53 protein-coding genes and 1 other RNA gene (2 of these 54 running past the window's edge) are annotated in these 56,873 nt (G+C 64.5%); 37 read left to right on the top strand and 17 right to left on the bottom strand.

Annotated features, from left to right (window positions below):
• The 8 genes from murA to SADO_RS03645 all read left to right on the top strand — a co-directional run.
• Positions 1 to 878, top strand: partial view of a UDP-N-acetylglucosamine 1-carboxyvinyltransferase gene (murA, locus tag SADO_RS03680; protein ID WP_353109305.1) — the 3' portion only. 415 nt of this gene lie to the left of the window's left edge; the window shows 878 of its 1,293 coding nt (coding positions 416–1,293); the start codon falls outside the window, past its left edge; the stop codon is at positions 876 to 878.
• On the top strand, positions 875 to 1,516 hold the full coding sequence (gene hisG / locus SADO_RS03675; RefSeq protein WP_353109303.1) for an ATP phosphoribosyltransferase: 642 nt from the start codon (positions 875 to 877) through the stop codon (positions 1,514 to 1,516). Before murA ends, hisG begins: the two co-directional genes overlap by 4 nt.
• Positions 1,516 to 2,823, top strand: a complete 1,308-nt coding sequence (hisD, locus tag SADO_RS03670; protein ID WP_353109301.1) for a histidinol dehydrogenase — start codon at positions 1,516 to 1,518, stop codon at positions 2,821 to 2,823. Before hisG ends, hisD begins: the two co-directional genes overlap by 1 nt.
• Positions 2,824 to 2,953: 130 nt before the next feature.
• Positions 2,954 to 3,553, top strand: coding sequence for a ubiquinol-cytochrome c reductase iron-sulfur subunit (gene petA / locus SADO_RS03665; protein WP_353109299.1), 600 nt, complete (start codon positions 2,954 to 2,956; stop codon positions 3,551 to 3,553).
• On the top strand, positions 3,554 to 4,789 hold the full coding sequence (locus SADO_RS03660) for a cytochrome b (RefSeq protein ID WP_353109297.1): 1,236 nt from the start codon (positions 3,554 to 3,556) through the stop codon (positions 4,787 to 4,789).
• On the top strand, positions 4,786 to 5,535 hold the full coding sequence (locus SADO_RS03655; RefSeq protein ID WP_353109296.1) for a cytochrome c1: 750 nt from the start codon (positions 4,786 to 4,788) through the stop codon (positions 5,533 to 5,535). Before SADO_RS03660 ends, SADO_RS03655 begins: the two co-directional genes overlap by 4 nt.
• A gap of 22 nt (positions 5,536 to 5,557) precedes the next feature.
• Complete coding sequence (locus SADO_RS03650; protein ID WP_353109294.1) at positions 5,558 to 6,187, top strand: glutathione S-transferase N-terminal domain-containing protein; 630 nt, start codon at positions 5,558 to 5,560, stop codon at positions 6,185 to 6,187.
• 28 nt (positions 6,188 to 6,215) lie between these two features.
• The gene (locus SADO_RS03645) at positions 6,216 to 6,635 is read left to right on the top strand and encodes a ClpXP protease specificity-enhancing factor (RefSeq protein WP_353110075.1); all 420 of its coding nucleotides are present in this window, start codon (positions 6,216 to 6,218) and stop codon (positions 6,633 to 6,635) included.
• A gap of 61 nt (positions 6,636 to 6,696) precedes the next feature.
• Here the strand turns inward: SADO_RS03645 and SADO_RS03640 are convergent, their stop codons facing one another.
• The 3 genes from SADO_RS03640 to SADO_RS03630 are packed head-to-tail and all read right to left on the bottom strand — an operon-like array spanning position 6,697 to position 9,543.
• Positions 6,697 to 7,311: a phosphoheptose isomerase gene (locus SADO_RS03640; RefSeq protein WP_353109292.1), complete on the bottom strand. Its 615-nt coding sequence runs from the start codon at positions 7,309 to 7,311 to the stop codon at positions 6,697 to 6,699.
• A complete protein-coding gene (locus tag SADO_RS03635) occupies positions 7,301 to 7,657 on the bottom strand; it encodes a YraN family protein (RefSeq protein ID WP_353109290.1) in 357 nt (118 codons plus the stop codon). Before SADO_RS03635 ends, SADO_RS03640 begins: the two co-directional genes overlap by 11 nt.
• Positions 7,642 to 9,543 (bottom strand): penicillin-binding protein activator, encoded by a 1,902-nt coding sequence (locus tag SADO_RS03630; protein WP_353109289.1) that lies wholly within the window; start codon positions 9,541 to 9,543, stop codon positions 7,642 to 7,644. Before SADO_RS03630 ends, SADO_RS03635 begins: the two co-directional genes overlap by 16 nt.
• Positions 9,544 to 9,639: 96 nt before the next feature.
• Here SADO_RS03630 and rsmI point away from each other — a divergent pair, with 96 nt between their 5' ends.
• The 18 genes from rsmI (at position 9,640) to lpxC (ending at position 29,079) form a co-directional block, all read left to right on the top strand.
• The gene (gene rsmI / locus SADO_RS03625) at positions 9,640 to 10,488 is read left to right on the top strand and encodes a 16S rRNA (cytidine(1402)-2'-O)-methyltransferase (protein WP_353109287.1); all 849 of its coding nucleotides are present in this window, start codon (positions 9,640 to 9,642) and stop codon (positions 10,486 to 10,488) included.
• 55 nt (positions 10,489 to 10,543) lie between these two features.
• An RNA gene (gene rnpB, locus SADO_RS03620) (RNase P RNA component class A) lies at positions 10,544 to 10,897 on the top strand.
• A gap of 382 nt (positions 10,898 to 11,279) precedes the next feature.
• On the top strand, positions 11,280 to 11,741 hold the full coding sequence (gene mraZ / locus SADO_RS03615; protein ID WP_353109286.1) for a division/cell wall cluster transcriptional repressor MraZ: 462 nt from the start codon (positions 11,280 to 11,282) through the stop codon (positions 11,739 to 11,741).
• Between the two features lie 51 nt (positions 11,742 to 11,792).
• Positions 11,793 to 12,743: a 16S rRNA (cytosine(1402)-N(4))-methyltransferase RsmH gene (gene rsmH / locus SADO_RS03610; RefSeq protein ID WP_353109284.1), complete on the top strand. Its 951-nt coding sequence runs from the start codon at positions 11,793 to 11,795 to the stop codon at positions 12,741 to 12,743.
• A complete protein-coding gene (gene ftsL, locus SADO_RS03605) occupies positions 12,740 to 13,009 on the top strand; it encodes a cell division protein FtsL (RefSeq protein WP_353109282.1) in 270 nt (89 codons plus the stop codon). The genes rsmH and ftsL overlap by 4 nt, the downstream gene beginning before the upstream one ends.
• Complete coding sequence (locus SADO_RS03600; RefSeq protein WP_353109280.1) at positions 13,006 to 14,739, top strand: peptidoglycan D,D-transpeptidase FtsI family protein; 1,734 nt, start codon at positions 13,006 to 13,008, stop codon at positions 14,737 to 14,739. The genes ftsL and SADO_RS03600 overlap by 4 nt, the downstream gene beginning before the upstream one ends.
• A gap of 77 nt (positions 14,740 to 14,816) precedes the next feature.
• Positions 14,817 to 16,226: a UDP-N-acetylmuramoyl-L-alanyl-D-glutamate--2,6-diaminopimelate ligase gene (locus tag SADO_RS03595; RefSeq protein ID WP_434547885.1), complete on the top strand. Its 1,410-nt coding sequence runs from the start codon at positions 14,817 to 14,819 to the stop codon at positions 16,224 to 16,226.
• Complete coding sequence (locus tag SADO_RS03590) at positions 16,223 to 17,605, top strand: UDP-N-acetylmuramoyl-tripeptide--D-alanyl-D-alanine ligase (protein WP_353109277.1); 1,383 nt, start codon at positions 16,223 to 16,225, stop codon at positions 17,603 to 17,605. The genes SADO_RS03595 and SADO_RS03590 overlap by 4 nt, the downstream gene beginning before the upstream one ends.
• On the top strand, positions 17,599 to 18,681 hold the full coding sequence (gene mraY / locus SADO_RS03585; protein ID WP_353109275.1) for a phospho-N-acetylmuramoyl-pentapeptide-transferase: 1,083 nt from the start codon (positions 17,599 to 17,601) through the stop codon (positions 18,679 to 18,681). Before SADO_RS03590 ends, mraY begins: the two co-directional genes overlap by 7 nt.
• A complete protein-coding gene (gene murD, locus SADO_RS03580; RefSeq protein ID WP_353109273.1) occupies positions 18,678 to 20,018 on the top strand; it encodes a UDP-N-acetylmuramoyl-L-alanine--D-glutamate ligase in 1,341 nt (446 codons plus the stop codon). The genes mraY and murD overlap by 4 nt, the downstream gene beginning before the upstream one ends.
• Positions 20,015 to 21,166 carry a putative lipid II flippase FtsW gene (ftsW, locus tag SADO_RS03575; protein WP_353109272.1) on the top strand — a complete coding sequence of 384 codons (1,152 nt, stop codon included), beginning with the start codon at positions 20,015 to 20,017 and terminating at the stop codon, positions 21,164 to 21,166. Before murD ends, ftsW begins: the two co-directional genes overlap by 4 nt.
• Positions 21,163 to 22,269: an undecaprenyldiphospho-muramoylpentapeptide beta-N-acetylglucosaminyltransferase gene (gene murG, locus SADO_RS03570; RefSeq protein ID WP_353109270.1), complete on the top strand. Its 1,107-nt coding sequence runs from the start codon at positions 21,163 to 21,165 to the stop codon at positions 22,267 to 22,269. Before ftsW ends, murG begins: the two co-directional genes overlap by 4 nt.
• Positions 22,270 to 22,337: 68 nt before the next feature.
• Complete coding sequence (gene murC, locus SADO_RS03565) at positions 22,338 to 23,732, top strand: UDP-N-acetylmuramate--L-alanine ligase (protein ID WP_353110073.1); 1,395 nt, start codon at positions 22,338 to 22,340, stop codon at positions 23,730 to 23,732.
• Positions 23,729 to 24,688: a D-alanine--D-alanine ligase gene (locus SADO_RS03560; protein WP_353109268.1), complete on the top strand. Its 960-nt coding sequence runs from the start codon at positions 23,729 to 23,731 to the stop codon at positions 24,686 to 24,688. The genes murC and SADO_RS03560 overlap by 4 nt, the downstream gene beginning before the upstream one ends.
• A complete protein-coding gene (locus SADO_RS03555) occupies positions 24,675 to 25,421 on the top strand; it encodes a cell division protein FtsQ/DivIB (RefSeq protein WP_353109267.1) in 747 nt (248 codons plus the stop codon). The genes SADO_RS03560 and SADO_RS03555 overlap by 14 nt, the downstream gene beginning before the upstream one ends.
• The gene (gene ftsA / locus SADO_RS03550; protein WP_353109265.1) at positions 25,405 to 26,640 is read left to right on the top strand and encodes a cell division protein FtsA; all 1,236 of its coding nucleotides are present in this window, start codon (positions 25,405 to 25,407) and stop codon (positions 26,638 to 26,640) included. The genes SADO_RS03555 and ftsA overlap by 17 nt, the downstream gene beginning before the upstream one ends.
• Positions 26,641 to 26,739: 99 nt before the next feature.
• Positions 26,740 to 27,885: a cell division protein FtsZ gene (gene ftsZ / locus SADO_RS03545; protein WP_353109263.1), complete on the top strand. Its 1,146-nt coding sequence runs from the start codon at positions 26,740 to 26,742 to the stop codon at positions 27,883 to 27,885.
• Between the two features lie 276 nt (positions 27,886 to 28,161).
• Positions 28,162 to 29,079: a UDP-3-O-acyl-N-acetylglucosamine deacetylase gene (gene lpxC, locus SADO_RS03540; protein WP_353110072.1), complete on the top strand. Its 918-nt coding sequence runs from the start codon at positions 28,162 to 28,164 to the stop codon at positions 29,077 to 29,079.
• Here lpxC and SADO_RS03535 read toward each other — a convergent pair whose 3' ends face one another.
• Entirely contained in the window at positions 29,080 to 29,529 is a 450-nt protein-coding gene (locus tag SADO_RS03535; RefSeq protein ID WP_353109261.1) for a DUF721 domain-containing protein, read from the bottom strand.
• A 161-nt stretch (positions 29,530 to 29,690) separates the two neighbouring features.
• Between SADO_RS03535 and secA the strand changes: the two genes are divergently transcribed.
• From secA to SADO_RS03520, 3 genes are read left to right on the top strand one after another with little or no spacing between them, the layout of a single operon-like run.
• The gene (gene secA, locus SADO_RS03530) at positions 29,691 to 32,495 is read left to right on the top strand and encodes a preprotein translocase subunit SecA (RefSeq protein WP_353109257.1); all 2,805 of its coding nucleotides are present in this window, start codon (positions 29,691 to 29,693) and stop codon (positions 32,493 to 32,495) included.
• 1 nt (position 32,496) lies between these two features.
• Positions 32,497 to 33,711 carry a bifunctional glutamate N-acetyltransferase/amino-acid acetyltransferase ArgJ gene (argJ, locus tag SADO_RS03525; RefSeq protein WP_353109255.1) on the top strand — a complete coding sequence of 405 codons (1,215 nt, stop codon included), beginning with the start codon at positions 32,497 to 32,499 and terminating at the stop codon, positions 33,709 to 33,711.
• A gap of 8 nt (positions 33,712 to 33,719) precedes the next feature.
• Complete coding sequence (locus SADO_RS03520) at positions 33,720 to 34,694, top strand: Nudix family hydrolase (protein ID WP_353109253.1); 975 nt, start codon at positions 33,720 to 33,722, stop codon at positions 34,692 to 34,694.
• Between the two features lie 7 nt (positions 34,695 to 34,701).
• Here SADO_RS03520 and SADO_RS03515 read toward each other — a convergent pair whose 3' ends face one another.
• From SADO_RS03515 to SADO_RS03480, 8 genes are all read right to left on the bottom strand, one after another.
• Complete coding sequence (locus tag SADO_RS03515; protein ID WP_353109252.1) at positions 34,702 to 34,911, bottom strand: DNA gyrase inhibitor YacG; 210 nt, start codon at positions 34,909 to 34,911, stop codon at positions 34,702 to 34,704.
• Between the two features lie 88 nt (positions 34,912 to 34,999).
• The gene (gene zapD / locus SADO_RS03510; protein ID WP_353109251.1) at positions 35,000 to 35,770 is read right to left on the bottom strand and encodes a cell division protein ZapD; all 771 of its coding nucleotides are present in this window, start codon (positions 35,768 to 35,770) and stop codon (positions 35,000 to 35,002) included.
• A 105-nt stretch (positions 35,771 to 35,875) separates the two neighbouring features.
• Positions 35,876 to 36,517 (bottom strand): dephospho-CoA kinase, encoded by a 642-nt coding sequence (coaE, locus tag SADO_RS03505; protein ID WP_353109249.1) that lies wholly within the window; start codon positions 36,515 to 36,517, stop codon positions 35,876 to 35,878.
• A 112-nt stretch (positions 36,518 to 36,629) separates the two neighbouring features.
• A complete protein-coding gene (locus SADO_RS03500; RefSeq protein WP_353109248.1) occupies positions 36,630 to 37,511 on the bottom strand; it encodes a prepilin peptidase in 882 nt (293 codons plus the stop codon).
• Positions 37,512 to 38,738, bottom strand: coding sequence for a type II secretion system F family protein (locus SADO_RS03495; RefSeq protein ID WP_353109247.1), 1,227 nt, complete (start codon positions 38,736 to 38,738; stop codon positions 37,512 to 37,514).
• A 76-nt stretch (positions 38,739 to 38,814) separates the two neighbouring features.
• The gene (locus SADO_RS03490) at positions 38,815 to 40,245 is read right to left on the bottom strand and encodes a sigma-54-dependent transcriptional regulator (protein WP_353109246.1); all 1,431 of its coding nucleotides are present in this window, start codon (positions 40,243 to 40,245) and stop codon (positions 38,815 to 38,817) included.
• A complete protein-coding gene (locus SADO_RS03485) occupies positions 40,232 to 41,878 on the bottom strand; it encodes a sensor histidine kinase (RefSeq protein ID WP_353109245.1) in 1,647 nt (548 codons plus the stop codon). The genes SADO_RS03490 and SADO_RS03485 overlap by 14 nt, the downstream gene beginning before the upstream one ends.
• Positions 41,875 to 42,135, bottom strand: coding sequence for a hypothetical protein (locus SADO_RS03480; RefSeq protein ID WP_353109243.1), 261 nt, complete (start codon positions 42,133 to 42,135; stop codon positions 41,875 to 41,877). Before SADO_RS03480 ends, SADO_RS03485 begins: the two co-directional genes overlap by 4 nt.
• 171 nt (positions 42,136 to 42,306) lie before the next feature.
• On the opposite strand from SADO_RS03480, the gene sucC reads away from it, so the two are divergent.
• From sucC to SADO_RS03460, 4 genes are all read left to right on the top strand, one after another.
• Positions 42,307 to 43,470, top strand: coding sequence for an ADP-forming succinate--CoA ligase subunit beta (gene sucC / locus SADO_RS03475; protein WP_353109241.1), 1,164 nt, complete (start codon positions 42,307 to 42,309; stop codon positions 43,468 to 43,470).
• A gap of 58 nt (positions 43,471 to 43,528) precedes the next feature.
• Positions 43,529 to 44,398, top strand: a complete 870-nt coding sequence (sucD, locus tag SADO_RS03470; protein WP_353109239.1) for a succinate--CoA ligase subunit alpha — start codon at positions 43,529 to 43,531, stop codon at positions 44,396 to 44,398.
• Positions 44,399 to 44,522: 124 nt separating this feature from the next.
• Positions 44,523 to 44,954 carry a GFA family protein gene (locus SADO_RS03465; RefSeq protein ID WP_353109238.1) on the top strand — a complete coding sequence of 144 codons (432 nt, stop codon included), beginning with the start codon at positions 44,523 to 44,525 and terminating at the stop codon, positions 44,952 to 44,954.
• 120 nt (positions 44,955 to 45,074) lie between these two features.
• Complete coding sequence (locus SADO_RS03460; protein WP_353109237.1) at positions 45,075 to 46,703, top strand: NAD+ synthase; 1,629 nt, start codon at positions 45,075 to 45,077, stop codon at positions 46,701 to 46,703.
• Positions 46,704 to 46,863: 160 nt separating this feature from the next.
• Here the strand turns inward: SADO_RS03460 and SADO_RS03455 are convergent, their stop codons facing one another.
• Positions 46,864 to 47,772, bottom strand: a complete 909-nt coding sequence (locus SADO_RS03455; RefSeq protein WP_353109235.1) for an outer membrane protein assembly factor BamD — start codon at positions 47,770 to 47,772, stop codon at positions 46,864 to 46,866.
• A gap of 136 nt (positions 47,773 to 47,908) precedes the next feature.
• Here SADO_RS03455 and rluD point away from each other — a divergent pair, with 136 nt between their 5' ends.
• Positions 47,909 to 48,886, top strand: coding sequence for a 23S rRNA pseudouridine(1911/1915/1917) synthase RluD (gene rluD / locus SADO_RS03450; protein WP_353109233.1), 978 nt, complete (start codon positions 47,909 to 47,911; stop codon positions 48,884 to 48,886).
• Positions 48,873 to 49,628 carry a peptidoglycan editing factor PgeF gene (gene pgeF / locus SADO_RS03445; protein WP_353109232.1) on the top strand — a complete coding sequence of 252 codons (756 nt, stop codon included), beginning with the start codon at positions 48,873 to 48,875 and terminating at the stop codon, positions 49,626 to 49,628. Before rluD ends, pgeF begins: the two co-directional genes overlap by 14 nt.
• 6 nt (positions 49,629 to 49,634) lie before the next feature.
• Here the strand turns inward: pgeF and SADO_RS03440 are convergent, their stop codons facing one another.
• The 4 genes from SADO_RS03440 to uvrA form a co-directional block, all read right to left on the bottom strand.
• Complete coding sequence (locus tag SADO_RS03440) at positions 49,635 to 50,291, bottom strand: hypothetical protein (protein ID WP_353109230.1); 657 nt, start codon at positions 50,289 to 50,291, stop codon at positions 49,635 to 49,637.
• Positions 50,285 to 50,989 carry a TVP38/TMEM64 family protein gene (locus SADO_RS03435; protein WP_353109229.1) on the bottom strand — a complete coding sequence of 235 codons (705 nt, stop codon included), beginning with the start codon at positions 50,987 to 50,989 and terminating at the stop codon, positions 50,285 to 50,287. Before SADO_RS03435 ends, SADO_RS03440 begins: the two co-directional genes overlap by 7 nt.
• Positions 50,990 to 50,997: 8 nt before the next feature.
• The gene (locus SADO_RS03430; RefSeq protein ID WP_353109227.1) at positions 50,998 to 51,606 is read right to left on the bottom strand and encodes a hypothetical protein; all 609 of its coding nucleotides are present in this window, start codon (positions 51,604 to 51,606) and stop codon (positions 50,998 to 51,000) included.
• 155 nt (positions 51,607 to 51,761) lie between these two features.
• On the bottom strand, positions 51,762 to 54,725 hold the full coding sequence (gene uvrA, locus SADO_RS03425) for an excinuclease ABC subunit UvrA (RefSeq protein WP_353109226.1): 2,964 nt from the start codon (positions 54,723 to 54,725) through the stop codon (positions 51,762 to 51,764).
• 217 nt (positions 54,726 to 54,942) lie between these two features.
• On the opposite strand from uvrA, the gene SADO_RS03420 reads away from it, so the two are divergent.
• Both SADO_RS03420 and ssb read left to right on the top strand, forming a co-directional pair.
• Positions 54,943 to 56,307 carry an MFS transporter gene (locus SADO_RS03420; protein WP_353109225.1) on the top strand — a complete coding sequence of 455 codons (1,365 nt, stop codon included), beginning with the start codon at positions 54,943 to 54,945 and terminating at the stop codon, positions 56,305 to 56,307.
• A gap of 37 nt (positions 56,308 to 56,344) precedes the next feature.
• On the top strand, positions 56,345 to 56,873 hold the 5' portion of the coding sequence (ssb, locus tag SADO_RS03415) for a single-stranded DNA-binding protein (protein WP_353109223.1). Its footprint extends 29 nt past the window's final position; only the first 529 of its 558 coding nucleotides appear in the window; the start codon lies at positions 56,345 to 56,347; its stop codon lies off the right edge, out of view.

Raw genomic sequence — 56,873 nt, 5'->3', positions numbered from 1 at the left:
GGGTCGAGGCCGGCTATGTCAAAGCGCGCTGCTCGCGTCTGAAAGGGGCGCGTATCGCCATGGACACGGTTACCGTGACCGGCACCGAGAACCTGATGATGGCCGCGACGCTGGCCGACGGCGTGACCATCCTCGAAAACGCCGCGCGCGAGCCGGAAGTAGTCGATCTGGCCAAGTGCCTGATCGCCATGGGCGCCGAGATAGAGGGTGCCGGCACGCCGACGATCAAGATTCACGGCAAGAAATCGCTGCACGGCACGCGTCATCGCGTGCTGCCCGATCGGATCGAGACCGGCACCTTCCTCGTGGCCGGTGCGGCCAGTCGCGGCCGGGTAAAGGTCACGCATACCGATCCGGTATTGGTCGATGCGATCACCGACAAGCTGGCCCAGGCCGGCGCGCAGGTGACGACCGGCAACGACTGGGTCGAAGTCGACATGCGCGGCAAGCAGGCGAAGGCCGTGAACCTGCGCACCGCGCCGTATCCGGGCTTTCCCACCGACATGCAGGCCCAGTTCTGCGTGCTGGACGCGCTGGCCGACGGCGTGGGCACGGTCACCGAGACCGTGTTCGAGAACCGTTTCATGCACGTCTCGGAACTGCAGCGCATGGGCGCGCAGATTCGCCAGGAAGGCAATACCGTGATCGTGACCGGCGTGCAGCGCCTGACCGGGGCGCCGGTAATGGCCACCGACCTGCGCGCTTCGGCGTCGCTGGTGATCGCCGGTCTGGTCGCGGATGGCGCCACCGACGTACGCCGCATCTACCATATCGATCGCGGCTATGAATGCATCGAAGAGAAGATGGCGCAGCTGGGCGGGCATATCCAGCGCCTGCCCGATCGCGCGCCGGTTACCGCACGGAGTGTTGCCGAATGAGCCGTGACGTCACACTCGCGCTCTCGAAAGGGCGCATCCTGGAAGCGACGCTGCCGTTGCTCGCGGCTGCCGGCATCGAGCCTGAAGTCGACCCCGGTGCTTCGCGCAAGCTGGTGTTCGAGACCAACCGGCCGGGCCTGCGCCTGCTCGTGATCCGTGCCTCGGACGTGCCTACATTCGTCGCTTACGGCGCGGCGGATATCGGCATCTCCGGCAAGGACGTGCTCATCGAGCACGGCGGGGCGGATCTCTACGAGCCGCTCGATCTGGGTATTGCCTGCTGCAAGCTCATGACCGCCGGCCTGCCGGGCGCCATGGACGCCGCCGGGCATCGCCCGCTGCGGGTGGCGACCAAATATGTCGAGACCACGCGCGCCTATTTTTCGCGCCTGGGCCGCCAAGTGGAGATCATCAAACTGTATGGCTCGATGGAGCTGGCGCCGCTCGTCGGCCTGGCCGACGTGATCGTGGATCTGGTGGATACCGGCAACACGCTGCGCGCGAATGGCCTGGAGCCGTTCGAAGTGATCGAGGACATCAGCGCACGTCTGGTGGTCAACAAGGCCGCGCAGAAGATGAAGCACGCCGAGATCGGCGAGCTGATCGACCTGTTCGACCCGGCGCGCGAGGCGTCGTGATGCGCCGGCTGCACAGCGATCAGGCGGATTTCGAAGCCGCGTTCGCGACGCTTATTGATAGCGATACGCCGGCCCAGGCCGAGATCGACAGCCGTGTCTCCGCGATCATCGCCGACGTGCGCGAGCGCGGCGATGCGGCGCTTGTCGAATACACCCGCGATCTCGACAACCATCCCGCGACCGACATGGCCGCGCTGGAAATCGATCCCGCGCGCCTGCAGGCCGCGCTCGACGCCATGCCTGCCGAGCCTCGCGCCGCGCTGGAAACTGCTGCGGCGCGCATCACGCGCTATGCCGAATCGCAGAAGATCGAAGCCCACAGCTTCGAGGACGAGTATGGCAATCGGCTTGGGCAGGTGGTTCGTCCGATCGAGCGCGCCGGCATCTATGCGCCGGGCGGCAAGGCCGCCTATCCGTCGAGCGTTTTGATGAACGCGTTGCCCGCGCGCGCAGCGGGTGTCAAAGAGATCGTAATGATGTCGCCGGCGCCAAACGGTGAGGTCAACGATTGGGTGCTGGCGGCGGCCGCGATCGCCGGCGTGCATCGTTTTTTCACCATTGGCGGTGCGCAGGCCGTGGCCGCGTTGGCCTATGGCAGCGAGACCGTGCCGGTCGTCGACAAGATCGTCGGTCCGGGTAATGCCTATGTCGCCGAAGCCAAGCGTCAGGTGTTCGGTCGCGTCGGCATCGAGTCGGTGGCCGGGCCCTCCGAAGTGCTGATTATCGCCGACGGCAGCGGAAATCCCGGCTGGGCGGCGCTGGATCTGTTCGCGCAGGCCGAGCACGGCGAGGATTCGCGTGCGCTGTTGATCAGCCCGGATGCGGATTTCATCGACGCAGTCGATGCCGCCGTCGAGCGCCTGATCGCAGATCAGCCCCGGCGGGACATCATTCGTGCCTCGCTGGCCAATCACGGCGCGCTGATTCAGACCGCCGACATGGCCGAAGCCGTGGCGCTGTCCAATCGCATCGCGCCCGAGCATCTGGAGCTGGCGGTCGACGATCCCGATGCGCTGCTCGACGGGATCGAACACGCGGGTGCGATCTTCATGGGGCATCGCACGCCAGAAGCATTCGGCGATTACTGCGCCGGACCGAACCATGTGCTGCCGACAGGGCGTACGGCACGATTCTCGTCGGCGCTGGGCATCTACGATTTCCAGAAACGCCTGTCGGTAATCCATGCCAGTGAGCGTGGCGCAGCCGCGCTGTCGCCCGTCGCGGCCGAGCTGGCGCGCGGCGAGGGCCTGCATGCCCATGCCGCATCCGCGATGGCACGCGGCCTGCAGACCGATTCGGACGCCTGAGCGCGGCGTTGGTACATATTGGCTATGCTATACTTTTGCGACTCCTAGCGGCGTCACGCCACGCCGTGGATCACGCACCCTTAATAAAAATCGAACCGGCATTACTGCCCTGCTCGAAGAGGTTTTACGCATGAGCAAAGAGGGGGTCGACGTCGGCAAGCGCCGATTTTTGACCACCGCCACCGCAGCCGTCGGTGGCGTGGGCGCGGCCTTTGTGGCCACACCGTTCGTCAAGTCCTGGCTGCCGAGTGCGCGCGCCAAGGCTGCCGGCGCTCCGGTGGAGGTCAACATCGCTGCATTGGAAGAAGGCGCGCTTGTGAGCGTCACCTGGCGAGGCAAGCCGGTCTGGGTGGTACGCCGCTCGCCGGAAATGCTGGATACGCTCGAAGAGGTGAAGCCGGAACTGGCCGATCCTGAATCGGCAGCCGACCAGCAGCCCGAGTACTGCCGCAATCCGCATCGCTCGATCGAGCCTGCGGTGCTGGTAATGGTGGGGATCTGCACGCATCTGGGCTGTTCGCCGAAGTTCCGACCGGACGCCGACGGCGGTCAGCTGTCCTACAGCGGCTTCTTCTGTCCCTGTCATGGTTCCAAGTTCGATATCGCCGGTCGCGTCTATTCCGGCGTGCCCGCACCACTGAACATGGTGGTGCCGCCGCATCGCTACGAGGGCGATAGCCTTATCGTCGTGGGTGAGGATCCGAACCAGGGCGGCGAGGAGGCTGCGTAAATGGCAAGCAAGTTCATGAACTGGGTCGATGCCCGCTTCCCGGCGACCAAGCTGTGGAACGAGCACATCGGCGAGTACTACGCGCCCAAGAATTTCAACGTCTGGTACTACATGGGCTCGCTGGCCATGTTGGTGCTGGCAAACCAGCTGCTGACCGGCATCTGGCTGGCGATGTTCTACAAGCCTTCAGCCGCCGCGGCTTTTGGCTCTGTGGCCTACATCATGCGCGACGTGGAGTGGGGCTGGCTGATCCGCTACATGCATTCCACGGGTGCATCGTTCTTCTTCATCGTAGTCTATCTGCACATGTTCCGTGCGCTGCTTTACGGGTCCTACCGCAAGCCGCGCGAACTGCTGTGGATCTTCGGTTGCCTGATCTTCCTGGCGCTGATGGCGGAAGCCTTCATGGGCTACGTGCTGCCCTGGGGCAACATGTCCTACTGGGGCGCGCAGGTGATCATCTCACTGTTCTCGGCGATTCCGGTGGTGGGCGAGCAGCTCACGCAGTGGATTCGTGGCGACTTCGTCATCGGCGACGCGACACTGAATCGCTTCTTCGCCCTGCACGTCGTGGCGCTGCCGTTCGTGCTGGTGGGTCTAGTGATCGCGCATATCATGGCGTTGCATCACGTCGGCTCGAACAACCCCGACGGTATCGAGATCAAGGCCAACAAGGGCGCCGACGGTCATCCGGTCGACGGTATCCCGTTCCACCCGTACTACACGGTCAAGGATCTGTTCGGTGTGGGCGTGTTCCTGACGCTGTTTTCGGCGGTGATCTTCTTCGCTCCCGAGTTTGGTGGCTATTTCCTCGAACCGCCGAACTTCACCGAGGCCAATCCGTCGGTCACGCCGGAACATATCGCGCCGGTGTGGTACTTCACGCCGTTCTACGCGATCCTGCGCGCGATCAACTTCCCGGTCTTCGGCGTCGACGCCAAGCTCCTGGGTGTGATCGCGATGTTCGCTGCCGTGGGCATTCTGTTCTTCCTGCCCTGGCTCGATCACAGCAAGGTCAAGTCGATTCGCTACAAAGGCATCATCTACAAAGCGATGCTGGCCGCGTTCGTCGTGTCCTTCGTGGTGCTGGGGTATATCGGAACGCAGGCGCCCAGTCCGCTTCTGACGGGCATCGCACAGTTCTGTACCGCGGTGTATTTCGCGTTCTTCCTGCTCATGCCGATCTACAGCCGCATCGACAGGACCAAGCCAGTTCCGGAAAGGGTGACGGGATGATGCGCCATCTGTTCATTGCGCTTTTTCTGATGATGCCGCTGACTGCCATGGCGGCGGGTGGTGCATCCGTGCCGTTCCACCATGAAACGAATCTCGGCAACCAGGCCTCGCTGCAGCGTGGCGCCAAGATGTTCATGAACTACTGCTCGGGCTGTCATTCGCTGCAGTACATGCGTTACAAGCGCATTGCTGACGATCTGGAGATCCCGGAAGAGGTCATGGAGAGCAATCTCATGATGACCCGGGGCAAGATCAACGACACCATCCAGGGCACCATGCCCAAAGAGCAGGCCGAACAGTGGTTCGGCAAGGCGCCGCCCGATCTGAGCCTGAGTGCGCGTGAGCACGGCGCAGACTGGATCTACAGCTTCCTGCTTACTTTCTATGTCGATGAGTCGCGGCCCTCGGGCGTGAACAACCTCGTGGTGAGCAACACGGCCATGCCGGCGGTGCTGGCGCCACTGCAGGGCTATCAGTCGCTCAAGCACGAAGAAGAAGGCGAGTCCGAAGGCGGCGCGCATGGCGGTGGTCATGGCGAACCCCAGTTCGAGCTTGTGCAGGAAGGTCAACTCAAGCCGGCGGAATATCGTGCCGCGGTTGCCGACCTGACCAACTTCCTCGTCTACGTGGGCGAACCGGCCAAGCTGGTACGCTATTCGCTCGGCTTCAAGGTGATTGTTTTCCTGTTGCTGTTCACCGCACTGGCGTACATGCTCAAGAAGGAGTTCTGGCGCGATGTTCACTAACGGAACACGCGCCGCATAATCCATGGCTAGCCGCAGCTCCACGATCACGCTCTATTCCCGTCCTGCCTGTGTACACAGTCACCGGGTTCGACTCGTCATGGCCGAAAAGGGCGTGGCCAGTTACGACATCGTGGAGTTGCGCGACGACGAAGAAAGCGAGGACCTGCTCGAGCTGAACCCGTACAACACGGTGCCGACGCTGGTGGATCGCGATCTGGTCGTCTACGACCCGCGTATCATTCTCGAGTACATCGACGAGCGATATCCGCATCCGCCGCTCATGCCGGTCGATCCCGTTCTGCGGGCCCAGTACCGGCTCGCGATCTTCCGTATGGAATCGGATCTCTACGCGCTCTGCGAAGATCTGGAGTCCACGCCGGCCGTTGCCCGCAAGGCACGCGAGCGCATGACCGAGCTGCTTACTCAGCTCGCTGCCGAGTTCTCGCCGCGCGAGTACATCGGCGAGGAATTCTCGCTGGTGGACTGCACGCTGGCGCCGATTCTCTGGCGGCTAAGCCACTACAACGTGAAATTGCCCGAGCGTCACGGCAAGCAGCTCAGTCGCTATGCGCGTCGACTGTTTGCCCGCCCCGCGTTTGCCGAGAGCCTGTCGGCCATCGAGGCCGACATGGGGCAGGTCGACGCCGGCTGATCTCAATCGGAGTTTACCCATGGCCGAACTGACTTCCCGGCGGCCGTATCTCATCCGCGCCCTTTACGACTGGGTGCTGGACAACGATCTGACCCCGCATCTACTCGTGGCAGCCGATGCCGAAGGCGTCAATGTGCCGCGCGAATTCGTCACCGAGGACGGCAAGATCACCGTCAATATCAGCCCGGGCGCCGTGCGCGGCCTGTCGCTCGATAACGAGCTGGTGAGCTTCTCGGCGCGTTTTTCCGGGCAGAGCTTCAATGTGAGCCTGCCGCCGGGCGCGGTGCTTGCCCTCTACGCCCGTGAAAACGGCGAGGGCATGTTGTTCGGCGAGGTGGAGACGCCACCGACTCCGCCGGAGGGTGGCCCGGGGGACAAGTCTGATGGGGACGGCGATGACGACGAGGGTGCCAAGAAAAAGCACCCGCATCTGAAGGTCGTCAAGTAGCGCTATAAGCCCGAATCGGGGCCGCGGCGGCGCCCGCAAGTCTCCGCTTCAGGCGCTCTCCTCAGTCCGCCGCGCCGAGCAGGTGATCCTCGATCAACCGGCACAGGCAGTGGATGAACAGCAGGTGCATTTCCTGAATGCGTGCCGTGCTGGAGGAGGCGGCGCGTAATTCGCAATCCCCGTCTTTCAGCAGTGCGGCGATCCGGCCGCCCTCCTTGCCGGTGAGCGCGATCACGCCCATGCCACGCGCGTGGGCCGCAGTGACGGCCTCGCACACGTTGGCTGAGTTGCCGCTGGTGCTGATTGCCAAGAGGATATCGCCGCGCTGGCCCAGCGCTTCGATCTGGCGTGAGAACAGGCGGTCGTAGTCGTAATCGTTGGCAATCGCGGTCAGCGTGGAGCTTTCCGTGGTCAGCGCGATCGCGGGCAGGGCGCGACGCTCGCGTTCGAATCGATTGATCAGCTCCGACGAGAAATGCTGGGCATCGCCGGCCGAGCCACCGTTGCCGCATGACAAGATCTTGTGGCCGTCCTCAAGACAGGCGATGAGCTGATCCGCGGCTGCGACCAGGCGGTCCTGCATCGTCTCGAGGGTGGCGGCGTTCGCGCGCGCGCTGTCCTCGAATAGCGTCGCAATCAGGCGCGCGCGATCATTGTTGGGTGCGTCATTCGGCATAGAAGGCGTTCTCTATCCAGTCCAGTTCGTTGCTGTCATCCACGGCGACCACGTCGAATCGGATCGTGGCCTGGGCATAGCGCGGGTATGCCACCAGAAAGTGTCGCGCCGCCTGAACGATACGGCGTTGCTTGGTGGCGGTCACGCTGGCCGCGGCGCCGCCGTAAGCGTGGCTAGAGCGATAGCGGACCTCGACGATCACGAGCATGCCGCGCGCATCGTAGACCAGATCCAGCTCGCCGCCACGCACCGTGTAGTTACGCGCGATGCGCCGCCAGCCTCTACGGCGGGCGGCTGCATCGACTCGGCTTTCTGCCGCGCGTCCCTTGTCTAGCGCTGTGCCCATGGGTCGGGGGCCGCTCGGGAGCTATCACTGCGGGCGTCGTTCATGGACGGCATTTCCACAAGCTGAGGCTCGCCGCTGCGGAACACAGCCCAGGCCAGATAGCGGCGGATGGTGCCGTCCTGATTGACCTTGAGCACGCCGCTCATGCCTTCGAATACGTCGCCGCTAGCCAGACCCTGTTCGGCAATGCGATCGGTCAGGCGCCAGGCATCCATGCCCATGGCGAACAGGCGCTTGTAGTGCTTTGCGGTCGTGCCATAGCGCTGTTCTGCCTCGGCGCGGCGATTCTCGAGAAAATCACCCTGGCCGACTACCCAGGGCATATCTGCAAAGCCGACGCCGTTGAGGTCGATATCGTCACCGGCGTTCGGCGTGCCGGTATAGGCGTGCGAGGTGGTGAACATCTTCAGGTTGCGGGCGCGGTAGTAACGCAGCTGGCTGCGGATCAGGCGTGCCTGGTCCGGCTGGCCGGCCACGAAGATGAAATCCGCGCCGGCACGGTTACGCAGCACCGACTGGATCGGGTCGCGATGATCCGGTTCGCTGGGCTCGTAGTTCGCATAGTTGATCAGCTGACCGCCGCGTTGTTCGAACGCTTCCCGGAACGCGTCGAATACGCGGGTACCCCATCCGCCGCTGGGGACGAGCGCGAGCGCGCCGCGGTGGCCTTCGTCGGCGGCATGGCGGGCGACTTCGCGGGCCTCGTCCTCGGGCGAAAGGGCGAACTGATAGAAGCCCGGTCGCTGGTTGGGCGTGTCGCTGTAGTTCAATCCGATGGTCGGAATGCGACTATCCAGACGCGCCATCTCGGCGACCTTGGGCTTGTCGAGCGGGCCGACCAGGATGCCGACTCGATCGCTTTGCGCCTGGCGCTGCACGTCGGTGGCCGTCATGGTGTTGGTGTCGTAGATCATCGGCCGCGACGGCGCGGTGTCGTCGTTCTCGTAGGCGAACATGAAGCCATCACGGATGGCCTTGGCCGCATTCTCGAACTTGCCGGTCAGCGGCAAGGCGAGGGCGACGGTATCGCTCTGCGGACGCGGCGTCTCGCCGAATGCCCGCTGGCCGGGCTCGCGCTGGGCCGGCGACGTCGACGCGCGATAGCTGAATCGATTCTCGAGCACGGCGCGGGTGGCCGGGTGCTGGGCGAAGCGCTCTTCCCAGCTCGCCAGCGCACGATCACGCTCGTTGCGGCTCGACCAGCGGCGCTGGCCGATATCCGCCAGCGCGAGCCAGCCGAGTGTGGTCTTGTCGGCGTCGCGCGCGGCGGAGCTCTGCGGCCCCTGACCCATCGAGATCGCATCCAGGGCCTTGTCATAGATGGTGCTGTCGTTGCCGCGCAGCATCTGATCGTCGACCAACCAGACGCCGCGCTGCACGAGCGCTCCGATGCCGGCAATCAGGTCATTCTGTTCGAAATGCAGCTGCGCGCGTTTCTCCCAGACGCGTTCGGCGATGGCTGGTGCGGTGCCGCTGGAAGGCGGCGGCAGGCGATCCAGTGCCTGGGACGGCGGCAGGCCGGCGATGCTGATCTCGCGCTGGGCCAGCTCATAGCGGCCGCGATCGCCGCGCTCGAGCGTGGAGGGCGTGAAGCTGTCGAGAATCTGCCGGGCCATCGTGGTGTTGCCGGCCTGGGCAGCCGCAAGGCCGGCCTCAAAGCGCAGCCTGCGGCTGCGTTCCGGGTCGGACTGGTTCGATGCCGCCCGCATGTAGAGATCGGCCGCGCGTGCGTAGTCGCCTGCGGCTATGGCCTGCGACGGGCTGCTCGCCGGCGTCGGCCGGGCATCCGGATTGGCCTGGCGTATCTGCTGGGCGCAGCCGCCCAGGGTCAGGGCGAGAAGCAGAAGGGCGAAGACGCCGAGCGAAGGCTTGCGTGAAACAATCATCTAGTCAGACTCCCAGGTTTGCGCGCCAGATCCCCCATGCGCGCGGTCGTGACCGGCATAATATCAGCGCCCACTCTATAAAGTTGTGAAACGCCCATGCCATCGACGTCCGCAACGCTGTGGATCGTGGCCACACCGATCGGCAATCTCGAGGATTTCAGCCCGCGTGCACGCCGCACGCTGGCCGAAGCGGATGTGATCGCCGCCGAGGACACGCGTCATAGCGCCCGGCTCACTCGCCATCTCGGTATCGACACGCCGATGATGTCGCTGCACGAGCACAACGAGCGGGCGCGCACCTCGCAACTGATCGAGCGCCTGACTGCCGGCGAGTCGGTCGCGCTGATCAGCGATGCGGGCACACCCTTGATCAGCGACCCCGGTTTCGTGCTGGTGCGTGCCGTACGTGATGCGGGTTTTCCGGTGCATGCGGTGCCGGGACCCTGCGCCGCCGTCGCCGCGTTGTCGGTCGCCGGCCTGCCCAGCGATCGCTTCGTGTTCGAGGGGTTTCTGCCGTCGAAAGCGGGCGCCCGGCGGGCCCGGCTCGAGGCGTTGGCCGACGAAACCCGCACGCTTCTTGTATATGAGTCGAGTCATCGCATAGAAAAATCGGTGGCCGATATCGCGACCGTCTTGGGGGCGCAGCGTGTGGTCGGGCTTTGCCGCGAGCTCAGCAAGCTGCACGAGCAGAGTGTCGTCATGGGTGCGGCAGACCTGGGCGACTGGCTCGGCGAGGACGACAACCGGCGGCGTGGCGAATTCGTGCTCGTCGTGGAGGGCGCGCCCGAGGTTGAGCGTCAGGCCGCCGAGATACCGCTCGATCGCCTGCTGGGTGAGTTGCTCGCGCTGACCGGCACCAAACAGGCCGCCAAGGCAGCGGCCCGGTTGACCGGTCGGCCGACCAATGACATCTATGCCCGTGCGCTTGAGCTTGCTGCCAGTTGAGGTCGGCTGAAATGGTCGTCTCGGGGCTGGCGTTGCAGTGATAGAATCCGCGCTCGGAGTCGGCCACGCAGTCGCGGTGCCCGCTTGCGGGCACGGAGGAAAGTCCGGGCTCCACAGGGCAGGATGCCAGGTAACCCCTGGGGGGCGTGAGCCTACGGAAAGTGCAACAGAGAGTAGACCGCCTATGGCCTGTTCGCAGGCCAGGTAAGGGTGAAACGGTGCGGTAAGAGCGCACCGCGCGGCCGGCAACGGTTCGCGGCAAGGTAAACCCCATCCGGAGCAAGACCAAATAGGAGGACGACGTGCGGCCCGCACAGTCCTCGGGTAGGTCGCATGAGGCGCACGGTGACGTGCGCCCCAGATGAATGACTGCGCACGACAGAACCCGGCTTATCGGCCGACTCCGAACTCCCTTCGCTGATTTTTACCCCACTTTGGCCCTCGTGTGTCCTGTGATGTGGGATTTCGCCCCACCTGCGCAAATCGGGCGCCGATTCGTCTCCCACCTTGAACCACCGGTTCTCTCGTTCATCGGCAGATAAAGGCTTTGGTCGCGGTCGAGGGCTAATAAAGTCGTCGAGAAAAAACCGGTAAAACCCTAAAAAACAAAGCAAAAAACGGACCTCGATTTTCGCCTTATTTTGCTGGCGGAAGGTGCCAGAAATCACTGTTTTGCTGAGATTTTTTCCCTTCTGACTTGTGCTTGACACCCTGAAGCGGCGCTGCCTATAGTGGCGCCGAGGGGTAGGAAGTGGGGCAAAGTGGTTCAACGGCGATAAAGAGGCCGCACCGTGTTCAAGGGGTCGCATCCGGTCACCATCGATGCCAAGGGTCGTATTGCGATCCCGGCGTCGTATCGCCAGTCGTTGGTCGACGACTGCGCGGGCCGGCTTGTCATTACCCGGCATTGGGACGGCTGTCTGTTGATCTACCCCGCGACCGAGTTCCAGAAATTCGAAGCCCAGCTCCTCGAGAAGGGAAGCCTCAACCCGAAAGTGCGTGATATTCAGCGATTCTTCATCGGCAATGCGCGTGACATCGACATGGACCGGCAGGGGCGTCTGCTGCTGCCGTCGAACCTGCGTGCCGTCGCGAGCCTGGAATCGAAGGCCGTTCTTTCCGGCATGGGCAATCTCTTCGAACTCTGGGACGAGTCTCAGTTCAATGATCGTGCTGCCGATACGGCGGCCGCTCTCGCCGAGGATGCCGCCAACGGCGAGCTTCCCGACGTTCTGATGGACATCAGTCTGTGATGTCCGCCTTCGGTAACTGTCGCCCATAACGCCATGAGGATCGCTGCCCACATGCCGCAGGCCGAACATCAACCGGTACTGCTCGACGCCGCGTTGGCGGGCCTTGCGCTGCGCGCTGATGGCGTCTACGTGGACGCGACCTTCGGCCGCGGCGGGCACAGTCGTGCACTGCTCGCGCAATTGGGCGAGTCGGGTCGACTGATTGCGTTCGATCAAGATCCGGATGCGCAGGTCCATGCGGAACGGCTGGCGGCAATCGACGAGCGCTTCACTTTCGTGCGCAGCTCCTTCGCCGAGCTGGCCGAGCGTATCGATGCGCTCGGGCTGACCGCACGCATCGACGGCCTGCTGTTCGATCTCGGCGTATCCTCGCCGCAGTTCGACGTGGCCGAGCGCGGCTTTTCCTTTCGTCATGCCGGTCCGCTGGACATGCGCATGAATCCCGACGCGGGCGAGCCGCTGTCGGTCTGGTTGCATCGCGCCAGCCACGGTGAGATCGCTTCCGTGATCAAGCGTTATGGCGAAGAGCCGATGGCCGGGCGTATCGCTGCGGCCATTCTCGAGGCTCGTGCCCAGGCGCCGATTGCGGATACCGCTCAGCTCGCTGCTATCGTCGCCGGCGCGATTCCCGCGAAGGTGCAGGCCGGCAAGCGTATCCATCCGGCCACGCGCACGTTCCAGGCGTTCCGGCTGCATATCAACGACGAACTCGGCGCGCTCGATCGCGCGCTCGACGGCGCTTTTGACGTGCTTGCCCCGCGCGGACGCCTGGCAGTGATCAGTTTTCACTCGCTGGAAGATCGTCGGGTCAAGCGTTTCATTCGCGCACAGGCCAAGCCGGCGCAGCCGCCGGTGCCGATGGCCCCCGTGCCGGCGGCGGCATTGCGCGAGATCGGCAAGCCGGTGCGTGCCGATGCCCACGAATTGACGGCCAATGCTCGTGCTCGCAGCGCGATCATGCGCGTTGCCGAGCGTACCGAAGCGCCGAAGGTGACGGTATGACGCGTCAGCTGCTCACCGTCGTCGCGCTGTCGTTCGCCATCCTCGTGAGCGCGGTGGCGGTCGTTCAGGCGAAGCACAAGACGCGCGAAATGTCGCACGAGCTTCAGATCGAGCGTGTCGAACGCGACAAGCTGTCGACCGAATGGGCTCAGCTGCAGCTCGAAGAAAGCGCCTGGGCCAATCCGGATCGCGTTGCACAGGTCGCGCGCCGCGAACTCGGCATGGTTCAGCCGCGCAATTACGTCGTGCTGGAGTCGCAGAAGTGAGTCGGCGCTCCGAGAACTCGAAACTGACCGCGCCGCCGCGCTGGCGCGCGCACCTCGTGCTCGGCCTGTTCGGCGTGTTTGCGGTCGTGTTGGCCGCGCGTGCCTTCGATCTGCAGGTTCTGGATCAGGCGTTTCTTGCCAAGGAAGGCGACAAGCGTCATCTGCGCACGGTTTCGGTGCCGGCGGGCCGCGGTGTAATCAAGGATCGCAACGGCGAGCCGCTGGCACTGTCTGCGCCGACCGAATCGGTCTGGGCCGTGCCGGGTGCAGTGCTCGAAGCACCCGAGAAGCTTGCCCCGCTGGCCCGCCAGTTGAACATGTCGGTTGCCGATCTGCGCACCCGCCTAGAGAAGTACAAGAGTCGCCAGTTCCTGTATCTGCGGCGCCAGCTCGCGCCGGCCGACGCAAGCGCCGTAATGGCCGTCGATGCGCCGGGTATCTTTCTGCAGCGCGAGTACAAGCGCTATTACCCGGCCGGTGAAGCCGCGGCGCAGATCGTGGGCATGACCAATATCGACGGTCGGGGCCAGGAAGGCCTTGAGCTCGATCGCGACAGCTTCCTGCACGGCGAGCCGGGCAGCCGCCGCGTGGTCAAGGATCGAGTCGGTCGCGTGGTCGAGGATCTGGCCGAGTTCCAGCCGCCGCAGGCGGGGCACGAGCTACGGCTGACCATCGACTCGCGCATGCAGTATCTGGCTTATCGCCATATCAAGTCGGCGGTGATCAAGAACGATGCCAAGGGTGGCATGGTCGTCATGCTCGATCCGACCACCGGCGAGCTGCGGGCCGTGGCTTCGTATCCGAGTTTCAATCCGAATGATCGCGGCTCCATCGATCCGTCGGGCGTGCGTGCCCGGGCGGCGACCGACGTCATGGAGCCCGGTTCCACGGTCAAGCCGCTGCTGCTCGCCCAGGCGCTCGATAGTGGTCTGTACGACACCAGCGACGTCATTCATACGAAAGGCTGGTTCATGGTGGGCCGGCTCACGGTCAAGGATTTCCGCAACTACGGCGACGTCGACTTCGCCAAGATCCTGCAGAAATCCAGCAACGTGGGCGCCGCCCGCGTCGGCCTGGAGATGGGCCGCGAAAAAGTCTGGCAGGGCTACAAGGAATTCGGCTTCGGTGACGTCAGCGGCAGCGGTTTTCCGGGCGAGCGTTTCGGCGTGCTCAATGACTTCTATGAGTGGAACAAGGTCGAGACTGCCACCGCGTCCTACGGCTATGGCATGGCGGTCACCGCGTTCCAGCTCATTCGTGCCTACGGCGCCATTGCCGACGACGGCAAGCTTCACAGTCTGCGTCTGATCCAGGGCGACGGCGCCAACATGCACGCGCCTGCCCAGCAGGTGCTCAAGCCCGAGACAGCGCGCACCATGCGCCATCTGCTTGAAGGCGTGGTAACGCCGGCGGGTACCGCTACGCGTGCTGCGATTCCGGGCTACCGCGTAGCCGGCAAGACAGGCACCGCCCGCAAGGCCGGTAGTGGCGGCTATAACGAGAATCGCCACCAGGCGTTGTTCGTGGGTATGGCCCCGGCTGAGAAACCGGCGCTCGTCACCTTGGTGATGCTCGACGAACCCAAGAAAGACGCCTACTACGGCGGCGCCATTGCTGCACCCGTATTCTCTGCGGTGATGCGCGACGCCCTGCGTCTGCTACGCGTCCCGCCGGACAATCCGAGTCTCCTGACGGCTTCTGCCTCGAGCAGTTCCGGGGGCGGCACGTAATGGCGCTCGCCCCGGTCAATATGCCGCCGCGCGCGCTTCCGACGCTGCTCGCGGGCCTCGCCGACGACGTGCCCGCCATGGACGTGGCAGGTGTGGCTATCGATAGCCGCCGTGCGAGCACGGACTCGCTGTTTCTGGCTTATCAGGGGAGCCGTGGCCACGGTCTCGATCACGCCGCGGAAGCGATCGCGCGTGGCGCGACTGCCGTCGCTTGGGATGCCGATACGGCGCCCGCACTGGATGTGCCTGGTATCCGCGTGCCGGATCTGGCCGTCCGCGCCAGCGAAGTCGCGGCGCGTTTCTACGATCAGCCCTCACAACGACTGTTTGCAGCAGGCGTGACCGGTACTGATGGCAAGACCTCCTGTGCCTGGATGCTGTCGCAGGCCTTCGCCGTCCTGGGCGAGCGCTGTGGCTATATTGGCACGCTCGGTTTCGGTTTTGCCGACGATCTCGCCGAGGCAACCCATACAACGCCCGATCCCATCGGTGTGCAGGACTGGCTGGCCCGTTTCGTCGCCGCCAATGCCGACGCGGTTGCTTTCGAAGTGTCCTCGCACGCGCTCGATCAGCATCGCGTCGATAGCGTGGCATTCGACGTCGCGGTGCTGACCCAGCTCGGCCGCGATCATCTCGATTATCACGGCGATATGGATCGCTACGCGGCCGCCAAGCAGCGCCTGTTTGCGTTTCCGGGCCTGAAAAGCGCGGTACTTAACGGCGACGACGCCTATGGCCGCGAGTGGCTCGAAACGCTCGATGCCGGTGTTTCGTCCGTGGTCTACGGTTTTGGCGACATGGCCGCGCTCGGTGACCGCTATGTGCGTATCCGGCAGACGCAGCCCCACGCCGACGGTCTGATGCTCGACCTGGAAACCAGCTGGGGCGCGGCACGTGTGGAGAGCAGCCTGGTCGGTCGTTTCAACGCGATGAATCTGGCCGCCGTGCTGGCCGTGATGCTCGCGCGTGACGTGGCATTCGACCGCGCTGTCGACGCACTGACGCAAATCACCACGGTGCCCGGGCGCATGCAGCGTATCGACGCACGTGCGGACCAGCCGCTGGTGGTTGTCGACTATGCCCATACGCCGGGTGCGCTGACGCACGCGCTGGCGGCCGTACGCGCCCATGCCGAAGGCCGCGTGTTCTGCGTGTTCGGCTGCGGCGGCGACCGCGATCGCGGCAAGCGCCCGTTGATGGGTGCGGCAGCCGAGGCAGCAGACGCCGTCTGGCTGACCGATGACAACCCGCGCAAGGAAGAGCCGGCCGCGATCGTGAGCGAAATCCGCGCCGGGATGAATGAAAAGGCCAATGTGACGATAGAACATGACCGCCGCCGCGCCATCGCCGCGGCTATTTCTGCCGCCGGCCCCGGCGACGTCGTGCTGATTGCCGGCAAGGGGCACGAGACCACGCAGCAGATCGGCGCCGAAAAGCGGCCATTCGACGACAGCATCGAAGCGCGTCGCGCCCTGGAGGCTGCATGAACGGCCGGCTGTCCGATATGGTGACGTTGCTCGGTGCCACTCTGCGGGGCAGCGACAGCGATTATGCGGGCGCGAGCATCGATACCCGCCGACTGACGCGTGGCGCGTTGTTCTTCGCGCTGCCCGGTGCGCGCGTGGACGGCCACGATTTCGTCGCCCGTGCGGCGAGCCTCGGCGCTGCCGCTGCCGTGGTTACGCATGAAGTGGATTCGCCGTTGCCGCAGATCGTGGTGGACGATGTCGAAGCCGCGCTGCAGCAGGCCGGTGCCGAAGCGCGCCGCAGCTTCAACGGGGCCGTGATCGGCGTGACCGGAAGCAACGGCAAGACCACGGTCAAGCAGATGCTGGCCGCGATCCTCGCCGAAGCCGGCTCGGTGCTGGCCACCGAGGGCAACCTGAACAATCACCTGGGCGTGCCGCTCACGCTCATGCGGGTCAACGACAGCATCAACCGCGCCGTAATCGAGATGGGCGCGTCCCATGCCGGCGAGATTGCGATGCTGGCCGAGATGGCGCGTCCGCAGGTCGGCGTGGTCACGAATGCCGGTCTGGCGCATATCGAAGGCTTCGGCAGCCGCGAGGGCGTTGCGCGCGCGAAGGGCGAGATGTTCTCGAATTTGCCGGCCGATGGCACCGCCGTAATCAATGGCGACGACGAATTCGCGCCGCTCTGGCAGGAACTGGCCGGCGAGCGTCGCCGGTTGGTGTTCGCCCGTGGCCAGGCCGACAACGTCGACGTGTTCGCGAGCGACGAAGCACTCGACGCGGACGAAAGCCGTTTCACCCTGCACACGCCGACCGGCTCGGCCGTAGTCACGCTGCCGCTGGCCGGCAGCCATAACGTCAGCAACGCGCTGGCCGCGGCCGCGGCGGCGAGCGCCATCGATCTGGATGCCGATCTGATCGCCCGTGCCCTAGGCGGGATGCGCTCGGTGGCCGGTCGCATGGCGGTGACCGCCGGGCGCCACGGCGCACGCATCATTGATGACAGTTACAACGCCAATCCCGGTTCACTCGCGGCCGCGCTGGGCTGGTTGGCGCAGCAGGACGGTACCCGCTGGGCGGCGCTGGGCGACATGGCCGAGCTCGGCGAGATGGCCGAGCAAGCGCATCGCGACGCCGGCCGCGCGGCGCGCGATGCCGGGATCGAGCGACTCTGGACGACCGGCGAACTCAGCCGCTTGACCGCAGAAGCGTTCGGCCCAGGCGCCCAGTGGTTCTCGACCCACGGCGAACTGATCGCCGCGCTGGAAACCGCGCTCTCGGTACGCCGCAGCGAGACCATGTTGTTGATCAAGGGATCACGTAGCGCGCGCATGGACCGGATTGCCGATGCACTCGCCGCCGAAGCCGGCGCGAAGGCGGGTGCCTCATGCTGACGTTCATCGCCGAATGGCTCGAGCCGCTTTACAGCGGTTTTCGCGTATTTCAGTTCATCACCCTGCGCGCGATCCTTGGCGTACTCACGGCGATGATTTTTTCGTTCGTGTTCGGCCCGATCATGATCCGCAAGCTGACCTTCCATCAGATCGGTCAGCACGTGCGTGATGATGGCCCGCAGAGCCATCTCGTCAAGGCCGGCACGCCGACCATGGGCGGCACGCTCATCATCGCGGCGGTGCTGGTCGCGACCCTGCTCTGGGGCGATCTGGGCAACCGCTGGGTATGGCTGGCGATGCTGGTCACCTTCGCATTCGGCGCGATCGGCTTCCTCGACGACTATCGCAAGCTCAAGTTCGGCAACAGCAAGGGTCTGTCGGCTAAAGCCAAGTACGGCGCCCAGACGCTGGTCGGCGTTGTGGCCGGCCTGTGGCTGTACGTGGGCGCGACCAGTGCGGCCGAAACCAGCGTGCTGATTCCCATGCTCAAGGATGTCTCGGTGCCGCTTGGCGCGGGCTATATCCTCTGGAGCTACCTGGTGATTGTGGGCTCCAGCAACGCGGTGAACCTCACCGACGGTCTGGACGGGCTAGCGATCATGCCCTGCGTACTGGTGGCTTCGGCGCTGGCCGTGTTTGCCTACGTCAGCGGCAACGCCGTGTTCTCCGATTATCTCGGCTTCGCCTATATCGAGGGCGTGGGTGAGCTGTCGATCTTCTGTACCGCCATCGGTGGGGCGGGGCTGGGTTTTCTCTGGTTCAACGCCTATCCGGCCCAGGTCTTCATGGGTGACGTCGGCGCGCTGGCGCTGGGCGCGGCCCTGGGCGTGGTCGCGGTGGCCGTGCGTCAGGAGCTGGTGCTGCTGGTCATGGGCGGCGTGTTCGTGGCCGAGACGGTGTCGGTGATCCTGCAGGTCGCCACCTTCAAGATGACCGGCAAGCGCATGTTCCGCATGGCGCCGCTGCATCATCATTTCGAACTCAAGGGCTGGGCCGAGCCGAAGATCATCGTGCGATTCTGGATCGTCACGCTGGTGCTTGTGCTCATCGGCCTGTCCACGTTGAAGATCCGATGAGTGGTCTGCGCGAACAACTCGCCCACGCCGCCGTGCTGGTGGTCGGCTGTGGTCTGTCCGGCGTGTCCGCGGCGCGTTTCGCTGCGACCTGCGGCGCGCGCGTTCGCGTGGTCGACACCCGCGACGAGCCGCCGGGTGCCGACGCGCTGCACCGTGATTGCCCGCAGGCCAGTCTGATCGTGGGCGAGTTCAGCCCGGCCGTGCTTGAAGGTATGACCCATATCGTGGTCTCGCCGGGCGTGGATCTACGCGAGCCGCTGATCGACGCCGCGCGCGAGCGCGGCATGGAAGTGGTCGGCGATATCGAGTGGTTTGCCCGGGTAGTGAATGCGCCGGTGATCGCCATCACCGGTTCCAACGGCAAGTCCACGGTCACCGCCTGGGTCGGCGAGATCGCCAAGGCGGCCGGTCTCAATGTCGCTATCGGCGGCAATTTCGGCACCCCGGCGCTGGACATGCTTGCCGACGATATCGATCTCTACGTGCTGGAGCTGTCCAGCTTCCAGCTCGAGCTGACCGAGTCGCTGGCCGTGCGTGCCGCGACCGTGCTCAATATCAGCGCCGACCATATCGACCGCCACGGCGATATCGAACACTACGCCGCCCTCAAGGCCCGTATCTTCAACGGCGCCGAAGTGGTCGTCGTGAATGCCGATGACGCGCGCGTTACCGCGATGCCGACGGGCGATGCGAAGGTCGTGCGGTTCGGCAATTCATCCGACGCCGACTACCGGTTGCTGGACGACGCAGGTGAGACCGCGCTGGCGCGCGGCAATGAGTCCTGGCTGGCCTGCAGCGAACTGCGCCTCGCCGGTCGTCACAATCAAAGCAACGCGCTGGTGGCCTGGGCGCTCGCCGATGCGGCCGGCATCGAAGAATCGGCCATCCGCGAAGGTCTGCAAGCGTTCTCCGGTCTGCCGCATCGCTGCCAGACCGTCGCCGAAATTCGCGGCGTGCGCTGGATCAACGATTCCAAGGGCACCAATCCCGGTGCGATGATGGCATCGCTCGCCGGCATGACCACGCCGGTCGTATTGCTGGCCGGTGGCCAGGCCAAGGGCGCGGACTTCACGCCCCTTGGACTGCTGGCCGCAGACAAGACACGCGCGGTGATCGTGTTCGGTCAGGACGGCGAGAAGATCGCCGTCGCCGTGGCCGACCATGCGCCGGTTCACCGCGTCGAGACCCTGCGCGAGGCCGTGGCCGAAGCAGCCAATATCGCCGAAGACGGCGACACGGTGCTGTTCTCACCCGGCTGCGCCAGCTTCGACCAGTTCGACAACTACATACACCGCGGCGAAAGCTTCGTCGCGGCGGTGCAGGAGCTGGCGGCATGACCCGTCTGCTGCAGACATTCAGCCTGCCGCGCGTGCGTCCCGACGCCGCGCTGCTGATCTCGCTGGCGCTGATCACCGGCCTCGGTCTCGTGATGGTCGGTTCGGCCTCGGTCGCGGTCGCGGATCGTCTCACCGACGACCCGATGTACTTCTTCTACCGCCAGGCGATCTTCGCGCTGATCGGTCTGGTTGCGGGCTTCGTTGTTCTGCACGTACCGCTGCGAGTCTGGCAGGCCAATACCTTCACGCTGCTCGGCGCCGGCCTGTTGCTGCTGCTGCTCGTGCTGATCCCCGGCATCGGCCATGCGGTCAACGGCGCGCGTCGCTGGATCGATATCGGTCCGGTCGCCATGCAGGCCTCGGAGCCCGCGCGTTTCTGCCTGATTCTCTATGTCGCCGGCTATGCCGCGCGGCGCCAGTTCGACCTGGCCACCAGCTGGGGCGGTCTGTTCCGGCCCATGTTCTTCATGGCGCTGGCCAGCTTCCTGCTATTGCTCGAGCCGGACTTCGGCGCGGCGGCGGTCATGGTCGCGGTTGCGGCGATCGTGCTCTTTCTTGCCGGCGCGCGCCTGACCTATCTGCTCGTGCTGGGTAGCCTGGCCGGTGTTGCGGTTGTGGGGCTGGTGCTGTCCTCGCCGTATCGCCTGGCGCGCCTTGTCAGCTTTGCCGACCCGTGGGCGCATCCCTATGCCAGCGGCTTTCAGCTGACCCAATCGCTGATTGCGATCGGGCGGGGCGAAGTGGCCGGCGTGGGCCTGGGCAACTCGGTGCAGAAACTGCTCTATCTGCCCGAGACCCATACCGACTTCCTGTTCGCCATTTATGCCGAAGAGTTCGGCCTGATCGGCACGCTGCTGTTGATCGGCCTGTTCGCGGTCGTGGTCTGGCGCGGTTTCGTCATCGGTCGGCGTGCGCTCGTGGCCGATCAGCTGTTCGCCGGGTTCGTGGCCTATGGCATGTCGAGCTGGCTGGTGCTGCAGGCGTTCCTGAACATTGCCGTGAACATGGGGCTGCTGCCGACCAAGGGTCTGACCCTGCCGCTGATGAGCTATGGCGGCTCCAGCCTGGTGATGATGTGCGTGCTGTGCGCGCTGCTGATCCGTGTAGATCTCGAGACCCGCGTGCCCGAGAAGAGGAGCCGCCGATGAACGCAGCGGCTACTCAAAACCCGAATGGCACGCCGCATGTGTTGATCATGGCAGGCGGCACCGGCGGCCACGTTTTCCCTGCGCTCGCGGTGGCAAAGGCGCTGATCGAGCGCGGCGCGCGCGTGTCCTGGTTGGGCACGGCCGCCGGCATCGAGGCGCGGCTGGTGCCCGCCAACGATCTGGAACTGCATACCATCGACGTGGCCGGGCTGCGCGGCAAGGGCGCGCTGTCCTGGTTTGCCGCGCCGCTGCGGCTGGCGCGGGCCTGCCTGCAGGCGCTCGGGCTGGTGCGCCGCCTGGCGCCGCAGCTGGTCGTGGGCATGGGCGGTTTCGCCTCCGGCCCGGGCGGGCTGGCTGCACGGCTGACCGGCCGGCCGCTGCTGATTCACGAACAGAACGCTGCGCCGGGCTTGACCAACCGCCTGCTCGCGCGGATCGCGAATACCGTACTGCAGGCCTTTCCCGAAACCTTTACGGGCGACACGGCACGCAGTGTCGGCAACCCCGTGCGCCGCGAGATTCTCGATCTGCCCGCGCCGGCCGATCGCTTCGCGAACCGCGACGATGCGATTCGCCTGCTGGTGCTGGGCGGCAGTGGCGGGGCGCTCGCGATCAACGAGCGCGTGCCTGCGGCACTCGCCAAGCTGGCGCCCGAAACGCGCCCTCAGGTGCGCCACCAGGCCGGTCGTACGCTCGAGCAGGCAGAGGCCGCCTACGCCGAGGCGAATGTCGAGGCCGACGTGAGTGCCTTCATCGAAGACATGGCCGAGGCGTATGCCTGGGCAGATGTCGTGATCTGCCGCAGCGGCGCGCTGACCGTGGCCGAGCTGGCCGCCGCCGGTGTAAGCGCGCTGCTGGTGCCGTATCCGTTTGCGGTCGACGACCATCAGCGTGCGAACGGCCAGTATCTGGTCGACGCGGGTGCCGCAACGCTCGTCGATCAAACCGATCTCACGGTCGAGCGGCTTGCCAGCGAAATCGAACGCCTTTGCGCGGATCGCGCCGGACTGCTGACCCGTGCCAACGCCGCCCGTGCCGTGGCCTGGCCGCATTCGACCGACGATATCGTCGCCGCCTGTTTCGAAACCGTGGAGGCTGCATGACTGACCCGCAGGCCCATAGCGACACGAACAGCAATGGCAGCGACTTCCAGCCGCTTGCGGAGCGCCCGATGCGGCGTGTGAACACTGTTCACATGGTCGGCATCGGCGGCGTCGGCATGGCCGGTATCGCGAGTGTGCTGCTCAATCTCGGCTACAACGTCACCGGCAGTGATATCAAGGACGGTGTCACCACGCAGGCGCTGGCCGCCCAAGGCGCGACGATCTTCATCGGCCATGTGGCCGAAAATGTCGAGGGTGCCGATGTGGTGGTCGTTTCGACCGCGGTTTCCCAGGACAACCCTGAAGTGGTCACGGCCCATGATCGCCTGGTGCCGGTGGTACGCCGTGCCGAAATGCTCGCCGAGTTGATGCGTTTTCGGTACGGCATCGCGGTCGCGGGCACACACGGCAAGACCACAACCACGAGTCTCGTCGCCGCGCTGCTCGCCGGCGGCGGTCTGGACCCGACCTTCATTGTCGGCGGCAAGGTACTCGGCGCGAACAGCAATGCACGTCTGGGCGAAGGGCCCTATCTGGTCGCCGAGGCCGACGAGTCCGATGCCAGCTTCCTGCTGCTGACGCCGATGATGGCGATCGTCACCAATATCGATGCCGATCATCTGGAAACCTACGGTGGCGAGTTCTCGCGCCTGACCGACACGTTCGTCGAATTCCTGCACCACCTGCCGTTCTACGGACTGGCGGTGCTATGTGCGGACGACCCGGTCGTACGCTCGATCCTGCCCGATGTCGGTCGCCCGATCGTGACCTACGGCATCGATCATGACGCCGACCTCATGGCCGAAAACCTGTCCTTCGATGGCACCGGCACGCGCTTCACCCTGCGTCGAGCCGGCCACGAAGGCTACGACGTGCACCTGAACCTGCCGGGCAAGCACAACGTGCTCAACGCGCTGGCCGCGGCGGCTGTCGCCCACGAATTGGGCGTCGATATGCCGGCCATCGGCAAGGCGCTGTCGCATTTCGAGGGCATCGGCCGGCGCTGCGAGATACACGGCGAGATCACGCTGGGTGGCCGCGAAGTGCTGCTGGTCGATGACTACGGCCACCATCCGCGTGAGTTGGTCAGCATCATCGGTGCGGCACGCAATGCCTGGCCCGAACGCCGGCTCGTGGTGGTGTTTCAGCCGCACCGTTTCTCCCGCACCCGGGATCTTTTCGACGATTTCTGCCAGGTGCTGGCGGAGCTGGATGTGCTCGTGCTGTGTGAAGTCTATGCCGCCGGCGAAGCGCCGATCGCGAATGCCGATGGCCGGGCGCTGGCCCGCGGCGTACGCGCCCGTGGCAAGACCGACCCGGTTTTCGTCGACGACGTGCACCGGCTCACCGAAGTTCTGCCGGGCATCCTGCGCGACGGCGATGTGCTGCTCACCCTCGGCGCCGGTGATATCGGCGCGGTGGCCCAGCAGATGGCCCATACGATCAATGGAGGCGTGGTATGAGTCATGTTCGCGTGACCGATCCGGCCGACTTCGGCCGTGTGGCCGTGCTGATGGGCGGCTGGTCTGCCGAGCGCGCCGTGTCGCTGGACTCCGGTGCTGCAGTGGGCGCGGCCCTCGAACGGCGCGGCGTCGACGTGACGATTATCGACGTCGACAAGCAGCGCGTGCTGGGCTTGGCCGAAGAAGGTTTCGACCGCGTGTGGCTTGCGCTGCACGGCCGCGGCGGCGAGGACGGCGTGGTCCAGGGCGCGCTCGAACTGCAGGGCCTGCCCTATACCGGCAGCGGCGTGCTGGCCAGTGCATTGTCGATGGACAAGGTGCGTACCAAGGCATTGTGGGCGACGCAGGGCATCCCGACGCCGGCGCATCGTCTGCTTGACGCGCGCACGGATTCGCAAGCCGTCGTGGATACGCTCGGTCTGCCGTTGATCGTCAAGCCGGTACACGAAGGCTCGACCATCGGCATAAGCAAGGTCGAACGCATCGAAGACCTCGATGCTGCCCGCGCCGAGGCCGCGAAGTACGACCGCGAAGTGATGGCCGAGCAGTTTGTCGACGGGCCGGAATACACGGCCAGCATTCTCGACGGCCGCGCGTTGCCGCTCATTCATATCGAGCCGTCCAGCGGTTTCTATGACTTTGAGGCGAAATACGTCGCCAACGACACGCTCTACCACTGCCCCTGCGATCTCGACCAGGGCCAGCAGGCCGAACTGCAACGGCTGTCGTTGCGTGCGTTCGAGATCACGGGCGCGACCGGCTGGGGCCGCGTCGACTTCATGCTCGACTCGGCCGGCCAGCCCTGGTTTCTGGAGCTCAACGCCATTCCCGGCATGACCTCGCATTCGCTGGTGCCCATGGCCGCGCGCGCAGCCGGAATGGATTTCGACGAACTGGTGTGGCGCATTCTGGCCGCCACGACCAGTCACAAGGAGACGAACAATGAACTGGCGTGATCCCCGGCGCTGGCGCGATGTCGTGCTGGGCGCCGGCCTGCTGATGGGCGTGGCCGCCTGCACCTGGCAGGGCATCAAGCCCGAAGGCGAGGCGACCCGGCACTTGTATATCAGCGGCGATTCGGCGCATGTCAGCGACGACCGCATCGCGGCGATTGCATCCCCTTATCTGGACGCATCGTTCTTCGATGTCGACCTGGAGGGGCTGCAGTCCGAATTGTCGAACCTGGCGTGGCTGCGCGAAGTGAAGGTTTCGCGCCACTGGCCGGACGGGGTCGTTGTGCGCGTGAGCGAACACGAGCCGGTCGCCCTGTGGGGCGATCAGGGGCTGCTGGCCCGCGACGGTCAGGTCTTCGTGCCGACGACCGGCACGCGGCCCGATGACCTGGTTCAGCTCGATGGCCCGGAGACCGCCGGTCTCAAGGTCTACGAGCAGTACCAGGCGCTGTCGAAAACGCTGGCCGGTCACGACGTGGCGCTCGCGAGCCTCACGCTCGATGCGCGTGGCTCGTGGACGGCACAACTTGCAGACGGCCTTGAGCTAAGGCTCGGCCGCGATGAACTCGATGCCCGTGTGCAGCGCTTCGTGCGCTACGCGCTGGGTGATGCGCAGGCCCGCGACAAGCTGGTCGATGCCGGATATGTGGATCTGCGTTACAGCGACGGTTTTGCGGTCGGCGGCACACGTGCCGCCACCGCCGATCAGGAGAAAGGTGATGAGCAAGCGGCCTGACCAGAATCTCGTCGTCGGCCTCGATATCGGCACCTCAAAGGTCGCCTGCATCGTAGCCGAAGTGAACGAGGGCAAGCTCGAGATCATCGGTCTGGGCAGCGCGCCTTCGCGCGGCATGAAGAAGGGCATGGTGGTCAATATCGAGTCGACCACCGATTCGATTCGCCGCGCGGTCGAGGAAGCCGAGTTGATGGCCGGCTGCCGGATCCAGTCGGTGCACTGCGGTATTTCCGGCGCCCATGTGCGGTCGCTGAATTCCCACGGCATCGTGGCGGTACGCAACAAGGAAGTCACCGAATCGGATATCGAACGGGTGATCGACGCGGCCTGCGCGGTCGCGATCCCGGCCGATCAGAAGATTCTGCACGTGCTGCCGCAGGAATTCGCGGTCGACGACAACGAGGGCATTCAGGAGCCGGTCGGCATGTCCGGCGTGCGCCTCGAAGCCAAGGTGCATATCGTCACGGGCGCGGTGACGTCGGCCCAGAACATCCAGAAGTGTGTTGCCCGTTGCGGCCTGGAAGTCTCCAAGCTTTCACTGGAACAACTGGCCTCCAGCTACGCGGTGCTGTCCGAAGACGAGAAGGATCTCGGCGTGGCGCTGGTCGATATCGGCGGCGGCACCTCGGACATCGCCGTGTTCGTCAACGGTTCCATCCGCCATACGGCCGTGATCCCGATTGCCGGCGATCAGGTGACCAACGATATCGCGGTGGCTCTGCGCACGCCGACCCAGCATGCTGAAGGCATCAAGATCCGCTACGGCTGTGCGCTGCCGGAACTCATCGAGGACGACGACGCCATCGAGGTGCCGAGCGTGGGCGAGCGCCCGCCGCGGCGGCTGTCGCGTTACACGCTGGCCGAGGTCATCAAGCCGCGCTACGAAGAGCTGTTCATGCTCATCCACAAGGAGCTGGTGCGATCCGGTTTCGAGGATCTGCTGGCCGGCGGCGTGGTGATCACGGGTGGGTCTTCCAAGATGGAAGGGCTGACCGATCTCGCCGAAGAAGTCTTTCACATGTCGGTCCGCCTGGGCACGCCGCAGCGTGTTCAGGGGCTATCCGATGTGGTCAAGAATCCGATCCATGCCACAGGCGTCGGCCTGCTGGAATTCGGTAACCGCTCCCAGCCGCGGCCAGGGCTGGACTTGTCCAACAACGACAACTCTTTCGCCCAGGTCTGGGAACGGATGAAGGCCTGGTTCCAGGGGAATTTCTAGTTCGATTCGACAAACGAGGGAATAAGCCGGCAGTCGCCGGTTTCAACTCAAAAGGTTTTTCCGCAAGGAAAAAGCACGGCAACCAAGAAGAGGTGCATCATGCCAGAAGTATTTGAATTTGCAGATCAGAAGACCGACAAAGCGGTCATCAAGGTCATTGGCGTCGGCGGTGGCGGCGGTAACACCATCAACCAGATGGTGAACGGCGGTATCGAAGGCGTCGATTTCATCTGTGCCAACACCGACGCTCAGCATCTGGAACGCTGCGATGCCGACGTGCTCGTGCAGCTCGGCATGAACGTCACCCGCGGTCTGGGCGCGGGCGCCGATCCGGCTATTGGTCGTCAGGCCGCCGAAGAGGATCGCGATCGGATTCGCGAGTCCATCGAAGGTGCGGACATGCTGTTCATCACCTGCGGCATGGGCGGTGGTACCGGCACCGGCGCGGCACCGGTCGTGGCCGAAATCGCCCGCGAGATGGGTATCCTGACCCTGGCAGTCGTGACCAAGCCGTTCCCGTTCGAGCGCGGTCGTCGCATGGACATCGCCAAGCAGGGTATCGAAGAGCTGGGCCGTTTCGTCGACTCGCTGATCGTGATCCCGAACGAGAAGCTGCTGACCGCCCTCGGCAAGGCGACCACGCTGAAGAACGCGTTCCAGGCTGCCAACAACGTGCTGCACAACGCGGTGCAGGGCATCTCCGACCTCATCACCCGTCCGGGCGTCATCAACGTTGACTTTGCCGACGTGCGTCGCGTGATGTCGGTGCAGGGCATGGCCATGATGGGTCGCGCCACCGCCGTCGGCGACGATCGTGCCCGCGAGGCCGCGGAGGCCGCACTGGCTTCGCCGCTGCTCGACGACCTGTCTCTGCACGGCGCCCAGGGCCTGCTGGTCAACGTCTCGGGTGACGAGAACCTGGGCATCCACGAGTTCCAGATCGTCAACGAAGTCATCGCCGACATGGGCGCGGACAACGCCGAAGTCATCGTCGGCATGGCCGAAGACCCGACCATGGGCGACGAGATCTGCGTGACCGTGGTTGCGACCGGCCTCGGCCATCAGGCCCAGGAGCGCGAAGCCATCCGTGCCGTCAAGCGCGACGCCGGTGGCCAGATGCGCTACGAGGATCTGGACCGTCCGACCGTGATCCGCAATCGTCCGCAGCAGTCCTCGCGTGAGAACGCAGCGGTCGATATGGATTACTTCGACGTCCCGGCCTTCCTGCGTAACCAGGCAGACTGAAGACGCTGATGCAGGGGAAACTGCCAACGCCGACCTGCGGGTCGGCGGCGGTAGATGGTGTGTTGGTCGGCGGTAGCCGTGCGCTGCCGACCAACGCCTCTGTGTTAATCTAAGCGGCTTTGTGGTCGGGCTGAAGGCCGGCTCCAGAGGCGAAGCAAGGACGCGGCAGGTTAAGGCGAAGTTAAGCCATTGTGCATAAAGTATCTGTCCATCAGGTGACGACTTTGTGACATGGCACGCCAAGCGTTACTGGACCGCCACAAGGACAAGAATTCGATGCTTAGACAACGCACCCTGAAGAACCCGATCCGGGCGACCGGTGTTGGCCTGCATACCGGTCAGAAGGTTTATATGACCTTGCGTCCGGGTGAGGCCGATATGGGCATCGTGTTTCGTCGTACCGACTGTACACCGATGAAAGAGTTCCGTGGCGACGCCTTCAAGGTTGGCGACACCACGCTCGCGACCACGCTGGTCGACGACGGCGTGCGTGTGCAGACCGTGGAGCATCTGTTGTCGGCGATGGCCGGTCTGGGCATCGACAACGCCATTGTCGAACTGTCTTCGGACGAGCTGCCCATCATGGATGGCAGTGCCGGACCGTTCGTGTTCCTGATTCAGTCGGCCGGCATCCAGGAACTGGATGCGCCGAAGAAGTTCATTCGTATTAAGCGTTCGGTGCAGGTCACCGAAGACGACAAGTGGGCCCGTTTTGATCCGTTCGACGGCTTCAAGGTCAGCTTCTGCATCGATTTCGATCACCCGGCCTTCGATTCCGACACCCAGTCGGCGACGGTGGATTTCTCGACGACCTCTTTCGTCAAGGAAGTCAGCCGCGCGCGGACCTTCGGTTTCATGCGGGATATCGAGTTTTTGCGCTCCAACAATCTTGCCCGAGGCGGCAGCATGGATAACGCGGTCGTGCTCGACGACTACCGCGTGCTCAATGCCGACGGGCTGCGCTACGACAACGAGTTCGTGCGCCACAAGATCCTCGACGCCATCGGCGATCTCTACCTGCTCGGTCATGGTCTGATCGGCAGCTACTCCGGCTACAAGTCAGGCCATGCGCTCAACAACAAGCTGCTGCGCGCGCTGCTTTCCGACGAAAAAGCTTGGGAAGAGGTCACCTACGAGGACATCGAGGATTCCCCGATTTCCTATATCAACGCGCGCCCGGTCGCGGCTGCGTAGTTACTGTTCGGGGCCGCGTCCGGCGGCCGCGAGCTTTTCGAGGGCGCCGGCGAGTTCGCGGTCCTCGATGTAGTGAGCGCTGCGGCGGATATGTTCGCGCGCCGTATCACTGATGAAACGTGGCACTCGTACGGGTGCCGTTTCGTCTGTTTCCGGGCGGACCTTTATTTCCACGTGTTCGATATGCAGACGCATGCGCTGTGCGAGTGCCTGCGCGATTGCCGGCTGCATGTAGCGCAGTCGCGTGGCCCAGCCGCCGTGGGTGACGTGCAGGCGTAACCGGTAATTATCGTAAGCCGCGACCCGCACATGCGGCTGGGCCGCATCGGGCAGAATCTCCAGAATCGAGGCCCTCATGCGCTCCAGAAAACGCGCGCGACCGATCAGGTCGGCAATATCCGGCGTTGCTGTATGCAACAGGGACTGGAGTGAGCGCGGGGTCGTCCCCATGATTGACCCTCGGGCGACGGTTTCGTATCCACGCAAGCGTATCAGCCGGGCTTGGCAAACGTCACTGAAAGGCGTGTCGGGCCTGCGGTATCATGCCCCTTTTGAATCGCGCGCAAGGCGAGCACGCGGCCGCGATTCGACGGGCCAGACGACGAGGGTTCATGAGCAATTTTCTGACCAAGCTTCTCGGTAGCCGCAATCAGCGGGTCGTCAAGCGCCTGCACCGCATCGTCAGCGATGTCAGCGCGCTCGAGGCCGAATACGAGTCATTCAGCGACGAACAGTTGCAGGGCAAGACGGCCGAATTTCGTCGCCGTCTCGAGGAAGGCGCCAAGCTCGATGACCTGACCGCGGAGGCTTTCGCCACCGTGCGCGAGGCAGGCAAACGCGTGCTCGGCATGCGCCACTTCGATGTTCAGCTGGTTGGTGGCCTTGTCCTGCATCAAGGCAAGATTGCCGAGATGAAGACCGGCGAGGGCAAGACGCTCGTCGCCACGCTCGCGACCTATCTCAATGCGCTGCCCGCCGAGGGCGTGCATATCGTCACCGTCAACGACTACCTCGCCAGTCGCGACGCCGACTGGATGGGTCGCCTCTATCGCTTCCTCGGTCTGACCGTGGGCGTGATCTATTCCGGCCAGGACCCACAGGGCAAGCGCGGCGCCTACGCCTGCGATATCACCTACGGTACGAACAACGAATTTGGCTTCGATTATCTGCGCGACAACATGGCGTTCTCGCCGGCCGATCGTGTCCAGCGACCGCTGAACTACGCCATCATCGACGAAGTCGACTCGATCCTCATCGACGAAGCCCGTACCCCGCTGATCATCTCGGGCCCGACCGACGACGACCCGGAAACCTCGCTGCGGGTCGACAAGCTGGTCAAGCATCTCGACGAGCAGAAGGAAGAGGACGGCCCCGGCGACTATTCGCCCGAAGAGAAGAACAAGCAGGTGTTCCTGACCGAGGATGGCCATCAGAAGGTCGAGGGCCTGATGCGCGAGTCGGGGCTTCTCGACGAAGAGGAAAGCCTCTACGACGCCAACAACGTGGCGTTGATGCACCACATGAACGCGGCCCTTCGCGCGCATGTGCTCTATCAGCGGGACGTCGACTACATCATCGCCGATGACCAGATCGTGATCGTCGATGAGTTCACCGGTCGCACCATGCCGGGCCGGCGCTGGTCTGATGGCCTGCACCAGGCGATCGAGGCCAAGGAAGGCGTCAAGATCCAGAAGGAGAACCAGACGCTCGCGTCTATCACCTTCCAGAATTTCTTCCGCCTGTACGACAAGCTCTCCGGCATGACCGGTACGGCGGATACCGAGGCTTTCGAGTTCCAGTCGATCTACGGTCTCGAAGTGGTCGTGATTCCGACCAACCGACCGCTGCAGCGCAAGGATCTGCCGGACCAGATCTTCATGACCGGCGCCGAGAAGTTCGAGGCGATCGCCGAGGAGGCCAAGCAGGCCAGCGATCGGGGCCAGCCGGTGCTCGTGGGTACGGCTTCGATCGAAGCATCCGAAGTGCTGTCGCAGTTGATGCGCAAGCTTGGCCTGCGCCACGAAGTGCTCAACGCCAAGCAGCATGAGCGCGAGGCGGAGATCATCGCCCAGGCGGGTCGTCCCGGCGCCGTGACCATCGCGACCAACATGGCCGGTCGTGGTACCGATATCGTGCTCGGCGGCAATATCGACGAGGCGCTGGAAGCGCTCGAGGAAGGCGACGAAGTCGGTCGCCAGCGCCTGCGCGAGGAATGGCAGAAGACCCACGATGCCGTACTCGAAGCCGGCGGCCTGTATGTGATCGGCTCCGAGCGCCACGAATCACGACGCGTGGACAACCAGCTGCGCGGTCGTTCCGGCCGTCAGGGTGACCCGGGCGCGAGCCGTTTCTATCTCTCGCTCGAGGATGCGCTCATGCGCATCTTCACGCCGCCGCGCCTGCGTTCGATGCTGCAGAACCTCGGCCTCGAAAAGGGGGAGGCGATCGAGCACAAATGGGTGACGCGCGCGATCGAGAACGCCCAGCGCAAGGTCGAGTCGCACCATTTCGATATCCGCAAGCAGCTGCTCGAATACGACAACGTGGCCAATGACCAGCGTCAGGTTGTCTACGAGCAGCGCAACGAGATCATGGACAACGAGGATGTGGGCGACATCGTCGAGAATATCTGGGGCGAGGTCGTCGACGACGTCATCAACCAGCATATTCCGCCGCAGAGTCTCGAGGAACAGTGGGACGTCGACGGCCTGGTCGAGGCGATCCAGCGTGACTTCGGTCAGGAGCTGCCGATCCAGCAATGGCTCGACGAGGACAAGAAGCTCGATGAGGAAGGCCTGCGCGAGCGCATCAGCGCCGAACTCAAGAACACCTACGAGGCCAAGCGCGAAGAGGCCGGCCCGGACGTGCTGGCGCAGATCGAGAAGGCCGTGCTGCTGCAGGTGCTCGACTCGCTCTGGCGTGAGCATCTGGCTTCGATGGACTATCTGCGCAAGGGCATCCATCTGCGCGGCTACGCCCAGAAGGATCCGAAGAACGAGTACAAGCGCGAAGCCTTCGAGATGTTCAACGACATGCTCGGTCGCCTCAAGCACGAGACTGTGACCGTGCTGGCGCGTGGTCGTGTGCGTGCCGAAGCCACGGAAGAAGCGCGCGAGGAACGTCGCAAGCAGATGGAGAATCTGGACTTTCAGCACGCCGAAGCCTCGTCGGCTGCCGACCAGGCCGTGGCCGCTGCAGCCGCGGCGCAGCAGTCGGCGGGTGAGCAGGGCGGCCCGGATCCGGCCGAACAGGCCGCACGCGCCAATCTTCCGGGCACGGATGCGCCGACGCAGGGCGCCGGCGAGCCGGCCGAGCGCCCCGAGACGTTTGTCCGCGGCGAGCGCAAGATCGGGCGTAACGAAACCTGCCCCTGCGGCTCCGGCAAGAAGTTCAAGCACTGCCACGGGCAGGACTGACATGGCTGTGAATCTGTCCGCACCGGCGCGTCTTGCGCCGGTCGCCGGTGCCGAGTGGGCGGTCGGCGAGGCCGCGATCAAGAAGCCGGGCCGGAACGACATCGCGCTGCTCAAGCTTGCCGATACCGCGACCGTGGCCGGCGTGTTCACGCGCAATGCCTTCGCTGCCGCGCCGGTACGGCTGGCGCAGAAGAATCTCGCCGCGGGCCGCGTCCGTGCATTGCTGGTCAACAGTGGCAACGCCAATGCCGGCACCGGCCGACGCGGGGATGCCGACGCGCTGGCCTGCTGTGAATCCGCGGCGCGTTCGCTGGGTCTATCGGCTGATCAGGTGTTGCCGTTCTCGACCGGTGTGATTGGCGAAAGCCTGCCGCTGGAGCGCATGCAGCAGACGATCGACACGCTGAGCGATGATCTGGATGCCGACGGCTGGCTCGCCGCGGCCGGCGCCATCATGACCACCGATACGGTCGAGAAGGGCGCTTCCCGCGCGGTAGATATCGGCGGCGATGCGCGGGTCACACTCACCGGCATCGCCAAGGGTTCCGGCATGATCCGGCCCGACATGGCGACCATGCTCTCGTTCATTGCCACCGATGCCGCGATTGCCACCGCGGATCTCGACGCCGCGTTGCGTCAGGCGATGACCGGCTCATTCAATGCGATCTCCGTCGATGGCGATACGTCGACGAACGACGCTTGTGTTGCGTGTGCGACTGGCGCAGGTGCACCGCTTTCGCCGGCAGACGAGGCTTGGTCTGCGTTTGTGGGGGCGCTGACCGATGTGGCCCGCGAGCTGGCTCAGGCGATCGTGCGCGACGGCGAAGGCGCAACACGCTTCATCACGCTGGTGGTTTCCGGCGCCCGCGATGACGAGGAGGCACGGGCCGTGGCTTTCACGGTCGCCCATTCGCCACTGGTAAAGACGGCCTGTTTCGCTGGCGACCCCAATTGGGGCCGTATTTTGGCCGCAGTCGGTCGCGCGCCGATCGAAGACTTCTCCATCGAGCGGGTGGCCATTGCGTTGGACGATGTCGCGATCGTTGCTGAGGGCGAGCCGCGAGCGGACTACGCCGAGAGCGACGCGGCCGCGGTGATGGCGAACAGCGAATACACCATCGCGATCGACCTGGGGCGCGGGAAAGGATCGACCACCGTGTGGACGTCGGATCTTTCCTACGAATACGTGCGTATCAACGCCGAATATCGCAGCTAGTCGTCGTCATGGATTCTGCACAGTCGGCTAAGCCGCCGATCGATATCGCGGTCGGCATCCTCGTCGATGCCCGCCACCGGCTCCTGATCGCACAGCGCCGCCCCGGTACCCCGGGCGCCGGTTTCTGGGAGTTCCCCGGGGGCAAGCGCGAGGGCGACGAGCCGATGGCCGATTGCCTGGCGCGTGAACTGGCCGAAGAAATCGGCGTGCGAGATTGCCAGGGCGAAACGATTATCCGTTTTGCTCATGCCAAGGGCGAGCGCCCGGTGCGCCTGCACGTCTCGCGTATCGACGCGTGGCAGGGCGAGCCCGAGGGGCTGGAAGGCCAGGAGCTGACCTGGGTCAGCCGCGAAGAACTCCGCGACTACACATTACTCCCTGCCACCGATGTGATTCTCAACGCGCTTGATCTACCCGATCGATATGCGATCACGCCGGCACGGAGCGCTGCGGAGCCGGATGCGTGGCAGGCCCAGTTCGACGTGCTACTGGGTAGCGGTATCACGCTCCTGCGCTTGCGCGATCAGGGCATCGACGATGCGGCCTATCAGGCTCTTGCCTCGGAAGTGATTCCGGCAGCCCATGCCCAGGGTGTGCGCGTGCTGGTCGACCGCTCATTCGAGCTTTGTCGTGCGGTTGGTGCCGATGGGTTGCACTGGTCGGTAGCACGGTTGCTGCAAAAAGGGCGGCCGAATCTTGGCCCCGGGCAGCTGCTGGCCGTGTCTGCCCATACCGATCGCGACCTGGCGATGGCGGCCGACCGCGGCGCCGATTTCGCCGTGCTGTCCCCGGTGGCGGCGACCGCCACGCATCCCGGCGCCGTGCCGCTGGGTTGGGATGGCTGGGCTGCGGCGCGTGGCGATCATGCCCTGCCGGTTTATGCCTTGGGCGGCTTGGGTTCGGATGACCTAGACGTCGCCGCGCGTCACAACGCGCAGGGCGTGGCCGCGATTCGGGGGTTCTGGCCCGCGAGCCGCGTCTGAGTCGATCTTAGTGGGGTAGGCCGCTGTCCGGATCGGTGTCTGGCCCCATGCCAGGCGCGCTGCCGCTTGGATCCGGAATACGATTACTCTCGTCCAGCCAGTCACCCAGGTCGACGAGCTTGCAGCGCTTGGAGCAGAACGGCCGATAGGCGTTGTCAGCAGCAATGCGAGCAGGCTTGCCGCAGTGCGGGCAGTCGATCGTCTTGGCTTGGGTCATCGTGTCGCTACAGTCTGTGGAGACGAGGTTTGGTGCGGCGGGCCGACAGGGTAAGCGGTGCGGCGTAGGCGGTCGAGCCCACTACGGGTCAGAAACGGCAGCAGGCCATCCGGAATTCGATCGACGCCTGGGACTGCTGCAGGCGCAGTTTCTTGTCCTGGTATTCCATGAAGCGGATTGTCGCGCGGTGGCGGCCGGCGCTGATTTCGGGAAAAACCTTGGCGCTGTCGAGCAGCACGCGAATCAGCTGCGTGTTGGCGTCGGTGTTGTAGACCAGTACGCCCGCTTTGGCGGTAAACGGCGCCGGTCGCGTGCTGTCGCGCAGCAGCCCGAGCAGCGTGGCAATCGCCTGCTCGAACGGCTTGATATGGCCACACCAGGCCTGGAGATCGCGTGTCTGACGCGCGTTGTCCTGCGATAACCAGTGCTGGAATGTGGGGAGATCGAAGCTGCAGTTGCCGCCCGGAATCGGGCTGCGATTGTTCAGGCTGTTCAGTAGTTCGTTGTCGCGCAGCAGATAGGAGGCGAACTGCGGCGGCATGCGCTGCATTTCGAGGCCGAGCTTGTCGAGATCATCGAGGATATTGCGCAGAGCGGTGTCGTCGACGTCGTCACGGTCGGCGAGCCGTTCCAGGGAAGCATAACGACTGCCCAGTTCCTTGCTGACTTCACCGCGGGTGTCGTAGCGCGACATCACGTTGAGTACATCCAGCAGGGCATCGAGCGTGGCACGTCGGCCCCAGACGCTTTCATCCGTCTCGTGATGACGCAGCCGCGCAATCAGGTGTTCCAGACGCAGAAACGTTCGTATGCGTTCGTTGAGCGGTTGCTCGTAACAGAACACGCCGTTGTCGGCCACAGACAACCCTCGTCAGATGAATCGGGGGTTCAGTCTATGCCCCCGGACAGGTCAGGCAAAATTGCGCTGCCTTGGCGAATCTTTCCGGACCGGTTTGCCCGCAGATCAACCGGGCAGGTGCAGCGGCGGCAGATCCGCGACTTCGCCCTGGGCGAGACGCAGATAACCCGCGTGCAGAGCAGCAGCGAGATCGGCGATATCCTTGCGTGGGCCGGTATTGATGAGCACATCGTCTGCCATGGCCAGGCGCTCGCCGCGCGCGTCCTGCGCGGCGATCATGCGCTGGGCCAGATCCTCGTCGATGTCGTCGCGTGACATCAGGCGTTCCATCTGGACGCCTTCAGGCGCGTCGACCACCAGCACGCGATCGACCAGATCGATCATGCTGGATTTCACCAGCAGCGGAACCACCAGCAGGCAATAGTCCGATTGGGCGGCGTCGCGCCGGCGGGCAAGTTCCTCGCGGATACGCGGATGGGTAATGCCCTCCAGGTCCGAGCGCGCGCTGTCGTCGGCAAACACGATCTCGCGCAGGTCGCGCCGCTTGAGGCGGCCCTCGTCGTCGACGATGTCATCGCCGAAACGGCTGGCGATCTCTGCCAGCGCCGGCTGGCCGGGCTCCACGATGTCGCGGGCGACGATGTCCGCGTCGATGATGGTGACGCCGAGGCGCTGAAAGGCACTGGCGACCAGGGATTTGCCACTGGCAATCCCGCCGGTGAGACCGACGGTGAGGGTACTCGGCATCCTTAACGTCCTTTGCAACCGGATGGGCTAGCCATGCTCGTCACCGTGTTCATGCAGTGATGACAGCAGCCTGTCGGCCCTGTCGCACACGCAGCGTGTGCAGCGACGAGTATCAGCGTAATCCGGCGACCGATAAATAAGCGCCGCTGATTGTATCGCCTGCCACGAGTGCCAGCCAGCCGGCGATCGCGAGCCAGGGCCCGAAAGGCATCGGCTTGCCCCGTGCGAGGACTCCTGTCGCCATCAACGTGCCGCCCACGATCGCGCCCGCGAGCGATGCCATGAGCAGCACCATGGGCAGGGCCTGCCAGCCCAGCCAAGCGCCGATCACGGCGAGCAGTTTGAAGTCGCCGTAGCCCATGCCTTCCTTGCCGGTCACCAGCAGGAAAACCTGAAATACCAGCCAGAGAATGAGATAGCCCGCCGCGGCACCGATGATGGCCGTTGCCGGATCCACGAGCGCGAAACCCGCGCCATGGCCAAGACTGATGAGCAGTCCTAGCCAGAGCAACGGCAGGCTGAGCGCGTCCGGCAGGAACTGGGTGTGCCAGTCGATCATGGCGGCAGCGAGCAGCGTCCACGTAAAGATCAGCGCGAAGCCGGTGAACGGCACCATGCCGAAGGCGGCGACCACGAACATCGCGAGCACGGCACTGCATAGCTCGATCGCGGGATACTGAAGCGAGATCGGATGGCTGCAGTTCGAGCAGCGCCCGCGTAGCAGCAGAAAGCTCAGAACCGGAATATTGTGATGTGCCTTGATCGGCGTGCTGCAGTGGCCACAGGTGGATCGCGGCCGCGACAGGCTGACACGCGAGGGCGAAGATACCGCCGCAGGCTGACCTAGGATTTCTGCAGCGCTAGCGCGCCATTCGGCCTGCATCATGCGCGGCAGACGCAGGATCACCACGTTGAGAAAACTGCCGACAATCAGGCCGAACAGGCCGACAGCGGCATAGCAGAACACGGGATGCTCTGCGAACAGCTCGGCCACTTACACCACCGACCCAAGCTTGAAGATGGGCAGATACATCGCGATCACGAGCCCGCCGACCAGTACGCCGATGATCGCCATGATCATGGGTTCGAGCAGGGACGACAGCGAATCGACCTGATTGTCGACCTCGGCCTCGTAGAAGTCGGCCACCCGCGAACACATCGCATCCAGGGAGCCCGATTCTTCACCGATGGCGACCATCTGTAGTGCCATGCTCGGGAACAGGCCGGTGTTGTTCATGGCCAGTTGCAGCTGCACGCCAGACGAGACCTGGTCGCGCATCTGCAGGATGGCCTCCTCGAAGACGATATTGCCGGAGGCGCGCGCGACCGAGTCCATGGCCTCGACCAGTGGTACGCCGGCCGCGAACATGGTGGACAGGGTGCGGGCAAAGCGCGCGACGGCCGCCTTGTAGAGAATATCGCCGATCACGGGCAGCTTCAGCGCCAGCCGATCGTTCATGCGCCTGAACTTTCGAGATCGCAATCGCGCCTGGAAGAAGCCGTAGAAGACGGCGGCGATGACGCCGATGATCGCCCACCACCAGGCCTGAACGCCTTCGGACAGACTGATCACCAGCAGCGTGAAGGCCGGCAGGTCGGCGCCGAAGCCCTGGAACAGCGACTGGAACTGCGGCACTACGAAGTAGAGCAGGATGCCCATCACCACGATGGCCACGACGATAACGGCACTGGGGTAGAACAGCGCCTTGCGGACCTTGGCCTTGATGGCTTCGGTCTTTTCCTTGTACGTCGCAATCTTGTCGAGCAGCGACTCGAGCGCGCCGGACTTCTCACCGGCGTCGACCAGGTTCACGAACAGATCGTCGAAATACTTGGGATGCCGTGCCAGCGCACTGGCCAGGGGGATACCGTCCTCGATATCGGAGCGGATGTTTTCAACCAGTTCGGCCAGGCTCGGGTTGTCCGCGCCCTTGGCAATGATGTCCAGCGATTGCACCAGCGGTACGCCGGCGGCGAGCATCGTTGCCATCTGGCGGGCCAGGATGGCGATATCGCCGGCCTTGATCTTCTTCTTGCGTTTGCCGCCGATGCCAAACAGCGTGGTCTGTTTGCGCACACGAATCGGGTTGATGCCCTGTTTGCGCAGCGCCACTTTCACCATGGCTTCGTTCGGGCCGTCGGTCTGGCCCTTGACCCGACTCCCGCTGCGATCGGTGCCGATCCAGAAGAAGGTCTGGTTTTCGCTCATCGTGGTTGCCATCAGTCGGCCCCGTGCCGGTAAACGCCAGTGGGCGTGGACATCGTCTGCATACAGGATTTATCGGCAAGGAGCGCGATTAATTCATGCCCAGTTTTGCCAGCCGATAGCGCAGCGCTCGAAACGTGATGCCCAGATGCTTCGCGGCCTTGGTCTTGTTGTAGTGACAGGCTTCCAGCGCGGCCTGAATTCGTTCGCGTTCGAGCGCTTCCAGCTGACTTTCCAGATCGGCGCTGGTATCCATCGGTGCAGGATGGCCATTGCTGGTGTAGCCGCCCACGGTGCCCGGCGCAGTGGGTGCGGCCGACGCGGCGCTGCCCGTGCCCGTATCGAGCAGCGGCGAACTCAGGCGCAGGTACTGGCGTTCGATGACGGCATCCTCGCTGAGCGTGACCGCGCGTTCGAGAATGTTTTCCAGTTCTCGGATATTGCCGGGAAAGGAATACTGCTCCAGCGCGTCGAGTGCCTCGCGCGACAGATGCGGTGCACGACGCAGACGCAGCTTGCGGGCGAGTGCCTCGAGGATGCGCGCGGTCAGCGCCGCAATATCGGCACGCCGCTCGCGCAGCGGCGGAACGTGCACCTCGATGACGTTGAGGCGGTAATAGAGATCCTCGCGAAAGCTGCCGCGCGCGACTTCAGTGGCCAGGTCGCGATGAGTGGCACAGATCACGCGCACATCGACTGCGGTCTCGTCATTGGCGCCGACCGGGCGGATTGCGCGTTCCTGGATCGCGCGCAGCAGCTTGACCTGCATGGTCAGCGGCAGATCCGCGACCTCGTCCAGGAACAGGGTGCCGCCGTCTGCGCGCGCAAACAGACCGGGTGTGTCACGCATCGCGCCGGTGAACGCGCCGCGCATATATCCGAAGAACTCCGATTCCATCAGTTCCGAAGGAATCGCGCCGCAGTTCACCGGCACGAAGGTGTTGCTCATGCGCGGGCCTTCGGCATGAATCATGCGCGCGACCAGTTCCTTGCCGGTGCCCGATTCGCCGGTGATATAGACCGGCGCCTGGCTGCGGGCGAGCTTGGCGATGGTCTGGCGCAACTGTTGCATCGAGGGCGTATCGCCAATCAGTCGCGGCGAGGCGTCCAGCGAGGGGTGCGGCGGTGCGTCGTGGTCGAGCCCGGCGAGCTTGAGCGCCTGGGAGACCAACGACCGAAGGCCGGATACATCGATCGGCTTGGAAACGAAATCGAACGCACCGGCCTTGAGGCTGGACACCGCTGTATCGGCGCTGCCGTAGGCGGTGATCACCGCGACCGGGCAGTGCGGGTGGCGTTCGTTGATATAGCTCACCAGGTCCAGGCCGTCACCGTCGGGTAGACGCATGTCGGTCAGGCAGAGATCGAAACGCCCTTCCTCGAACGCTGCTCTGGCTTCTGCCAGGGTTGCCACCGCCAGCGTCTGGATTGACATGCGGGCCAGCGTGATTTCCACGAGTTCGCGGATATCCGCTTCATCATCAACGATTAACGCGTTCGGTGCTGTATCAGTCGGGGTCATTAGGGCGGCTTTGGATGGGCGGTTCGGCAGGCACGGCTACGGCCGGCGGTGCGTGAGCAAAGGTGATACGAAAGCAGGCTCCGGCCGAATGTGCAACCGGCGCGAGCTGGGCGCCGTTCGCATCACACAACTGGCCTGCGATATGCAGGCCGAGACCGGTGCCTTCGCGGTTGGTGGTGAAGAAAGGCTCCATGATCTGGTCGAGTATCGCGGGGTCGATTCCCGGCCCGTTGTCGATGATATCCAGGCAGAAACGGTCGCTACGGTTGCGATGGCCGGTCAGGCGGATGGTCAGCTCGATGCCGGCCTTGCGTGCGTGGCGCTGCGCGTTATCCCAGAGGTTGAACAGTACCTGACGCAGGTGATCGGGATCGAATTCGACCTGCAGCGCGGCGTCGAACTCGTCGATATCGAAATCGGGCGCATCCTCGTTGTAGTCGAGATAGTCGTCTATGGTGTCGTACAGCCAGGCCGACAGCGCGAGTGTACGGCGCGAAAGCTGTGAGCGGCGCGACAGCCCCATGACGCTATTGATGATGTTGTCGATCCGTCGGCTGTGCCGGTGGATGATGTCGAGCATGCGCAGATCTTCGCCGTTCAGCGTCGGCGATTCGGCCAGCAGTTGTCCGGCATGGCTGATCGCGCCCAGCGGATTGCGAATCTCGTGGGCGATGCTGGCCGACAGGCGGCCGATCGAGACCAGTTTGAGTTGCTGGGCCTGCTCGCTTTGCCGCGCTGCGTCTTCCAGGAAGATCAGCACCGATGCGGATTCCCCGTGGCCGAGGCGCGAGAACACCGGGAGCAGCGAATGCGACCCGGCACGGATGACGTCGTTACTGACCGGCGCGCGTATCTGCCAATCAACCAGGGCCTCTTCCAGCGCGGGCGACAGTTCATCGAGCTGGGTACGCACCGGTCGGGTCGGCAAGAGCTCGAGCATCCGGATCGCGGCATCGTTGATCAGCTGGACGCGGTGCGAACCGTCGACGACCACGGCGCCCATATCCATCTGTTGAATGATGTGCCGATTCAGTGTGGCGAGATCGCGGGCCTCGGTAGCGCGTTCGGCGGCGATCGCCTCGCTGACCCGCACTCGGCGCGCAAGCCAGTGCGCCACGCTTGCTGTAATGAAAAAGACCGAGCCCAGAATGCCGGCCTGTACGAATTCGGCTCGTACATCGAGAAACTGGATTGCGCGCCAGCCTTCCTGGCCGACAATGCCGATGGCGGCACATGCGGCGATCAACGTCGCCAGACGTGCGGGCAGCAGCATGCCGGCGGCCGCCACTGGCGTGATCAACAGCATGCCGAGTCCGCCGGCGACGCCGGTGCTTGCGAACGTCAGGGTGGTGCAAATTGCCACGTCGACCGCGCAGGCGAGCAGCACCTGTACGCGCAGTGCGGGCGTGCGCGATAACGACATGAACAGAGAAAACCCGCACTGCGCCAGATACAGCAGTGATGCGATCCGGAAGACCTCCGGCAGCGCCACCATGAACAATTGTTCCGCGGCGCCGAACAGCAGCAGTCCGACGAGCCCGAACGCCACCAGCCCGCGGTAGACGTTGAGCGACGTGATCGCACGCCAGTCCTCGACATGCCGGACCAGCGCAGTGCCGGGGGTAGGGGTCATCGCGGCCGGTCGCGGGACGCCTTGTCGGGTCGTTCGCTGCAGTCCGGCTCACCGCAGACGTGGCCATCGTTGCTGCGATAGGCCAGCGATAGCGGCATGTGTACGCCACAGCGCGCACAGCGCACGGTTTTCTCGAACCGCGGATCGTTGTCTTCCTCCCGTACGCGATCGCGGTTACGGGTTGATGAGCCAAGCAATTGCCTGACGATCAGCCAGCCGAGGCCGAGAAGCAGAAGTAGTCCGAGCAGGCGTGCCATGGCGATAGACCCATCGTGTCGCGGTGGGTGATCCAGAGGGCATCATACGTCAGCGATCGGCGCTGTCGCGGTTCCTTGTCGACGGCTGGATGATTCATGAAGTTGTCGCTGCGCGTTTCACGCGCCACAATGCGCGGCATCTCGAAGATTTGATTCCACAAAGGCGATGCCATGAACGTTCACGAATATCAGGCCAAGGAAATCTTTGCACGGTACGGCGTGCCGGCCGGCGAGGGCCAGGTCGCCCGCTCGGCCGACGAGGCCGTGGAAGCTGCCAAATCGCTCGGCGGCGAAAAATGGGTGGTCAAGGCCCAGGTTCACGCGGGCGGTCGCGGCAAGGCCGGTGGCGTGAAGATCTGCTCGAGCATGGACGAGGTCAAGCAGGCCGCGGCCGACATGATCGGCGGTGAGCTCAAGACCAAGCAGACCGGCGATGTCGGCCTGCCGATCCATTCGGTCTATGTCGAGAAGCCGGCCGATATCGTGTCCGAGCTGTACCTGTCGGTGCTGGTCGACCGCGCCACGCGTCGTGTGACCTTCATCGCATCGCCGGAAGGCGGCATGGACATCGAGGAAGTCGCCGAGTCCACGCCCGAGAAGATCACCCAGGTGGCGATCCACCCGGCCGCCGGCTTCCAGGCCTATCAGGGCCGCCAGCTCGGCTTCTTCCTGGGGCTGGACAAGAAGCAGGTCGGTGAATTCGTGAAGGTCATGAAGGGCCTGTACGAGATGTTCGTCGAGACCGACGCTTCGCTGGTCGAGATCAACCCGCTGGTCACCACCGAGCAGGGCGGTCTCGTCGCACTCGACGGCAAGCTCAACTTCGACGACAACGCGCTGTTCCGGCATAAAGAGTTCGCCGACATGCGCGATCTCACCCAGGAGAACGAGCGCGAAGCCCAGGCGGCCGAGCACGATCTCAACTACATCCAGCTCGACGGCAACATCGGCTGCATGGTCAACGGCGCGGGCCTGGCCATGGGCACCATGGACCTGGTCAAGCTGCACGGCGGCGAGCCGGCCAACTTCCTGGACGTCGGCGGCGGCGCGACCACCGAGCGTGTCACCGAGGCGTTCAAGCTGATCACCGCCGGTGAAGGCGTACAGGCGATTCTGGTCAACATCTTCGGCGGCATCGTGCGCTGCGATCTGATCGCGGAAGGCATCATCACCGCGGCCAAGGACGTCGGCATCAGCGTGCCGGTCGTGGTGCGCCTGGAAGGCACCAACGCCGAGGCGGGTCGCAAGCTGCTCGACGAGTGCGATTTCGACCTCATCGCTGCGCAGGATCTGACCGACGCGGCCAAGAAGGTCGTCGCCGAGGCCAAGGGCTGAAGCCAGCCCGCGCGCTGACAGACCTTCTACCGAACACGCTTTAGACCAGGATCAATTCATGAGCATTCTCGTCAACAACGACACCAAACTCATCGTCCAGGGCTTCACCGGCTCGCAGGGCACCTTCCATTCCGAGCAGTGCATCGACTACGGCACCAACATCGTCGGCGGCGTCACGCCCGGCCGTGGCGGCGAGACGCATCTCGATCGCCCGGTGTTCAACACCTGTGCCGAAGCGGTCGCCAAGACCGGCGCCAACGCCACCATGATCTACGTGCCGGCGCCGTTCGCGGCCGACGCCATCCTCGAAGCCGAGGCCGCAGGCATCGAAACCATCATCTGCATCACCGAGCACATTCCGGTCATGGACATGCTCAAGGTGCGCTCGGTGCTGGACGAGTCCAACAGCGTGCTGATCGGCCCGAACTGCCCGGGCGTGATCACCCCGGGTGAATGCAAGATCGGCATCATGCCGGCGCATATCCACAAGAAGGGCAAGATCGGCATCGTCTCGCGTTCCGGCACGCTGACCTACGAAGCGGTCTTCCAGACCACCAACATCGGCCTCGGCCAGTCCACCTGTGTGGGCATTGGCGGTGACCCAATCCACGGCCTCGACTTCATCGACGTGCTCGAGATGTTCGAGAACGACCCGCAGACCGAAGGCGTGGTCATGGTCGGCGAGATCGGCGGCACCGCCGAGGAAGAGGCCGCCGAGTTCATCAAGGCCAATATGTCGAAGCCGGTGGTGGCCTACATCGCGGGCGTGACCGCACCTCCCGGCAAGCGCATGGGCCATGCAGGCGCGATCATCTCCGGCGGCAAGGGCACGGCCGACGACAAGTTCGCCGCGCTCGAGAAGGCCGGAGTCGCCACGGTGCGCTCCACCGCCGAGATCGGCAGCAAGATGGAAGAGATCCTCGGCTGATAGCCGGCGGATTGCCACAAAAAAGGCCCGGCTTGATGCCGGGCCTTTTTGGTTGCGCGCAACCGGGTTGGTCTGTGAGCTGACCCATGCTTGAATGGCAGGACGTTTGGAAACGGACAAGTCCATGAGTGAACCGACCTACGTACTCAGCTGTGACTGCGGCCACGTCACGATGACGGCCCGGGGCGAGCCCAAGCTTTCGTTGTACTGCCACTGCGGCAGCTGCCGCGCGCTCTACACGAATGACGTGCTATCGCTGACCGGCTGGAGCGACGACAACGTCGACGTCCCGGATGAGTCTGTCCTGTTCGATCACAAGATGTCGGACCGCCAGATGCGTCGCTTCGGCTGCCCGAAATGCGGCATGATCATGTATGGACGTCACAGCCCCGGTATCCCGGTGATCCCGCACGGCGTGTTCCGCAAGAACAACGGCGGTGAGCTGCCGGCAGCACTTGCGCCCACGCTGCATCTTTTCTATCGCGAGCGCGTGCTCGATATCGACGACGACCTGCCCAAATCCGAGGGCGGTGAGATGATCGGCATCGATGGCTGAACGCTGTCCGATGCGGAGGAGCCCCGGCCGGCCGATGTGCCGGCGGCGGCTGCGCGTCGGGTGCCGACAGGCATCGGGCCAAGCCGGTCTTGAGGCCGGTCCCTACAAGGTAAACGCTTCATGAGCGACGCTTCGCTTCGCATTGCACTGGCCCAGCTCAACGTCTGGGTCGGCGATATCGAGGGCAATGCCCGCCAGATGATCGAAAGTGCGGCTATCGCCCGTGATACCCACGGCGCGGATCTGGTCGCCTTTCCCGAGATGGCACTGCTCGGCTATCCGCCGGACGATCTGTTGCTGAGGCGCGGCCTCCCGGCGGCGATCGAGTCCGCCCTGTCGACGCTGGCGGCGTCACTGACCGGCATCACGGCCGTGATCGGCTATCCGGAATATGTCGGTGACGAGATCTACAACGCTGCCGTGGTCGTGCGTGACGGCGAGCGGGTCGCGCACTATCGTAAGCAATGCCTGCCCAACTACGGCGTGTTCGACGAGCGCCGTCACTACCGGCCCGGTGATGCGCCCTGCGTATTCGAATTGAACGGGCGTCAGGTCGGCGTGACGATCTGTGAAGACATCTGGGAGAAGGGCCCGGCGGCCCAGGCCAGGGCCGCAGGCGCCGAAGTGCTGGTCAACCTCAACGCCTCGCCGTTCCATGTCGAAAAGCAGGACGAGCGCGAAGGTCTGCTGGCCGAGCGTGCCACGGCGAACGATCTGGCGATCTGCTATGTGAACTGTGTGGGTGGACAGGACGAACTGGTCTTCGACGGTCGTTCCTGTGCGGTAGACAGGAGCGGGCGCCTCAGCATGCGCGCCCCGGCCTTCGAGTCCGGTGTCTACTGCATTGATTGGCCTGCGGCGGAGGATGGCGCGCCCGCGGCCGGCGCGATTGCCGAACAGCAGTCGCCCGAGGCGTTGATCTACGACGCGCTGGTGCGCGCCACCCGCGACTATATCGATCGCAACGGCTTTCCCGGCGCGCTGATCGGCGCCTCCGGCGGCATCGACTCCGCCTTGGCTATGGCGGTCGCGGCGGATGCGATCGGCGGCGAGCGCGTCTGGGCGGTATCCATGCCGTCGCGTTATACCGCCGATATCAGCAACGTCGACGCCGCCGATCAGGCCGAACGCATGGGCGTTCGCTATGACGACCTGCCGATCGAGGACGGGTTCTCTGCGTTGCTCGGCACGCTGGCGCCATTGTTTGGCGATCGTGAACCCGATACCGCCGAAGAGAATCTGCAGTCCCGTATCCGCGGCGCGCTGCTGATGTCGCTTTCCAACAAGTTCGGCCACGTGGTGCTGGCGACCGGCAACAAGTCGGAGATGGCGGTGGGTTATGCCACGCTCTACGGCGACATGTGCGGCGGTTTCGCGCCGCTCAAGGACGTCTACAAGACGTGGGTCTACCGGCTGGCGAAATTTCGCAACACGCGCGGTGAAGTGATTCCGGGGCGGGTGATCACGCGTCCGCCGTCCGCCGAGCTACGCGATGATCAGGCCGATACCGACACGCTGCCGGAATACGACGTGCTCGATCCGATCATCGAAGCCTATGTCGAGCATGGCGAATCCATCGAGGGCATCTGTGCGGCCGGCTACGGCGAGGACGACGTCCGGCAGGTGGCGGGGCTGATCCGGCGCAACGAGTACAAGCGTCGTCAGGCCGCACCCGGGCCGAAGGTCACGCTACGCGCCTTCGGCCGGGATCGACGCTATCCGATCACCGCGGTTTACGGCGACTTGTAGCGTACTCGCCAGGCCGTAGTAGGGGCTTGCCGTAGGGCGACGTACTCGGGGCAGTTAGCAGGCTGTGAATCCGTGCCGTCTCAGTTGGCCGGCAGAGTGTCGGGCGACGAGGCGTGCCTGCGCTGCGGCTACAGCCGCGGACAGCTGCATCGTCCGCGATTTACTCTTCGCTTTCTTCGCTCGATTCTTCCGGCGGCAGCGACTCGCCGCTTGCCGCGGCGGTGTCCATCGCCGGCAGCTCATAGCGTGGTTCGTCGCCGGCACGCTGCCGGTAGAACTCGTCGCGATGCAGGATGTAGTTCGGATACGACGCCTGCAGAATCGCGCGTGCGTCCTCGGCCAGATCGGTCAGGCCGAGCTTGGCGTAGCTCTCTTCCATGATCTCTAGTGCGCGCGGCACCGAATCCGAGCCTTGGTAACGCTTGAGCACGTTCTCTGCACGACGGCTGGCAGCGACATAAGCGCGCCGGCGCAGGTAGTACTCGGCGATACCGATTTCGAAATCCGCCAGCCGGTTGCGGATATCGATCATGTGCAGCTGCGCATCCTTGCGATACACGCTCTGCGGATAGTTCTCGACCAACAGGTTGAAGTCGGTGAAGGACTGCTCGAGGAAACGCGTGTCCCGCTTGTCCGGGTCGCCGCCCAGCAGGCCGGCTTCGTTGCGGTCGTAGTTGGACAGGCCGCGCAGGTAATAGATGTAGTCGATATGCGAGTTACGCGGGCGCTGCTTGATGAAGCGATCCGCGGCCGATACCGCCGCATCGTATTGCTGAGCCTTGTAATGGGCGGCCACCGATTCCATTTCGGACTGTGCCGCATAAGGCGAGAACGGGAAGCGGGCCTGCACTTCCGCGTATAATCTCAGCGCGCGCTGCGGGTCGTTGCCAACCATGAACTCGCGGGCGGACTTGTACAGACGCTCGGCGTCGGCCGAGTCGAGCTTGTTGCCCTCGCGGTCGACGAGCGGCTCGTTGCTGTAGCCGGTTTCGTTGATGCCCTTGTCGCCACCGCAACCGGCGGCTGCAAGCAACATCAGAATTGAAAGCGCGAGAGCGAGTTTCCGCATGCCAGTCCCGGACGTGCGCCGCACGCCAACAGATAAAAACGAACGCGGAGTATACCTAGGAACCTCCAATCGAGTCATTTACGGTCGCGCGGCATTTCCTGCCTGTGATCGACCCATAAACGAAGAGAAAACTGCGATGCCGGCAAGCAGCCGCGAACCTGATTTCGAAGCGCCGATTCCCGATGAATTTGCCGGCCGGCGGCTCGATCGCGCGCTGGCCGAACTGCTGCCCGACTACTCGCGTTCCCGCCTTCAGGCGTGGCTCGTCGACGGCGCCCTCACGGTCGACGGCGGAACGCCTGCAGCCAAGACCAAGGTCGCGGGCGGCGAACAGGTGCGCCTGTTCCTGCCCAGCGAACCCGACGATGCGCGCGTGGTGGCCGAGCCGATCGCACTGAACATCATCTACGAAGACGACGCCATTCTCGTGCTCGACAAGCCCGCCGGGCTGGTGATGCATCCGGGCGCCGGAAATCCCGATGGCACGCTTCAAAACGCACTCATCAACCACGACGAATCAATGGCCGCGCTGCCGCGTGCCGGTATCGTGCACCGGCTCGACAAGGACACCTCAGGCATTCTGGTCGTGGCGAAGACCTTTGCCGCACACGCCAAGCTGGTTGCCGATCTGGCCGAACGCACGGTCAAGCGCGAATACGAAGCTGTGGCGGTCGGCGTGATGACGGCCGGTGGCCATGTCGACGCGCCGGTCGACCGCCACCCGGTCGATCGCAAGCGCATGGCCGTGCGCGATACGGGCCGCGAAGCGGTCACGCACTATCGCGTGATCACGCGCTACCGTGCCCATACCCACGTGCGCTGCCGGCTCGAAACCGGGCGTACGCACCAGATTCGCGTGCATTTGGCGCATATCCGTTATCCGCTCCTGGGCGACGCTACATACGGTCGCCGGCTGGCGCTGCCGCGCGATTCCAGCGACGCGTTCGTGGACACGCTGCGTACTTTCCGGCGCCAGGCCCTGCATGCGCGCAAGCTGGGCCTGACCCATCCAGTGACCGGCGAATACATGAGCTGGGAAGCGCCACGGCCGGACGATTTCGAACGCCTGCTCGCCGGGCTCGACGCGGATGCACAGGCTCATGCCGATAACTGAATCGCCGAACTTCCTGCCCGCGGCCTGGCCCGCGCCGGCGCATATTCGCGCCGGCACGACATTGCGTACCGGCGGAACAAGCGCCGCGCCGTTCGATAGCTTCAATCTGGGCGACCGGGCCGGTGACGATCCCGAAGCCGTGCGTAGCAACCGCCAGCAACTGCGCGAACAGCTGGCGCTGCCTGGCGAACCCGCGTGGCTATATCAAGTGCACGGCAACCGTGTTGTCGATGCGGGCGCCCCGGTGGAGGGCGAGGCCGATGCCAGTGTTGCCACTGCCGAAGACGCCGTCTGCGTGGTATTGACCGCGGACTGCCTGCCGGTGCTGTTCTGCAATCGTGCCGGCAGCTGCTGGGGCGCGGCCCATGCCGGCTGGCGCGGCCTCGCGGGCGGCGTGCTGGAAGCCACGGTCGATGCCCTGACGGCGCCGGCCGATGAGCTGATGGCTTGGCTGGGGCCGTCCATCGGTGCGCACAACTTCGAGGTTGGCGAGGACGTGCGCGCGGCGTTCTGCGACCACGACCCGGCGGATGCGCAGGCATTCGTGGCCGGCGCCGCGCCCGGCAAGTATCTGGCCGATATCTATGCGCTGGCCCGTGCCCGGCTCGAACGCGCCGGCGTGACGGCTATCCATGGCGGCGGCCTGTGCACCATCGACGACGCCGCGCGGTTCTATTCCTACCGACGCGACCCGCGTACCGGGCGCATGGCGAGCCTGATCTGGTCCACTGCGAACGGTTGAGCGTGGCTACTTCTTGCCCGGCGTGTAGGTGTCGTGGCGGAAATAGCGTTCATTGAGCAGCCTCACGTCTTCGTCGTAGAGCGCTGCAAAACGTTTTTCGGCGTCGAGCAGCACCTGACGTAACGAGTCCACTGGCTCGCGTTCGGCCATTACCCGGCACTGGAACATCAGCTGATTGAGTGCCCCCGAAGCCGCCAGCAGGAGCTTGCGTTCAAACGCGGTGCCGGTCTTGCCGACCAGCGGCGCGAGCGATTTGCGCGTGTCCGAGCTGATCGATGCGCGCTTGCGTTTCTCGATTTCCGGCAGCGGGTCGAGGTCGATCCGAACGGCCGGATAGTCTTGCGCGATACGCTCCAGATCGGCCTGCAAGGCCGCGGCATAAGTCGAGATCTCGCCGATCACGCGCTCCACCGGATCGCTTTCGATCTTGATATAGAACACCTTCTGGACATCGCTCAGGCTCGATACCGAGTCGTAGAGCAGGCTGTAGCCGGCATTGAGCGCGTCGCGATTGGCCTGGCGTTGTGCGGCGTCATTGCTCTCCGCCTTGTTGTCGCCGCCAAGCGATGCGCAGCCGACAGACAGTAGCGATGCCACCAGAACAGCGACCAGTACCCCTGCGCGGCCGCGGTGCGTGCGAAACAGATCGTGCCGTCTCAGCATTTCGATTCATCCTCGTTGTCGACGCCGTGCGCGGCGAGCAACGTGCGTGCCCGGTGCGAAACCAGGCAGACCACGGCCAGGGTCGCTACAAGGCCGCCGATTACCAGCGTCCAGTACGGTGCGCCGTTGCCGGCACCGGTCGCTGCTCCGATGCTGCCCAGATACACATACATCACGGTGCCGGGAATGATGGCGATGGCCGTGGCCATCGAGAAAGGCAGGAAGCCGATGTTCGTAGCGCCGAAGAAATAGTTCTGGGCATTGAACGGAATCAGCGGTGACAGGCGCAACAGGCCGACGATCTTCCAGCCGTCTGCAGCGACGGCGCGGTCTAGTGCCTGCAGTCGCGGCCGCTTGGCAATGGCCCGCTCGACGCGTGAGCGCGCCAGATGCCGGCCGGCCATGAAGGCGAGCATCGCGCCCAGCGTCGCGGATACGACCACGATCGGTACGCCCCACCATTTGAAGATTAGCCCGGCCGCAAGCGACATCGGCGCGCCGGGCGCCATCAGCAAGGTGGCCAGTGCATAGATCAGGCCGAACACGATCACGCCCCAGACGCCCTGGCGTTCTACCCAGCCGCTCATCGATTCGATCCAAACGTCGATCGGCAGCAGCATCCATGTGACGCAGACTAGGAGCAACGCCAGTGCGAGCAGGGAGTAGCCCGCCGGAATGCGTTGCAGCAACTTGGACATGGCTGTGATCAGCCGGCGTTCGAGGACGCGAAGTATTGTTCCACGAGAACCTGATCGATCTCGCCGTAGAGCGTGTCCAGCCGGGTCCGCGCGCTTTGCAGCAAGGTGAGTCGCGCGTCGCTGCGTTCGGCCTCGGCCATCACGCGGGCGAGATGACGCAGCTGGTTCAGAGCGCCGGACAGGGTCAGCAGCAGGGTGCGTTCGAAATCGGCGCCGCTGCGCCCGACGATCGGCGCGAAGCTCTTGATCCGGGCCGTGGCCGCCGCGTCCTGGGCCGCTTTCTCGATTTCGGGTAACGGCTCCAGATCCAGACGCAGGCTGGGATAGTCTCGAGCCAGCTGCTCCAGCTCGCCGGTCAGTTCGGCCATATAGTCCGCGACGTCGGTCACGACGTTCTGCGTGGCGTCGTTCTCGAACTTGATCAGGAAGGCCTTGTCCGCGTTCGCCAGCCCGGAGACATCGCCGTACAGCAGGCTGTAACCCTCGTTGAGCCTGTCGAGCTGGGCATCGCCGTTCGCGTCGATCTGCGCGACGCCCGTGCCGGCGACCAGCAGGGCCACGCCCGCACCGAGCAGGCCAAAGCCAAGAAGCCGCCGGAGGCGGTGCTGCTTCGTCATGTCGCCACCGGGCATAAGAAGCCTTCCGGCATCTTGCCACGACGGCATCGCCGAATGGGGTGTCGATGAGCCTTGGCGAGCCCGCAGCGCGACGCCGCAGAATTCGCGGCGCCACGGTTTTCAGCTTTCGGTTTCGGGCGTACCGGCGCGGGCGATCAGCTCGAAGCCTTCCGGCGGGCCGTGCCGTCACCGTTGGTGGCGGCCGGCTTGCGGCGTTTCTTTTCCGGCTTTTCCTTTTTCGGTGGCAGGCCGGTGGGGCGTTCGTCGCCGCTGGTGTTGTGGCCGGTTCCGGGCGCGGTGTCGCCGAGCATCGGCTTGAGGAAACGCCCGGTATGCGAGGCCTCGACCTTCGCTACGTCTTCGGGCGTGCCGGTGGCAATGATCTCGCCGCCGCCTTCGCCGCCCTCGGGACCGAGATCGATCAGCCAGTCGGCCGACTTGATCACGTCGAGGTTGTGCTCGATCACGATCACCGCGTTGCCGGCATCGCGCAGGCGCAGCAGCACCTTGAGCAGCTGATTGATGTCGTGGAAATGCAGGCCGGTGGTCGGCTCGTCGAGCAGATAGAGCGTACGCCCGGTATCGCGTTTGGACAGCTCGCGGGCAAGCTTGATGCGCTGGGCTTCGCCGCCCGACAGGGTGGTCGCGTTCTGGCCGAGCTTCACATAGCTCAGGCCGACGTCCATCAGCGTCTCGAGCTTGCGTTTGAGACTCGGCACAGGCGCGAAGAACTCGAGCGCGGCCTCGACGCGCATCTCCAGCACGTCGGAAATGGTCTTGCCCTTGTAGTGCACCTGCAGCGTCTCGCGGTTGTAGCGCGCGCCCTTGCAGGTATCGCAGGTGACGTAGATATCCGGCAGGAAATGCATCTCCACCTTGATCACGCCGTCGCCTTGGCAGGCTTCGCAGCGTCCGCCCTTGACGTTGAAGGAGAATCGGCCGGGCTGATAGCCGCGTGCCCGCGCCTCGGGCGTGTTGGAGAACAGCTCGCGGATGGTGCCGAACAGGCCGGTGTAGGTCGCCGGGTTGGAACGCGGCGTGCGCCCGATCGGCGCCTGGTTGATATCGATGACTTTGTCGAGGTGTTCCAGACCATCGATCGATGTGACCGGCGCGGCACGGGCCACCGCCCGATTGACCTGGCGCGCGGCCGCCGGGAACAGCGTCTCGTTGATCAGCGTGGACTTGCCCGAGCCGGACACGCCGGTGATGCAGGTCAGCTGGCCCATGGACAGATCGACCGACACGTTCTTCAGATTGTTGCCGCGCGCGCCGTTGATCTTGATTACGCGTGTCTTGTCGAAGGCGATCCGGTCGGCCGGAATCGGGATCGTGAGCCGGCCGGACAGATATTGGCCCGTCAGCGACTCTTCGTTCGCGGCGATGTCCTCGGCGCTGCCTTCGGCAATCACATGGCCGCCGTGGTCGCCCGCGCCGAGGCCCATGTCGACCACGTATTCGGCTTCGCGGATGGCGTCCTCGTCGTGCTCGACCACGATCACCGTGTTGCCCAGATCGCGCAGGCGTTCGAGGGTGTTGAGCAGGCGGCGGTTGTCGCGCTGGTGCAGGCCGATGGATGGCTCGTCGAGTACGTACATCACGCCGACAAGACCCGCGCCGATCTGGCTGGCCAGGCGGATACGCTGGGCTTCGCCGCCGGAAAGCGTTTCGGCGCTGCGAGACAGGGTGAGATAGTTCAGGCCGACATCGAGCAGGAATTTCAGACGCTGCTGAATCTCCTTGAGGATCGGCGCCGCGATCTCGGCACGATGGCCGGGGATGTCGAGCGCGTCGATGATCTCGTGGGCGCCGGCGATGCTGGCCGCGTTGATCGTGGGCAGCCTGGTGTCGGCAACCCGCACATGTCGGGCGGCGGTGTTCAGGCGTGCGCCGTCACAGGTCGGGCAGGGCTTGTTGGACAGATACTTGGCCAGTTCCTCGCGTACCGCCATGGAATCGGTTTCGGCATAGCGGCGCTGCATGTTGTTGAGCACGCCTTCGAACGCGTGCTTGCGCACGCGCGTGCGCCCGCGGGCATTTACATACCGGAATTCGATCCGCTTGCTGCCGGAGCCCTGAAGAATGACGTTGCGGGCTTTTTCCGGCAGGTCGCGCCAAGGCGTGTCTACATCGAAGTCGTATTCCTCGGCCAGCGACTGGATCAGGCCGAAGAAATAGGGATTGCGCCGATCCCAGCCGCGCACCGCGCCGCCGGCGAGGCTGAGCGCGTCGTCGGTGATCACGCGATCGACGTCGAACACGCTCTGCGAACCCAGGCCGTCGCAGCCCGAACAGGCGCCGTGCGGCGAGTTGAAGGAGAACAGCCGTGGTTCCATGTCGTTGATCGAATAGCCACAGACCGGGCAGGCGAACTGGGAGGAAAACACTTCGGGCTCGGCTTCGCCGCGCCAGGGCAGGATCCAGGCGATGCCTTCGGATAATCGCAGGGCAGTCTCGAAGGATTCGGCCAAGCGCTGCTGGATGCCGTCGCGGATCTTGAAGCGGTCGACCACCACTTCGATATCGTGCTTCTTCTTCGGATCGAGAGTCGGCACTTCGTCGATCTCGATGATCTCGCCGTCCACGCGCATGCGCACGAAGCCCTGGCCGCGCATCTGCTCGAACACGTCGCGGTGCTCGCCCTTGCGCGAACGGATCACCGGCGCGAGCAGCATCCACGCGGACTCGTCCTCTTTTTCCAGCGTCTGGTCGACCATCTGTGAGACGGTCTGGGCGGTCAGCGGCTCGTCGTGATCGGGGCAGAAGGGCGTGCCGGCGCGCGCATAGAGCAGGCGCAGGTAATCGTGGATCTCGGTGACCGTGCCCACCGTCGAGCGCGGGTTGTGCGAGGTCGATTTCTGTTCGATTGAAATCGCCGGCGATAGGCCCTCGATGGAATCGAGGTCCGGCTTTTCCATCATCGACAGAAACTGCCGCGCATAGGCCGACAGCGACTCGACATAACGCCGCTGGCCTTCGGCATAGACCGTGTCGAAAGCCAGGCTCGACTTGCCGGAACCGGACAGACCGGTGATCACGATGAGCTTGTCGCGCGGCAGGTCGACGTCGATGTTTTTCAGATTGTGCGTGCGTGCACCGCGTATGCGGATACTGTCCATGAATCGGGCACAGGGAATGAGAATAACCGTCGAGTATACGCAGCGCGGCAAGCACGCCACAAAACGTGCAACGGCGGGGCCGTGCCCTAGCCCTATGCTAGACTTCGCCGTCTGATTGGCGCCGCCAGTCGACGGTTCAGCGGTGCCGGATCGCGCATCCATGCGCCGTGGTCACGGGTATCGGCAACCGCGGCACAACGCTGGCAAGAGTTTCTTCATGACCCGATTCGAGACCCGGGCGGCATTCTCCCTGGCAGGGATCTTTTCCCTGCGCATGCTCGGCCTGTTCATGATCTACCCGGTGTTCGCCTTCTACGCGAAGCACCTGGACGGGTCGACGCCGCTTACCGTCGGTCTCGCGCTGGGCGCTTACGGGCTCACCCAGGCGCTGCTGCAGATCCCTTTTGGCATGCTCTCCGACCGTTTCGGGCGCAAGCGCATGATCGCCATCGGGCTGGTCATCTTTGCCGCCGGCAGCGTGGTCGCGGCCCTGTCGGGCAGCATCTACGGCGTGATCGCCGGGCGCATCCTGCAAGGGGCGGGCGCGGTCGGTTCGGTGATCCTGGCGCTGGGCGCCGATCTCACCCGTGAAGAAGTACGCACCAAGACCATGGCCGTTATCGGCATGACGATCGGCCTGTCGTTCGCGCTCGCGCTGGTGCTCGGCCCGCTATTGAACGCGGTGGTCGGCGTATCCGGCATTTTCTGGGCGACTGCAGTGATGGCGCTGGTCGGCATTGCCGTGCTCTACGGCGTCACCCCGCAGCCGGCCAAGCTGCAATCGCACCGTGATACCGGCGCCGTGCCGGCGATGTTCAAGCGCGTGCTCACCGACAGCCAGCTGCTGCGGCTGGACTTCGGCATCTTCGCGCTGCACGCCATGCTGACCGCCAGCTTCATCGCCGTGCCGGTGCTGCTGCGTGACGTGGTCGGCGTGGGCGAGAACGAACTCTGGATGGTCTATCTGCCGGTGCTTGCGGCTTCGGTCGTAATCATGATCCCGATGATCATTCTTGCCGAAGCCAAGCGGCGCATGAAATCGGTATTCGTCGGCGCCGTCGTCACCTTAGGGCTTAGCCAGATCGCGCTGTTGATGTGGCATACCAGCTTGGTCGAGCTCGTGGTTGTGCTCATCCTTTTCTTTGCGGCCTTCAACATCATGGAGGCCAGCTTGCCGTCGCTGATTTCCAAGGCCGCGCCCGCCGATGCCAAGGGCACGGCGATGGGTGTCTACTCCAGTTCGCAGTTCTTCGGCATCTTCGTCGGCGGAACGCTCGGCGGCTGGGCCTATGGTCTGGCGGGGGCGGCAGGCGTCTTCGTTTTCTCGGCGATCGTGGCGCTGCTATGGTTCGTGGTGGCGGTAACCATGAAGCCGCCGCGCTTCACGCAGACGCGCATGATCAGTGTGGACGTGCGCGACGCCGACGAGGCCGCGGCGCTGGAAGCCCGGCTGACGGCACAGCCCGGGGTGGTCGAAGCGGCAGTTGTCCTCGACGAGGGCGTGGCCTATATAAAGGTCGACAGCGCACAGGCAGACGCGGTCGATCTCGACGCATTTTCCCACCGGCCCGCGCGAGCCTGAAGCGTGTCGGCGATCCAATCATCGATGGAGTGTTGCAATGGCAAGTAGAGGCATAAACAAGGCGATTCTGATCGGCAATCTAGGCGCCGACCCGGAAACGCGCTATACCGCCGGCGGCACCGCGGTGACCAACGTGAACGTAGCCACCTCCGATACCTGGCGCGACAAGTCCAGCGGCGAAATGCAGGAGCGCACCGAATGGCACCGCGTGGTGTTCTTCGCGCGCTTGGCCGAGGTCGCGGGCGAATACCTGCGTAAGGGTTCGAAGATCTATGTCGAGGGTCGTATCCAGACTCGCAAGTGGCAGAACAAGGACGGTGTCGATCAGTACACCACCGAGATTGTCGGCAACGAGATGCAGATGCTCGATTCCAAGGGCGGCGGCGGTGGCGGCAGCGCGCCCTTCGGCGGTGGCGGCGGCCAGCAGCAGCGCCCGCAACAGCAGGGCGGCGGTGGCGGCTACGGCCAAGGCCAGGGCGGCGGAGGTCAGGGCCAGGGTCGCGGTGGCCAGCAGTCCTACCAGCCGCCGCAGCGCGAGCCGGCCGGCGGCGATCCGGGCTTCGACG

It is taken from the genome of Salinisphaera dokdonensis CL-ES53, assembly GCF_040361215.1.
In the GTDB taxonomy this organism is placed as follows: domain Bacteria; phylum Pseudomonadota; class Gammaproteobacteria; order Nevskiales; family Salinisphaeraceae; genus Salinisphaera; species Salinisphaera dokdonensis.
Note: the sequence above shows the minus strand (reverse complement) of the source record. Positions and strands in the feature narration are given on the sequence as shown.

Coding starts and splice junctions, on each gene's coding strand:
- SADO_RS03460 (WP_353109237.1), top strand. CDS start 45,075: ATGAGCGACGCTTCGCTTCGCATTGCACTGGCCCAGCTCAACGTCTGG.
- SADO_RS03440 (WP_353109230.1), bottom strand. CDS start 50,291: ATGCTGAGACGGCACGATCTGTTTCGCACGCACCGCGGCCGCGCAGGG.
- SADO_RS03420 (WP_353109225.1), top strand. CDS start 54,943: ATGACCCGATTCGAGACCCGGGCGGCATTCTCCCTGGCAGGGATCTTT.
- SADO_RS03635 (WP_353109290.1), bottom strand. CDS start 7,657: ATGGGCACAGCGCTAGACAAGGGACGCGCGGCAGAAAGCCGAGTCGAT.
- murG (WP_353109270.1), top strand. CDS start 21,163: ATGAACGCAGCGGCTACTCAAAACCCGAATGGCACGCCGCATGTGTTG.
- ftsL (WP_353109282.1), top strand. CDS start 12,740: ATGACGCGTCAGCTGCTCACCGTCGTCGCGCTGTCGTTCGCCATCCTC.
- SADO_RS03655 (WP_353109296.1), top strand. CDS start 4,786: ATGATGCGCCATCTGTTCATTGCGCTTTTTCTGATGATGCCGCTGACT.
- lpxC (WP_353110072.1), top strand. CDS start 28,162: ATGCTTAGACAACGCACCCTGAAGAACCCGATCCGGGCGACCGGTGTT.
- murD (WP_353109273.1), top strand. CDS start 18,678: ATGAGTGGTCTGCGCGAACAACTCGCCCACGCCGCCGTGCTGGTGGTC.
- SADO_RS03455 (WP_353109235.1), bottom strand. CDS start 47,772: ATGCGGAAACTCGCTCTCGCGCTTTCAATTCTGATGTTGCTTGCAGCC.
- ftsA (WP_353109265.1), top strand. CDS start 25,405: ATGAGCAAGCGGCCTGACCAGAATCTCGTCGTCGGCCTCGATATCGGC.
- SADO_RS03555 (WP_353109267.1), top strand. CDS start 24,675: ATGAACTGGCGTGATCCCCGGCGCTGGCGCGATGTCGTGCTGGGCGCC.
- SADO_RS03465 (WP_353109238.1), top strand. CDS start 44,523: ATGAGTGAACCGACCTACGTACTCAGCTGTGACTGCGGCCACGTCACG.
- mraY (WP_353109275.1), top strand. CDS start 17,599: ATGCTGACGTTCATCGCCGAATGGCTCGAGCCGCTTTACAGCGGTTTT.
- ftsZ (WP_353109263.1), top strand. CDS start 26,740: ATGCCAGAAGTATTTGAATTTGCAGATCAGAAGACCGACAAAGCGGTC.
- uvrA (WP_353109226.1), bottom strand. CDS start 54,725: ATGGACAGTATCCGCATACGCGGTGCACGCACGCACAATCTGAAAAAC.
- petA (WP_353109299.1), top strand. CDS start 2,954: ATGAGCAAAGAGGGGGTCGACGTCGGCAAGCGCCGATTTTTGACCACC.
- SADO_RS03480 (WP_353109243.1), bottom strand. CDS start 42,135: ATGGCACGCCTGCTCGGACTACTTCTGCTTCTCGGCCTCGGCTGGCTG.
- coaE (WP_353109249.1), bottom strand. CDS start 36,517: ATGCCGAGTACCCTCACCGTCGGTCTCACCGGCGGGATTGCCAGTGGC.
- SADO_RS03490 (WP_353109246.1), bottom strand. CDS start 40,245: ATGACCCCGACTGATACAGCACCGAACGCGTTAATCGTTGATGATGAA.
- SADO_RS03430 (WP_353109227.1), bottom strand. CDS start 51,606: ATGACGAAGCAGCACCGCCTCCGGCGGCTTCTTGGCTTTGGCCTGCTC.
- SADO_RS03485 (WP_353109245.1), bottom strand. CDS start 41,878: ATGACCCCTACCCCCGGCACTGCGCTGGTCCGGCATGTCGAGGACTGG.
- SADO_RS03595 (WP_434547885.1), top strand. CDS start 14,817: ATGGACGTGGCAGGTGTGGCTATCGATAGCCGCCGTGCGAGCACGGAC.
- SADO_RS03535 (WP_353109261.1), bottom strand. CDS start 29,529: ATGGGGACGACCCCGCGCTCACTCCAGTCCCTGTTGCATACAGCAACG.
- rsmI (WP_353109287.1), top strand. CDS start 9,640: ATGCCATCGACGTCCGCAACGCTGTGGATCGTGGCCACACCGATCGGC.
- rsmH (WP_353109284.1), top strand. CDS start 11,793: ATGCCGCAGGCCGAACATCAACCGGTACTGCTCGACGCCGCGTTGGCG.
- hisG (WP_353109303.1), top strand. CDS start 875: ATGAGCCGTGACGTCACACTCGCGCTCTCGAAAGGGCGCATCCTGGAA.
- SADO_RS03495 (WP_353109247.1), bottom strand. CDS start 38,738: ATGGCAACCACGATGAGCGAAAACCAGACCTTCTTCTGGATCGGCACC.
- SADO_RS03590 (WP_353109277.1), top strand. CDS start 16,223: ATGAACGGCCGGCTGTCCGATATGGTGACGTTGCTCGGTGCCACTCTG.
- secA (WP_353109257.1), top strand. CDS start 29,691: ATGAGCAATTTTCTGACCAAGCTTCTCGGTAGCCGCAATCAGCGGGTC.
- pgeF (WP_353109232.1), top strand. CDS start 48,873: ATGCCGATAACTGAATCGCCGAACTTCCTGCCCGCGGCCTGGCCCGCG.
- SADO_RS03650 (WP_353109294.1), top strand. CDS start 5,558: ATGGCTAGCCGCAGCTCCACGATCACGCTCTATTCCCGTCCTGCCTGT.
- SADO_RS03630 (WP_353109289.1), bottom strand. CDS start 9,543: ATGATTGTTTCACGCAAGCCTTCGCTCGGCGTCTTCGCCCTTCTGCTT.
- sucC (WP_353109241.1), top strand. CDS start 42,307: ATGAACGTTCACGAATATCAGGCCAAGGAAATCTTTGCACGGTACGGC.
- rluD (WP_353109233.1), top strand. CDS start 47,909: ATGCCGGCAAGCAGCCGCGAACCTGATTTCGAAGCGCCGATTCCCGAT.
- SADO_RS03435 (WP_353109229.1), bottom strand. CDS start 50,989: ATGTCCAAGTTGCTGCAACGCATTCCGGCGGGCTACTCCCTGCTCGCA.
- murC (WP_353110073.1), top strand. CDS start 22,338: ATGCGGCGTGTGAACACTGTTCACATGGTCGGCATCGGCGGCGTCGGC.
- SADO_RS03660 (WP_353109297.1), top strand. CDS start 3,554: ATGGCAAGCAAGTTCATGAACTGGGTCGATGCCCGCTTCCCGGCGACC.
- SADO_RS03560 (WP_353109268.1), top strand. CDS start 23,729: ATGAGTCATGTTCGCGTGACCGATCCGGCCGACTTCGGCCGTGTGGCC.
- argJ (WP_353109255.1), top strand. CDS start 32,497: ATGGCTGTGAATCTGTCCGCACCGGCGCGTCTTGCGCCGGTCGCCGGT.
- SADO_RS03515 (WP_353109252.1), bottom strand. CDS start 34,911: ATGACCCAAGCCAAGACGATCGACTGCCCGCACTGCGGCAAGCCTGCT.
- SADO_RS03520 (WP_353109253.1), top strand. CDS start 33,720: ATGGATTCTGCACAGTCGGCTAAGCCGCCGATCGATATCGCGGTCGGC.
- ftsW (WP_353109272.1), top strand. CDS start 20,015: ATGACCCGTCTGCTGCAGACATTCAGCCTGCCGCGCGTGCGTCCCGAC.
- sucD (WP_353109239.1), top strand. CDS start 43,529: ATGAGCATTCTCGTCAACAACGACACCAAACTCATCGTCCAGGGCTTC.
- hisD (WP_353109301.1), top strand. CDS start 1,516: ATGCGCCGGCTGCACAGCGATCAGGCGGATTTCGAAGCCGCGTTCGCG.
- SADO_RS03640 (WP_353109292.1), bottom strand. CDS start 7,311: ATGCCGAATGACGCACCCAACAATGATCGCGCGCGCCTGATTGCGACG.